Genomic DNA, 45687 nt, shown 5'->3' on the forward strand with positions numbered 1-45687 from the left:
TTATTAATTTTTGTGCCGAAGTAGCTGGCAGATAATCTGTGAGCCTCATCCACGATAATGAGATCCCACTCTGTGTTCTTGAGTTTTTCTTGGAAATCTTCGTTTCGCGATAGCTGATCTAGACGACAAATGAGCAAATCTGACTCATCAAAATAGTTGCCGGATGCACATTGTTCTTGCTTTTCTCGGCTGAAAATATCGAACGTAACACCAAACTTTTCGAGGAGTTCATCTTGCCACTGCTCTGTAAGGGAGCCAGGAGAAACGATCAATATGCGCTTAGCATCTCCGCGCATTATAAGTTCACGGATCAACAGCCCAGCCATAATTGTTTTACCGGCACCAGGATCGTCTGCCAGTACGAATCGAAGAGGCTGCTTTGGTAGCATTGATTCGTAAACAGCTGAAATTTGGTGGGGGAGCGGCTCAACGTTTGAGGTGTGCACAGCCATCATAGGATCGAACAGCGCTGCCTGGCTAATGCGGTAAGCTTCTAGGCCGAGTTTAAATTCGGCACCTGGCGCATCAAATGCCCAAGGTCGACCTACTGTAGCAAGCTCAAGACGTGGTTCATCCGAGCGAAACAGCATTTGCTCACCCAGTTTGCCTTGGCTGTCTTTATAATAAACCGTAATCGCAGCATCACCGACAGGTTCTACCTGCACAATGCGAACAATTTCCTCAGCAAGAATGCCGCGAACTTGTGCATCTTTTTTAGCGTCCTCGAGTTTAAGCATCAGCGCTCCATATCACTCTTAACTTCATGTCTCTCATAGCCTGGCGCAATACTTAAATTAGAGACACCATATAAGGCCTGTGCATTCCGCAGGTAAAGTTGATACTCACGTCCTACTTGAGAATGATCTAATGTACAATCCACATTCCAGCGTCTCAGCAAGTAGCCAGCGACAGCGGCTCTCACCTCAACCTTCATGACTCCGTTAACCATGCCATAATCTAACTCAATCGCTTCACTGTGCTGAATGCGTGGATGTGGTACTAATTCCAGCTCAACAAACCGATTCCATTGTCGATCTTGGGTTTCGAGCTCCGTTTCAGACAAAGTGGAATCGTCAAGCACAACAGCTGCTTTAATTCGGGTCAGTACAAAGTCACGGAATTCACCATGCTTGCGGTTAAAACCACGAACGTGCCAACGCAGGCCATTGTCCACCAGCGAATGCGGCACAATTTCACGCATTGTTTCACCGCTCGATAACGACACATAGGTGATACTCAAGACTTTGCCTTTGTGTATGGCCTCGGTGACTTTCGCCACTATCGATAAACTCGGCTTGTTAAGGTGATAAGGCGCCTCACAAGCCAGTGGCGGTTTTACCTTTCCAGTAAAGCCATCTCCGTACCCTTGGCTAATCGTCGCCAGCGTTCTCGCAACGTCATAGTCGAACAGGGGGGCAAAAGCTTCACCGCGCTTGTGCAATTTGAGCTTTTGGTCATATTCAATGTTGCCTGGCGCAAGCTCTCGGTACATAGTGAAGTCTTTTGTTGCCTGTGCGGCGGCTATGCTGAAGCGATCTACCAAATCAGCTCGCACCGCTTCTCCTTTGAACAACAAGGTGAAGTCAATATGAGCAATGCGATCCCTGGTTGCTTGAGGCAACTGCGCTATCTGCAAAAGCCTATCTGGCTTCTCCACTATCTTTTGCTTCAGACCATCATTAGTCATGAGTCTTCTATACCTAAGTCGCGCTTTATCCGTGTTTCAATGAATGCCCATATTAGGGTTAGCCAAGAGACCATCTTCATCCCCTAGTGCTGATTGCGCATTTACTACGCACTAACATAATCAAATTTATTAGGTTGTATCCTACCAGATAATTCGTAAGCGTTCAGCGAGAACCGTATTGACAGGATGACCCGGAGATTACCCCACGGGCATTACCCCACGGGCAGAGTGACGCGCCACGGCAGTAACTCACCCACGCGGTTTACCGGCCAGTCAGCTATCACCGACAGCACGTGACGAAGATAACGCTCAGGATCGATGCCATTCAGCCTGCAGCTCCCGATTAACCCGTACAGCTGCGCACCACGATCGCCACCGTGGCCCGAGCCGAAGAACAGGTAATTCTTCCGCCCAAGACTCACTGTCCGTAGCGCGTTTTCCGCGATGTTGTTGTCATCTTCTGCCCAGCCATCGCTCGCGTAGTATTTCAGCGCACCCCACTGATTGAGCGCATACGCGAATGCCTTCGCCAGCTCCGAGTGCCGCGAGAGGGTTTTCTGTTTCTCACGCAGCCAGCCCTCCAGCGCGGTCAGCAGCGGCACCGTTTTTTCCTGCCGGACAGCGAGCCGTTCCGCCGCGCTTTTACCCCGGATGCCCGCTTCGATTCCGTACAGCGTCACCGATGCGGCGTAGTGCTTCGGTTGTCAGCTCTGACGGCGTCCGCATGTGCACGTCGTGGATTTTGCGCCGCGCGTGCGCCCAGCACGCCGATTCCTTTATCTGGTCTTCGCGGTACAGCTCGTTGAACTCGGCGTAAGCGTCCGCCTGCAGCACACCGATGAACCCGGCCAGGAGCGTCTGAGGATGGATGCCTTTTCGGTCCGGCGAGTACGCGAACTACACCGCCGGGGCCATCACCGAGCCCGCGTTGCGGTCGTCGCGCACGTAGGTCCACAGGCTACCGGTTTTGATTTTGCCGTTGCCCGGCAGCAGAACCAGTACGGGGGTATCATCGGCATGAAGCTTGCCGTCTGTCAGCATGTTGCGCGAGAGCGCTCCATCCAGCGGCGACAGCAGCTGGCAGCACGCGTCAACCCAGCCCGACAGCAGCGAGCGGCTGAGCGTGTCCGTATATCTCCGACTGCCGGTTCAGCGGCGTGTGCTCCGCGTACCTCTACGTCAGCGCCCGCGCCAGCAGCCCCGGACCGGCGATGCCGAGCTCGATGGGCCGCGACGGTGCGGGTGCCTGCACGATGCGGTCGCACTTATTACAGGCGTGTTTTCCCCGAACGGTGCGGATAACCCGGAACGCGCTGCGCATCAGCTCCAGCTGTTCTGCCGCGTCTTCGCCCAGGTACGACAGCGCGCCGTCACCTTTTCAGAGCGGCTGCCGAAGTTCATACACCACAGCTTATCCAGTTGCGCCTGCAGGTAGTCAACTTCGCGCTCGCGTGAGGCAAGCTTTGCTTCAAGAGCGAGTATCTGCGCTTGTTGTTCGGCCAAGCGCTGTTTAAGCAGGGCGATGTCGTCGGGAAGAGATTCGTTCATAGCGGGTATGTTACCAGGTTGCCCGCGAGGTAATCAGGATTACAGCAGGGTAAGTGGCGACAGCAGGCGCTTTGGCTGCCTCAATACCGCTACGGGTGAAGTTGAGCTGACTAAAGTGATGAATGACTGAGCTCACTTACTCCGTGTCGATTAGCACCGCCTGATAATCATGCGGCGCTTTTTCGTAATACCCCATTCAGCCATGTCTCATCCCTGTCCGGGCGGTTATCTTGAGTCGCCCACAGCGAAGCTATCTCCATCCCCGGAACCACCCTCAGCAACTCCCGCAACCCCTCTTCATCCAGATCCGTAAATCGTCTTTCCCCCTGCACACGCTCACCGTTGCCATACTTAAAGGACACATACCAGACGCCGCCAGGCTTTAGCGCGTCCGCAATCTTCTGCATCACCGCAGGCAACTCAGAAGAGGGGACATGCAGCAAAGAGGCACAGCACCAGATCCCATCGTACTGCGCTTTACCGTCGATATCTGTAAACGCCATCAACTGCACGGGTAGCCCGGTATGTTGCCTTGCCAGTTCCACCATCGCGGAAGAGGCATCAAAAGCATCCACCAGATAACCCATCTCATGAAAGGCTTTTGCGTCCCGGCCTGAACCACAGCCCGCATCCAGAACCCGGGCACCGTGAGGCAGATGTTGGGTGAAGGCCTCATATAGCGGAGTCATATCGACATTGACCGTCCCATCGAAGAAATCCTGCGCGTGGTTCTGATAGTAGTGAAGTGTCATTAAAACGTTGCCTCGCCTTCCGCGTTGGGTTTCCAGGTATGGATAAGTTTGTCCAGCGCAGCCTGCCAGTTGCGCTGGAGAAAGCTTTTACGTGCTTCAGGATGTTGCCCTGTCTGTAGAACAATTGTCTCATGTAACGGCAGTTTGCTCTGAATAAAATACTCATTGCGGGTGTGCAACCGCTGCAGGAGCCTGAGATCGGGAATGCGTGCCGACTTGCCTTCGACGCCACGGTTACAACACCGACAGGCCAGCACTAAGTTCCATACACCGTTAATATTGCTCACTTCTTTGCGGGCAGCCCAGGGAATAAAGTGGTCGACGTCCGCCAGTTCTGCGTCTCCCGTTACCAGACTGATGGGTTTAAAGCAGAAAAAACATCGTCCTTTCTGGTAACCATTCAGGCTGTCGCGGCAGCTGGTGATGTCTACGCGACGCGCGTTTACCCTCGTGAACAGCAGCTGATTATCTTCGTCGAACTCCACACCCACAAGGTTACGTGAAATCCCCATCGACCATGCCTGTTCCACCAGGTTCCAGCGGGCATTGGTTTCAAAGGCGAGGTTTTTATACTGCAGGCGTTCACCCAGTAAAAAGAAGTTATCCGTCAGGCGGATCCCGTTGTGGGTTTTGCGCTCATCAAGGAAAAAACGTTTATCGATCTCGCCCTGGTTCACGTAATGAAAGGCATCAATCACGTTGTTAAAGCCAAGGCGCACCGTCGCTTCAATGAGTTGGGCATGCGTGATTTCACCTCGGTTGAACTTCAGACAGGTCTCGAGAAATTGGCTGCTGCGGGAGGTGATCTGTTTTGGCGCATGCTTCAGGTGCTCGCAAAGATAGCGGCTGAACGGTACGGCAAGCTGGTCGAGCGTTATCAAATCGCTGCCCGTCTTATCCACTTCATACAACGCCGACGCCAGCGCAAATTTGTAAGATGCGACGTTCCTTCCAAAGAGGATCACACCACGCCAGTAGTTCTCAAGCGTCGGATCGGCCTGATAAAATTCCATCGATGAAGTCCTGTTACGGTTGGCTGGGCAGGGCGTTACTAAAGCCTGTAACAGGATCACATAACAAAATCAGGGTGATGTAAATCGTTAATCTATAGGTTTGATGAATTTTGTGGGATCTGAGAACAAGGGCTGGATGCGACGGATTTGCCGTCTAAGGCAATTTAGCGAATAAATAGATTTCTGGATGAGGAAAATAAGACTGATTTTCAAGCCAGCGATTTACCAGGATCCCCCAAATCCATTCCCTGAATCCCCCTCGTATTTCCCAATTTTACCTATCGCAAAACCGCTGTATTTATATTCATCTCTGTATAATAGGCAGCAGTAATCACGCCAGTCGGAAAAACGCATCTTCATGGAGATGTCCTCATGTGGCTTATGAAGACATTACTAACATCGGGGAGCAGGTCACTCTGCCAGCGGTTCGGTCTCGCCCCTTAGGGTACATGGTCAACTTGATAAACTTCGCTTCCTGACACACCTCTGATGTTACCGCCTAACAGGCCTTACACGTTGTCTTAACACCAACGGGCTATTGTCTGAAAATCAGAGTTCTTTCAGAATAAAACCTTCTTATGTTCGATTGCGTAGGAGTACGATAATCCAAAAAATCATTATAGATAAAAGGGTTATCTATGGCTCTACATGGAAAGTTCGTAATTAATGATGCGTACTACTCCCCGTTATCGTTTCCTGGTATAGGCACGTTTTTAGCTTTCTCTGGTAATGGTGCTTACCGTAATCGTGGGGCATGTGGAATGATCCCCAAAGAGGGGCCAGTACCAGCGGGTAAATACTGGATTGTTGACCGCCCTCAAGGTGGACTCAAGTCACAGCTAAACACAGCGGGAAGAGACATTTATAATCACTTCGCCAATGGTGCAACATTCAAACATTCTGAATGGTTCGCATTATGGCGAGATGATTGGGGGATCGACGATTACACATGGATTGAGAGCGTTCAGCGTGGCAATTTCCGTTTGCATCCAGGCGTACTATCAGAAGGTTGTATCACTCTCCCACATGATTCTGATTTTGCCATGTTGCGTAATGCTCTGTTGAGAAGCCAAAGAATAGATGTTCCTTGCATGAGGAAGCTACAGGCATACGGCACGATTGAGGTGATCTCCAATGGCAAAACATGCCCTTAGTTTATTTATCAAGATAGTGCTGTTCGCTGTTGTTATGCTGATCGTTGCTGAAATAGTTCCGTATGATGGATTAGTTAATTCTATTACGGGGCTTTTTGATTTCCAGAGCGCCGACAAGTTTACCCGCTTCATTTTGGGTGAACCTGATTTAGAGGTTTGGGAATCGTTAGACGCCTATTTTAGCATCTTAATCAATACATTAATCAGTGTACCTGTCATGAGCGCCATTACCACGGCGTACAGTGGCGCGACACATAAAGTTAGTCCAGCAGGCATCCCCAGAGAGTGGTTCAGTTCCACATTGCGACGGTTAGCTAAAATCTTCGGGTTTACCTTCCTGTTTTGGGCGTTGTTTCGCTTGCTGCCTTATCAGTCTTTATTCCCGGATCAAACGTATTCAAATTTCATAATGGCGGCGATTGTGGGCTTTCAGTTGCTCTTAACGATTGTTTGCTACTGGTTCATCACGAAGAAAATCACAACTAAAAGGAGTTTGTAAAATGCCTATTCCGGCTTACATGTGGCTTAAGGACGATGGCGGCGCAGACATTAAAGGAGCTGTAGACGTTCAGGATCGTGAGGGGAGTATAGAGATTGTTGGCTTTAGTCATGGTCTGAACATTCCAGTAGACAGTGCCAACGGGAAGATTACTGGCAAGCGTTCACATTCTCCAATGATGATTGAAAAGGAGTTTGATAGCTCCAGCCCGTATCTATACAAAGCCGTTGCCACCGGTCAAACGTTGAAAAGTGCGGAGATTCGCTGGTATCGCATTAACCATGCAGGACAAGAAGAGTGCTACTTCGTCATGACCATTGAGGGCGTGAAAGTGACGGGCATTAACCCAGGGATGCCAAACGCTAAAATGGCAGGAAACTCGCAGATCAACCACATGGAATCTGTTTCCCTGATGTATGACAAAATCACCTGGCGTTATGTTGATGGTAATGTCCAGTATACGGACGATTGGAACGTAAGAGCGTAACAAATCGAAAGGAGGCATTGAGTGCCTCCTTTTTATTAACGCTTATCCTCTCAAGGGAGCCTGTCCGTAATTCTGTGTAACTGCCATCGTATTAAAGGTTATCGCTCAGTCGGTCACCGAACTTGATAATAAAACAACTCATTGCCAGCCCGCAGATCGGCGAATGGTTGCTCTGAGGTTCATGCGGGCGCTCACCTTATATTCTGATAGTCCTCGCTGCGTAATTTCCCTGACCCAACCCTATTTCCTGAATCCCCCTCGCAATTTCCAAATTTCCCCTACACCAAAACGCTGTATTTATATTCAGCCCTGTATAATGAGCACCAGAAATTACGCCGAACGGCAAAGGAAGTATCGAAGGATATTTAAAGAGATATTTCGCGATATGAAGGTGCTGCAACACCCCCATACCGCTAACCACAACCAACTATCGAGGAGTTGAAAATGGCTGCGACGAATTTTAAGCCAGAGTTTACCGTTTGCAAAACAGAATCAGACGCTTTCACCGGCATGATTGAAAACCGCGAGCTGGCACGCAAAAACAGCGCCCGCCGTCTGCACGGCAACCAGCCCAACGCGGCGCCCGTCCATCCACGCGTGGAGACGCTGCAGGACAGTGCCGCCTGCTGAGAACTCTATTCCCGAATAGATATGAAATATCTTCTTCTGGGCGGCGAGTGGTTAACCCGTGCGGGCTTTATCGACGGCATGCCCGTAAAAATCCGCGCCATGAAAGACTGCATTGTGATTACGCCTCAGCATACAAGAGAATTATGGGGATGCCTGGAGGGTATGAGCGGGGTGAATATCAATAAGCAGAAAGTCGCGCAGTGGTTGAAGACCTTCCCGGGTGCGCTGAATGATACAGGTGATGTTCCGGTGATTAAGCGTGGGAGTGGGCAGGCTGTTTAAACTTCAAGCCAGTATGCGCGGGCATGTGAACACATGCCCGCACTACGCTAGAAGTCACTCAATCATGATGTATTTGGTCTTTCACAGTTTTAACCAGTACAGCATGGAGTTCGCCAACGGTTAAATCGCGTATTACAGGTTCCGGAATGCCTCGTAGCCTGCGAACCAAGCGGCAGATACCAAAGTAATCTATGCCCTCGGTGCTAAAAAGAAACTCGTTTTCAGCGAGGGAAAAAGTTTTCTCATAGCCATCTTCTTCAGTGACGAGCGTAACGCCAAACGCTTCCTCGCAGTCTTCTATCAGGGCATCGCCATCCATGCCGCAGATATCAAGGTCGGCTTCGATTAGGGTGTTCGCATCAATGTGATTGCGATGATGTCCAGAGGAATGACGCACTACTTCAATGACCTGCGAAAGAGTGGGGTACATTATGTTGGATTCCGTGGGTAAGGAAATGACGTAGACATTCATTAATAGACCGAGTTAACGCCTGGGACTTATTATTGACGGTACAAAGAAAATCAAAATAATCCACGCAAACATCCCAATGATTTTTAACGGCCAGGGTTCGAATACATCAAAGCACTCAATTGCGCCTATAACTAATAGTGGTCCTCCCAATAATTCCAGTATTCCTTCTAAGATAGATAACTTATGAGGCAATACACGATTCAGTAAAACGGCCATGAAATGTGCGCATCCTAAAGTGATGATTATAGCTATAGTGCACTCTTTCCAGTTATCAGTGACGCCCATGCATAGGAGGCATAGCACAATCACAAAAACACAAAGTAACGTATTCAGCATGGAAATAATAAACTTGCTCATAACATTTGCTACGACGTTCGAAAAATATAAAGAGTCTATGAATATAGCGCTCTCAAAAGAATGACAAACGACATTGGCTAATAATGCATTTCAGAATTTATTGCGCCTCGCTGAGTTCCGCAATAATCAAGTTAGCGGCTTCATGCTAATCTCCCGCACTCCACCGCTATATCGACTTTAACTAAACACCGGCACCCCCAGCCCAACCTTCACCTCCCTCAACGTCCCTTGCGTCACCCCCTGCGCCCGTTCCGTCCCGCGCTTCAGCATCGCCATCAGTTCACCCTTGTCCTGCATATACATCGCCCTCCGCTCCCGCATTGGCGCAATCAGCTCCTGCAAACACGCCTCCAGCTCGTTCTTGCACGCCCGGTCACCCAGTCCCCCCGCCTGATAGTGCGCCTTCATCGCCGCCACTTTCTCCTTGTCCGGATGAAACGCGTCGAGGTAGGTAAATACCACGTTCCCCTCAATCTGCCCCGGATCGCTCACCTTCAGGTGGTTCGGGTCGGTGTACATGGCGCTGACCGCACGATGAATGGTCTCTTCGCTGGCCGAAAGGTGCAGCGTGTTGCCGAGCGATTTCGACATCTTGGCGCTGCCGTCGATGCCAGGCAGGCGGCTGGTGTCGCTCAGCATCGCCCTGCAGTGGCGCAGCACCGGGGCGGGCAGCAGACTGTTCATCTTGTGCACAATCTCGTTGGTCTGCTCAATCATCGGCAGCTGGTCGTCGCCGACGGGCACGCACTCGGCCTTAAACGCCGTGATGTCCGCCGCCTGGCTGATGGGGTAGGCCATAAACCCGACCGGCAGCGAGCGGGCAAAGCCCTTCTGCACAATCTCGTTTTTCACCGTCGGATTACGCTCCACGCGGGCGACGGTGACGATGTTCATATACAGCATCGTCAGCTCGGCGAGGGCGGGCAGGGCGGACTGCAGGCAGATCGTGGTCAGGTTCGGGTCGATGCCCGCGGCGAGGTAGTCGGCCAGCACTTCTGGAATGTTGTCGCGGATTTTTTGCGGGTTGCTGCCGTTGTCGGTCAGCCCCTGCAGGTCGGCAATCAGCACAAACTGGCTGTGCGTCTGCTGGAGCGCCACGCGCTGGCGCAGCGATCCGACGAAGTGGCCGAGGTGCAGCGGGCCGGTTGGGCGGTCGCCGGTGAGGATGGTTGGTGCGTTCATAAAGACTCCTTAATGTGCAGTTTCCGAAAGGGGTCTTAGATGTGAGAAAGCCGCCTTTCGGCGGCTATCTGAAAATGGGGAAAACAACTCCGAGCCGCCTTTAAGAAGGCAGCCACCAGCGGTTTACGGTGAGCACGGCGTGGTTTATGTTCATGCTTTTACCGTATCACGTCCGGCGCGAAAAACAAAAGGGCACATTATGCTGCGATCACTCAACCACCTGACCCTCGCGGTCAGCGACCTGCAAAAAAGCATCACCTTCTGGCACGAGCTGCTGGGGCTGACGCTCCACGCCCGCTGGAATACCGGGGCCTATCTCACCTGCGGCGATCTGTGGGTCTGCCTGTCGTACGACGAGGCGCGCCAGTATGTGCCGCCGCAGAAGAGCGACTACACCCACTACGCGTTTACCGTGGCGGAGGCGGAATTTGAACCGTTCTCGAATAAGCTGGAGCAGGCGGGCGTCACCGTCTGGAAGCAGAACAAAAGCGAGGGGGCATCGTTCTATTTTCTCGACCCGGACGGGCACAAGCTGGAGCTGCACGTGGGCAGCCTCGCCGCGCGGCTGGCGGCGTGTCGCGAGAAGCCCTATGCGGGCATGGTGTTTACCTCAGACGAGGCTTGAGGCGCGCACCTTCAGCCTGCCCGCCAGCGTCACGTGCGTGGCGGCATCTTCCTGATTGCACAGGTACTCCACCGCCAGCCGTCCCAGCTCGCTGTAGGGCAGCTGGATACTGGTCAGCGGCGGGGTGAGCTGCTCGGAGATCTTCTGGTCGTCGTAGCCCGCCAGCAGCATGTCCTGTGGGATGCGCACGCCGTTCACCGCCAGCGCCTGATAGCAGCCAATCGCCAGCCAGTCGCTGGCGCAGAAGATGGCGTCCGGGCGCTCGGCCAGTTCCAGCAGGGACGTGGTGGCGGTAAAGGACTCGCTGAACTGCCAGTTGGTCTGGCGCACCAGGCCGTCGTCACACGCGAGTCCGGCCTGCTGTAATGCCGCCTGGTAGCCCGCGAGACGCTGGCGGGAGGCCTCCATCCAGCTCTCCCCGGTAATGTGGGCGATGCGCGTCGCCCCGCAGGCAATGAGGTGTTTAGTGACCTGAAAAGCGTTGGCGTAGTCGTCCGGAATAAACGACGGCAGCAGCGGCGAGCCGGGGTCGCGCTGGTTGAGCAGCACCAGCGGGATGCGGGTGCAGTCCTCGAAGGCCGTCATGTCCACCAGCGTGGTGACCGGAGACGCGAGAATAATCCCGATGCAGTTGCGCTTCTCCAGCTGGCGGATGATGTTCAGCGCCAGCTCGATGTCGTCGCCGTAGTCGTAAACGGTGAGCAGGGTCTCGTTGCGCCACGCCGCTTCCCGCGCCTGGCTGATGGCGTCGATAAACGGGTCGAAGCTCTGCATGGAGCTCACCAGCAGGGCGATCTCTTCCTGATTGCGCGGGGCGTGAACGGCGGGGAGGCGGTCGTAGCCGAGCTCGGTGGCCACGTTAATCACCCGCTGGCGGGTGTCGTCGCTGAGCTTGATGTTGCGGGACTGGTTAAGCACCAGCGATACCGTCGCCTGCGACACCCCTGCCGCCCGCGCAATATCGTTCATCGTCACTTTCGGTTTTCGCTTCATCCGTCCTCTCCCTTTCGCGAATTCGCATCATACCCTAACCGCGCGCTTACGCGCCGTCGATCACGTTTCTCATTCATCGAAGCGCGAACTTTGTGAAGGCCGTCGCTTTTCGGCGTGCCGTGATTTGCGCAATTATCCCGCAGCTAATATTTATTAGCTAAATATTATCAGTAAGAGGACGCGTAATGAAAGAGCAGTGGAGCAGGGAGCAGGCACAGGCGTGGTACGAACAAAAGGGCTGGCTGTGCGGGTTTAACTATTTGCCGTCGACGGCGGTGAACTGGACCGATATCTGGCAGGAAGAGACCTTCGATGCCGAGACCATCGACCGCGAACTGGGCTGGGCGGCGGAGGCGGGCTACAACACCCTGCGCATCAACCTGCCGTTTATCGTCTGGGAGCATGACCGCGACGGGCTGATGGCGCGCATCGACCGGTTTTTGACCATTGCCGACGGCCGCGGGTTCAGCACCATGCTGACCCTGATGGACGACTGCGGCTTCTCCGGCGACGAGCCGTACCTCGGCCCGCAAAAGCCGCCCGTACCGGGCAAGCACAACAGCCAGGCGGCGGCGAGCCCGGGGCGGGATAAGGTGTGCGATCCCGACTGTTGGCCGCAGATTGAGCGTTATATCCGCGACGTTGTGCGCCAGTTCCGCGAGGATAAGCGCGTGCTGCTGTGGGATCTCTATAACGAGTCGGGTAACCGCGGCATTTTCGCGACGGGCACGCAGGAGGTGCAGTACGACGCGAAGCTGGAGACCTGCGCCCATGAGCTGATGAAGCTGGCGTTCCGGTGGGTGCGTGAGGAGAACCCGACCCAGCCGCTCACCGTCTGCGCCTGGCGTCTGCCGCCTGAAGAGGAGGGCGAGACGTTCTTCCGGCATCCGCTGGACCAGACCGCGCTGGCGCTCTCTGACGTGGTGAGCTTCCACGCCTACACCCACACCGGGCGCATGACGGCGATAATCCAGCAGCTGCAAACGCTCGGTCGTCCGCTGTTCTGCACCGAATGGCTGGCGCGCCACGTGGGCAGCACCATCGAAGAGCAGCTCCCGCTGATGTATGCGGCGAAGGTCGCGCCCTACCAGTGGGGGCTGGTGCGCGGCAAAACCCAGACGTGGCTGCCGTGGCCGGTGGTGATGAAGGAGTCCACGGACTACTGCCGCCTCTGGTTCCACGACGTGTTTGAGGAGAACGGGATCCCGTTCTCACGCCGTGAAATCGCTTTAATGCAGCAGCTGCGCAAGATCGCCCCGAAGGCGCAGGACTAATAATATCGACCCGGCGGTCCACCGCCGGGCAACCAGGCAGGCATATAACAATGGCAATGACAATGAAAATACCGTCTCGCGAGTTGTGGTCTTATTTTGGTTATGGTTTAGGTCAGTGTTTTAGCTTTGGTTTAGTGGGTTCGTTTATTAACTATTTTTACACCGACGTGCTGGGCATTTCGGCGCTGGCGGCGAGTACCATTTTCCTGATTGCCCGCGCGTGGGACGCGGTTCACGATCCGCTGTTTGCCAGCATTATGGACACCATTAACAGCCGGTTCGGCAAGTTTCGCCACTTTTTGCTGATCGCCCCTTTGTTGATTACCGGCGTCACGCTGCTGTCGTTCTATAAAATTGAAGCGGACATGACCACCAAAATCCTCTACGCGGGGGTGACCTACATCCTGTGGGGGACGCTGTATGCCATCTCCGATATTCCGTTCTGGTCGATGTCGTCGGTGATGACCAACGACTCCGCCCAGCGCACCCGCGCGGTGACGGCGGCGATGCTCGGGGTGAACGCCGGGATTGCCTGCGCTAATATCTTCTTCCCGAAGCTGGCGGCGTTCTTCGCCCAGTACAGTAACGACAAAGGTTACTTTATGGCGGCGCTGGTGATGATGCTAGTGGGCCTGCCGCTGATGCTTAACGGCTTTATGCAGATCAAAGAGCGCGTGCCACCGAGCCCGGAAAAGGTGACCATCCGCGATACCTTCCACAACCTGCGTCAGAACAAGCCGCTGTTTATCGTCCTGCTGTCGTTCTTCTTCTGCGTGTTCCATAACGTGGCGGGCGGGCTGTATATCTACTTCTTTATCAACAACCTGGGCGACGGCAGCCTGCAGATGGCGATTGGCGTGATGGGGATTGTCGCGGCAGTGCTGTGCCTGGTCGCCCCGATGCTGACGCGCCGGATGCAGAAGCGGAAGTTGTTTATGATCCTCTGCGGGCTGGACGTGGCGGTGCGCGTGGTGATGTGGTTTGTCGGGTATCAGCAGGTGACGATGCTGTTTATCCTGCTCGGCCTGAGCACCCTGTTTGTGATGATGACCAACATCCTCACCTCGTCGATGATTGCCGACACCATCGAGTACGCGGAGTACCACACCCACAAGCGCTGCGCGGCGATCACCTTCTCCGGGCAGACCTTTACCGGCAAGATGTCGGTGGCGGTGGGCGGCGGGTTGATCGGCGTGTTTCTGACGATGATAGGCTACGTGCCGCAGGCGCAGATCCAGAGTGAAGGCGTGCTGGAGGGGCTGTTCTTTGGGATTTGCCTGCTGCCGGCGATAGGGTCGCTGATCCGAATGGGCTTTATGTCGCGCTTTACCTTTACCGAGGAGAAGCATGCGGAGATTTGTCGGCTGCTGGCAGAGCGGAACGCGTCTGCGAAAGCGCCGGGTGGCGGCTGCGCCTTACCCGGCCTACAGAAAATTACAGCGACTTCACAAACGCCAGCAGATCTTCGTTGAGCTGGTCCTGGTGGGTCAGCGCAAAGCCGTGCGGCGCGTTGTCGTACACCTTCAGCGTGGCGTTTTTGATCATCTCCGCCGCCAGCTTGCCGGTGCTTTCAAACGGCACGATCTGGTCGTTACTGCCGTGAATCACCAGCGTCGGCACGTCGATTTTCGCCATATCCGGGCGGAAGTCGGTTTCGCCGAACGCGGTCACGCAGTCGATGGTGCCTTTCAGCGACGCCAGCAGGGCAATGTTCAGCGTCTGGGTCAGGGCACCGGCAGAAACGGTTTGTCCGGCGTTGGTACCGTAGAACGGGGTGGCGAAGTCGCTGATGAACTGGGCGCGATCTTTACGCAGTCCGTCGCGAATGCCGTCGAATACGCTTTGATCCACACCCTGCGGGAAGGAGTCGGATTTACCGAAGATCGGCGTGACCGCGCCCAGCAGCGCCAGACCGGCGACGCGTGAGCTGCCGTAGTTATTGATGTAACGGGTCACGTCGCCGCCGCCCATGGAGAAGCCCACCAGCGTTACGTCGCGCAGATCCAGGGTGGTGATCAGGTCATTGATGTCGGACGCAAAGGTGTCGTAGTCGTAACCGTTCCACGGCTGATCCGAGCGGCCAAACCCGCGACGGTCAAAGGCGATGGCACGGAAGCCGCGCTCGGCCAGGTAGTTCAGCTGGCTGTCCCACATGTCGCCGTCCAGCGGCCAGCCGTGGCTGAAGAGAACCGGTTTACCCGCGCCACAGTCTTTGTAGTAAATCTGCGTGCCGTCTTTTGCCTTAAACGTTGCCATAGTGTGTTCCTGTACAGGTGATGGTTATGGTTATACCGGCGCGACCAGGTAGCGAATAGCCGGTGAGGTTGTGCCCTGATGAAAAGCCAGAACGCGGCTCTGCAGCAGGAGGTCATTCATGGTGTGGCGCTCCTGCTGGCGCAGATGCTCAATCCACGAGCCCATCAGGAAGGTCTCGATAAACAGACCGGGGCGCTCGATATCTTCATATACCGCCCAGCTCATCGCCCCGGCGCGGCGGCGCACCCGGCGCAGCTCGTGGACCGCCTCCAGGAAGGCTTTGGCGTGTTGCGGGTCGATGAGGTACTCGTGCGAGACCAGCACCGGGCCGCGTTCGTTTGGCAGGTCAATCTCCACGCCGTCCAGCGGCTGACCGCTCAGGTCGAGGTTCAGGTCCGGATCTTTCTCCAGCTTCCAGCGGAACACCGTCGCGCTCGCCAGCACCATCCCCAGCGTGGCGACAACCAGCGAGGTTGGGGTACCGAACCGGGAGGCGATCTGCCCCCAGAGTGCGCTGCCTGCGGTCATCGAGCCGAAGAACACCGTCAGATACACCGCCAGCGCGCGGGCCTTCACCCAGCGGGCGGCGCTGCGCTGCGCGCCGAGATTGAGAGTGGAGAGCACCGCAATCCACGCGAAGCCGGTGAAAAACTCAAACAGGTTAAGCAGCCAGACGTGGCGCACAAACGCCAGCGCCAGCATGGTGAGGGCAAAGGTCAGGCTGGCGGCCACCATCAGGCGGTCGGCATTCAGCCGCTGGCGCAGGCGCGGCAGCAGAATCGCACCGGCAATCGCCCCCAGGCCAATGCACGCCAGCATTACGCCGTAGCCCGCCGGGCCTAAGCCCAGCTCGCGGCGCGCCACCAGCGGCAGTAACGCCCAGCCCGCGCTGCCGAAAACGAAGAAGGCCACGGTGCGCACCAGCACGTTGCGCAGCACCGGCGCGGCGTGCACGTAGCGAATGCCGGATCGCACCGCCGAGAAGAAATGCTCCGGCGGCAGACGCTGCACGGTCGGGGCCTGACGCCAGCGCCACAGTACCCACGCCACGCCGACCACGGACAGCGCGTTCAGGGCAAACACCATCCACGGCCCGGCGAGCGACAGCAGAAAACCACCCAGCGCGGGGCCAATCGCCCGGCTGATGTTTACCCCGAGCGAGTTCAGCGCCACGGCGGCACCCAGCTCGGGCTTGCTCACCAGGTCCGGCACCACGGCCTGAAACGGCGGCGAGCTCATCGCCGCGCCGACGCTCAGCAGAAATGTCGCCACCAGCAGAACGGCGGGAGTGACGTGTCCGGTGAAGGAGAGCACCGTCAGCCCGGCGGCGGCGATAAACACCCACAGCTGGGAGAAGAGCAGGTATTTACGTCGGTCGACGATATCCGCCATCACCCCGGACGGCAGGGCGAAGAGGAACATCGGCAGGCTGCTGGCGGCCTGCACCAGCGCGATGTCCAGCGGATCGGTGCTCAGGGTCAGCATGCTCCAGTTGATGCCGACATCGCTCATCCATGAGCCGACGTTAGAGACCACCGTGGCGATCCACAGCATCCTGAACACCGGCTGGCTTAGCGGCTGCCAGGGCGAAACCGTTGATGTGTGCGTCGTTTCGACGTGTGCGTCGCGAACGTCGTTAACCTGGGTCATGCGAACCTCTCCGCTGCCTTACGCTGCAATCGCCACTGGCCCGGGCCGGTGAGGGCAAGGGTGGTAAAGATAATCAGCAACAGCCAGCCAAACTGTCCTTCGGCAATCGACCAGTTCGGGTGCACCGCCAGCATCGCCACCAGCAGCACGGCGATAATCGGCAGGCACGCCAGGCGGGTATACACGCCCGCAATGATAAACAGCGGGCAAATTACCTCGGCGACGATGGCCGGGATCAGGCTGGCATAGGGCCCGAAGCCGAACGGATCTTCAATGCGCGTCAGCTCTTCACTGAAGTGCAGCACCTTTGGCAGGCCGTGCACGTACAGCAGCAGCAGGCTGCCGGTCAGGCGCAGGAAGAACAGCCCCAGGTCAACCCGGGGCGGAGCAAGCGTGTTTTTCATCAGAATGCAAAGCAGCTGCAGCCCAGCGCCCCCCAGAAAGCGTTATCGTCGGACACCGGCATTTCTGACGTGCGGGCAAAATCATGCTGGTGGCTGTGAACCCCGCACGGGCCGCTGCAGTGGTGAACGGCGCTCATGCCCACGCGTGCGGCCTGCGGCGGCGCGCTGCGGTAGTGGCCCGGTACTTTCACGACCGGGGACCAGTCGGGCAGAACCGGAATGGCGGGCGGCGCGAGCGGGCCAAAGGTGCCTGCCGCGTAGACGATATCGCCGTTGACCACCGTCAGGACGGACTCGATGCCCTTGATCTCCTCTTCCGGCACGCGGAAGTAGTCTTTGCTGAGTACGGCCAGGTCGGCGAGCTGGCCGACCTTGATCTGCCCCTTCTGATTCTGCTCGCTGGAGAACCACGCGCTGCCCTGGGTCCAGAGCATCAGGGCGGTATCGCGATCCAGACGGGCGCTGTGGTCGTACATCTGCATCCCGCCGACGGTACGGCCGGAGACCAGCCAGTAGAGCGCGGTCCACGGGTTGTAGCTCGCCACGCGGGTGGCGTCGGTGCCTAAGCCCACCGGTACCCCGGTCTCCAGCATTTTCGCCACCGGCGGTGTATGGCGGGTGGCTTCGATACCGTAACGTTCGGCAAAGTACTCGCCCTGGAAGGCCATACGGTGCTGGACGGCAATGCCGCCCCCGAGCGCTTTGATGCGGTCGATGTTGGCCTGGGTGACGGTTTCCGCGTGGTCAAAGAACCAGTGCAGGCCGTTGAACGGAATGTCGCGGTTCACCTTCTCGAAGACGTCCAGCATGCGGCTGATGGATTCGTTATAGGTGGCGTGCAGGCGGAACGGCCAGCGGTGCTCCACCAGATGGCGCACCACGCGCTCCAGCTCGTCCTCCATGCCCGGCGCGAGATCCGGGCGGGGTTCGAGGAAATCTTCAAAATCGGCGGCGGAGAAGACCAGCATCTCGCCCGCGCCGTTATGGCGGAAGAAGTCGCTGCCCTGGCCCGGCGTGAGCATGTCGGTCCATTTCTCAAAGTCCTCCAGCTCGTGGCCCGGACGCTGGGTAAACAGGTTGTAGGCGATGCGGATGGTCATCTGCTTTTTCTCGTGCAGCTCGGCAATCACCTCGTAATCTTCCGGGTAGTTCTGGAAACCGCCGCCGGCGTCGATGGCGCTGGTTAAGCCCAGGCGGTTCAGCTCGCGCATAAACTGGCGGGTGGAGTTAACCTGCTGCTCCAGCGGCAGCTTCGGCCCTTTGGCCAGCGTGGCGTAGAGGATCATGGCGTTCGGGCGCGCAATCAGCATCCCGGTTGGGTTGCCGTTGGCGTCACGCTGGATCTCGCCGCCCGGCGGGTTCGGCGTGTCTTTGGTATAGCCGACCACCTTCAGCGCGGCGCGGTTGAGCAGGGCGCGGTCGTAGAGGTGCAGGATGAAAACCGGGGTGTCCGGGGCGGCGGCGTTGATCTCGTCCAGCGTCGGCATGCGGCGTTCGGCAAACTGGAACTCGGTCCAGCCGCCCACCACGCGTACCCACTGCGGCGACGGCGTGCGCAGGGCCTGCTCTTTCAGCATCCGCAGGGCATCGGCCAGCGACGGCACGCCTTCCCAGCGCAGCTCGAGGTTGTAGTTCAGCCCGCCGCGAATGAGGTGCAGGTGTGAATCGTTCAGCCCGGGGATGGCGGTGTGGCCTTTCAAATCGACCACTTTCGTACCGTCGCAGTGATGTTGCATCACCTCAGCGACGGTACCCACTTCCAGAAATTTTCCATCGCGCACGGCAACGGCTTCCGCGATGGGGTTCTCGCGATCGACGGTATGAAACTGGCCATTAACCAGAATGAGATCGGCTTTACCGAGGGTAACCATAACTGCTCCTGACTGAGAGGGGAATGGTCAGGATTATGGGAACCGGTTTCGGCAAAGATCCAGTTATACAATAGGATAGGTATACCAAAGTATAACTATACCTAAGGTTAACTATACGAAGAGATAATTACGCCAAGGGGCGATAAACCGCAGGATGAGCGTGACTTTATCGCCGTGCGCTCACGGCGATTTCACCCTTAACCACTGGAAAATGCTATGACCTCTTCAAAGCTCGAAGTGTTAACCCCTGCGAACTGCCAGATTATCTTTATCGATCACCAGCCTCAGATGGCGTTTGGCGTGCAGTCTATTGACCGCCAGGTGCTGAAAAATAACACCGTGGCGCTGGCGAAAGCGGCGAAAGTCTTCAATATCCCGACCATCATCACCACCGTAGAGACCGAAAGCTTCTCCGGTAACACCTATCCGGAACTGCTGGACGTGTTCCCGGGCCAGGACATTCTGGAGCGTACCTCCATGAACTCCTGGGACGACCAGAAAGTGCGTGACGCGCTGAAGGCCAACGGCAAGAAGAAAGTCGTGGTAGCAGGTCTGTGGACCGAAGTGTGCAACAACAGCTTTGCCCTGTGCGCGATGCTGGAAGGCGATTATGAAATTTATATGGTGGCGGATGCCTCCGGCGGCACGTCAAAAGAAGCCCACGACTTCGCGATGCAGCGCATGATCCAGGCGGGCGTGATCCCGGTGACCTGGCAGCAGGTCATGCTGGAGTGGCAGCGCGACTGGGCGCGTAAAGAGACCTACACCGCGGTAATGGATATCGTGCGCGAGCACTCCGGCGCGTACGGCATGGGCGTCGATTACGCCTACACCATGGTGCACAAAGCGCCGTCTCGCCAGAAGAGCGAGCACCGCACCTTAGCGCCGGTCCCGGCTCGCTAAGCCCTGTCGGCGGGCTGGCCCCTCATCCGGCTCGCCGCTGCTTTTTTCTCTGGAGTTCACAATGAGTACTGGGCTGATATCCCTTGCGGCAGGCGTGTTGATTGGCCTGATGTATGCCGTGCTGAAGGTGCGCTCCCCCGCGCCGCCCGCTCTGGCGCTGATTGGCCTGCTGGGGATGCTGGCGGGTGAACAGGCGACGCGGCATCTGTTATCCCGCGACAGTGCGCCTGCACAGGTCACCGTTCCGGCAGCACCGCAGACAGGAGCATCGTCATGAAAGCATGGATCATTTCGCTGGCGTGCGGCGTGGTAGCTGGGGTAATTTACGCTCTGCTCGACGTCCATTCGCCGGCACCGCCGGTTGTCGCCCTGCTTGGCCTGTTTGGCATGCTGGTGGGGGAACAGCTCATCCCGGTGGGACGGCGCTTAATGAGTCGCGAACCGCTGACCCTCGCCTGGTTTCGTCACGAATGCGTACCGAAAATCAGCGGCACGGCGCCCCCGGCGCCCGCGAAGGACACGCGCGACGTTTAATGATTTGTGAGAGGAAAGACCGCATGACGCTGCCGTGGCGCATTGCCATCATTGATGACGAACGTTCCGTCCGCAGCGGGTTGAGTAATCTCCTGGAGTCGGAAGGGTATTCGACCGATACGTTTGATTCGGCTGAGGGGTTCCTGAGCCATCCTCTCGCGCTGTCCGGCGCGGCGCTGGTGATCACCGATATCAAGCTGCGAGGCATGAGCGGCCTTGATCTGTTCGACAAGCTGCGGCTGCTGGCCGTACCGCCTCCTCCTGTACTCTTTATCTCCGGTCATGCTGATGAAAATATGCAGCGGTACGCCCTCAGTCTGGGCGCCGCTGCATTTTTGCGTAAGCCGATTAACATCGATATTCTGCTGGATCATATTCAGCGGGAGCTGGCCCGCCGACAATAAGGATCGCGGATGAACGAAAACGAGCAGCCTGCATTCTGGCCCGCCCAGGGAAATCTTCATCAGGGGCGGGTTTTCGTCCTTAAAGAGGATGTGATTTTTACCGTGCTGGCGCAGGAGGGCGGCATCGCCTGGATGAACGCACGTCATCCCCATTCCGGCGGCTCCTTCATCATTGCCACCGCGGTGAGTGACGAAGAGGAAGAGCGGGCCACCCGGCTGCTGAAAAACGAGTTTGCGCTGCGCGACGTGCTCCAGGACAGCTGGGCCATTCGCGCCGTCGCCTCTACCCAGTATCGGGGGCGTTTCGCGCTGGTTTACGCCCCGTTTTCGTTTGAGCTGCTGGCGCGACGCGCGGGCAGGGCGATCTCCGGGATTGCGCGCTTTATCGAGCTGGCGATCCAGATCTGCGTCCCCCTGCGCCAGATGCATCTGCAAAACCTGATCCACGGCGATATCAAACCCGGCAGTATTTTTGTTTATCACGATGCCACCTGCCGTCTGGGCAGCTTTGGTCTCTCCTGCCGTTTTTCCGATGCCTTCTCGCAGACCCGTCTTACCGTTTCAGGCGGTACTCCCGCCTGGATGTCGCCGGAACATACCACCCGCACCCGGCGCCCCGTCGACAGCCGCAGCGATCTCTACAGCCTCGGCATGGTGCTGTATGAACTTCTGACCGGACGCCTGCCGTTTGAACTGGGCGCGGACGATCAGACCAACTGGGCGCACTACCATATTGCCTCGGAGCCGCTGGCCCCGGACGTGATACGCCCGGACGTGCCGGGAATGCTCTCGACCATCCTCCTCAAGCTGCTGGAAAAGCATCCTGATAACCGTTATCAGACGGTGGACGGACTGATTGCCGACCTGCGACGCTGCCAGGCGACGTTGACCGGTGAGGGCGAGATCGCCCCCTTTACTCCCGGTCAGCAGGATCGCACCCCGGCGATCCATCTGGCGGATTCCCTGTTCGCGACGCATCCGCAGGCGAATGACGTCATTGCCGCGTTTGAGCGAGTCGGGCAGAGCCGGGTGCCAGAGCTGGTGACGATCGGCGGACCGTCAGGGATCGGGAAATCCTCGATCATCGCGACGGCGCTTAAAACGCTGCAGCAGCGTACGGTGCTGCTGGCGGTAGGCAAGGTGGACCAGTTTTCGCCGTCACTGCCTTACGGCGTGCTAAGTTCCGCGTTTCGCACCCTGACGTTGCACCTGCTGGGGCTGCCCGCAGACGACGTGGCGAAGTGGAAAATCCGCCTCTCGCGCGCCCTGGAGGGCCACGAGGCGCTCGCTGTCAGTCTTGTGCCTGAACTGGGGCTGCTGCTTGAGAGCAAACCGCGCTTCTCGCCGGATACGTTTTCCATTGATGCCCGGGCGCGCTTCAGCCATATGGTGCTGGCGCTGGTCAAAACCTTTGCCTCTCAGGGCTGCCCGCTGGTGCTGGTGCTTGACGATCTTCAGTGGAGCGACGCCGCCAGCCTGCATACGCTCAAATACCTGCTGGTGAACAGCGGGGCAATCCCGCTGCTGGTGGTTGTTGCTCACCGGGATATCTGTTCGTTATCCGATGCCACTTTACAAGCGCTGCTGACGAGTCTTCCGGAAGCGGCGCTAAACGCGAGCGAAATTGTCCCTCAGGCGCTGTCCGTGAAAGCGGTAGCGCGCTGGCTGGCGACGCTGTTTCGAACCCGCAGCACGGCGACGTCTGACCTCGCCACGCTGATCCATGAAAAAACCGGGGGCAACCCGCTCTTTGTGCATGAGTTTTTCCGCCGCATTGTCGATGACGGGCTGGTGGTGCATAACAAATATCAGGATAAGTGGCACTACGATCTGCAGGCGATCCGCGCCCGGCATTACACCGAAAACGTCGTCACCCTGGTGCTGGAGCAGCTCGAAGAGTTGCCCGACGAGACGCGTCGCCTGCTGGGGAGTTTTGCCTGCCTCGGCGGCAAGGGCGAGATGGAGATGATATGCCGCGTTGTCGGCATGTCGATGGCGGAAATGCGCTATGCGCTCCATCCGGCGGTCATGGCGCAGCTCATCGTGCTGACGGAAAAAGAGTACGCCTTCACCCACGACAGGGTGCAGGAAGCCGCCTTCGCGCTGCTGGATCCGCATGAGAAAAGCCACCTTCATCTGACCACCGCCAGCCTGCTGGCCGATGCCGCGCGGCAGGCTGCGGGAAACGAACTGCTTTTCCGCGCCGTTCACCATGTTACGGCCGCACTGGACAGCATTCAGCCCGCTCCGCAGCGGCAGATGTTCCGCGAGCTGAGCCTGCTGGCCGCGCGCCGGGCGAAACGCACGGGCGATTATCTTTCGGCACTGAGCTACATCCAGACGGCGAGAGCGCTGGGCAATGCCGGTGTGGTGTCAGACTTTGTGCTGGATATTGAAGAGGCGGGCTGCGAGTTTGCGCTCGGCCATCTGGAGCGGACCCGCGAGCTGTGCGATGCGATCCTTGGCTGCCCCGGCGGGCTGACCGAAAAAGCGCTGGCGGCCAACCTGCTGGTGGAAGTCTATATTCGTCAGTCGGATAGCCGTCTGGCGCTGGAGGCGGCGCTCTGCTGGCTGGGTATTTTTGGTATTCAGATTGGCCGCCATCCGGAAGATGCCGACTGCGATGCTGCCTGGAAAGACTTCTGTAACCGCACGGGCGACGCGCCGCAAAGTCGCTATGCCCAGCTCTCGCGGATGGAAAATCCGGAAACGGAAGCGGTAATGAACCTGCTCTACAGCGCCAGCATTTGCGCCAGCTTCATCTGTCCGCGTCTGCACTTTTTGCTGCTCTGCCGCATGATGCACCTGACCCTCGACCACGGCATCACCGGCGCCTCCACCACCGCGATGGCCTGGTTTGGCGTGTTGATCGGCCACCGCTACGCCGAGTATCGCCTCGGGTTCCAGTACGGCACGCTGGCCCGCGAGCTGGTCAATCGCCACGGCTATGATGCGTATGAAGCGAAAACCCTGCTGCCGCTCGATCAGCTCAGCGTCTGGACCCAGCCGCTGTCGTTCACCATTGAGTGCGCAAAAGCCTGCTTCACCGCGGCGGTAACCCACGGTGATATGACGATGGCCTGCTTCGCGGCCTGCCACCAGGCCATTAACTTCCTCTCTCGGGGCGATCATCTCGACGGGGTGCTGACCAGCATCGATCGCGGCCTGGCCTTTGTGCGGAAAACCCACTTCCAGGACGTTGAGACCATTTTGATGGTTCAGCGTGGCTACGTTGAGTTTTTACGCACGCCGGTGATCGGCACCTGGACCGCCTCGCAGGTGCTGCCGGAGGCGCTGCTGCCTGCTTCGCCAGAGCAGGCTCCGGAACAGACGTCGACCATGCTGTTCTGGTACTGGCTCTATCGCGGTATGGCGCACTTTACCTGCGGCGAATTTGCCGATGCGCAGGCGGATCTTGAGATGGCGGGCTGGTACGCGTGGTCTGCGCCTGGCCATATCCATCTGCTGGATTACCATCTCTACAGCGCCCTGGCGCTTTCCCGCCAGCTAACGCCGGAGACGTTCTCGGCGAATCATCGACGCAGTATTCACGCGCACTACGACAAAATTGCCCTCTGGGCGCGCATTAATCCGGGGACGTTTGCGGATAAAGAAGCGCTGATTTACGCCGAAATCGTGCGTCTGGACGGCATGAACAGCATTGCGCTTGAGCAGTATGAGAAAGCGGTCCGGCTGTCACGCGAGGGCGGCTTTAATCCGATTAACGCCCTGGCGCACGAGCTGGCGGGTCGCTTTGCGCTGTCCTGCGGTTACCCGACCGCGTCAGATGCGCATTTTCGCGGCGCCATTGCCGCCTGGGGCCGTGCCGGGGCACAGGCTAAGGTGCGCCAGCTGGAGCAGGATTTCCCACATCTGCTGGCCTCCGGACAGGCCAGCGCCTATGACACGGTGGCGTTTGCCCAGAATGAAGTGATCCGCGATCTGCAGAGCGTGATCAAAGCCTCACGCGCCCTGTCGGAAGAGATCAACCTTGAGCGGCTTATCGAAAACCTGATGACGCTGCTGCTCGAACGTGCCGGGGCGCAGCGCGGCCTGCTGCTTCGCGTGAGCGATAACCTGATTCCGGAGATCGAAGCCAGCGCGTGGACCAGCACCGAGGGCGTGCGGGTGCGGATCCTGAAGGACGTACCGGTAGCGACCGACATGCCGCTGTCGGTGCTGGCGGCGGTGATCCGCACCGGACAGGAGATCCGCACCGGTAAACCGGAGGAGTTCCATCCCTTCAGTCAGGATCCCTACCTGGTGACCTCGGGGGCGGCCGTGATGTGCGTTCCGATGTTCAAACAGGCGCGGCTGGTGGGGGTGCTCTATCTGGAAAACCGCCTGATGCCGGAGGTCTTCACCGCCGAGCACTCTCGCGTGGTGAGCCTGCTGGGGGCGCAGGCTGCGGTCTCTCTGGAGACGGCGCGGCTGTACGCCGAACTGCTGGCGGAGAACATCCAGCGCCGACGCGTGGAAAAAGAGCTGCGCGCCAGCCAGAACTCGCTGATGCTGGGTGAGCAGATCAGCCACACCGGGAGCTGGCGCTGGGAGCTAGAGCAGGATCTGATGTTTATGTCCGAAGAGTACGCCCGTATTCTCGGCCTGCCCGAGCAGCAAAAGATGATCTCCATGGCGGAGTTTTTGACCTTCGTCCATGAGGATGATTACGCCCGCATCAGCGCCATTGTCACCCAGAGCGTGCGCGAGGGGCTCTCTATGCGCGCGGAGTTTCGTATTAAGCGTACCGACGGTTCCACGCGCTATATCCTCGGGATTGGCGATCCGGTGGGCGTGGGCAGTGAGGTGAACGAGTATTACGGCATCATTACCGATATCACCAGTCAGCGCGCCGCGGAGGATGCCATGCGGGTGGCGCAGGCGGAACTGGCGCGGGTGTCGCGTGCCACCACGGTCGGTCAGTTAACCTCTTCCATCGCCCACGAGATCAACCAGCCGCTGATGTCGATCGTCTCTAACGCCGGGGCAAGCCTGCGCTGGCTTAACCGTGAACCCGCCCGGCTGGATAAAGTGCGGGAAGGGCTGGAGGAGATCGCCGCGGAAGGTGCCCGGGCGGGGGAGATCATCCGCAGCATTCAGTCCCTGACCCGCAAGCAGGATCCGACCTTCGCGCGTATCGATCTCCACTATCTGATCCACCACATTATTACCCTTTCCCGCAGCGAGCTGGAGCAGAGACACATCAGCGTGGATTATCTGTTAAACGCCGGTGACAGCTTTATCACCGGGGATAGCGTGCAGATCCAGCAGGTGCTGCTGAATCTGGTGATGAACGCCGTTGAGGCCATGGCGGAGGTTAACGATCGCCCCTGCATCATCACCCTCAGCACCGGCAACGCCGACGGGAACGTTATCGTCGAGATCGCCGATACCGGCAGCGGCATTGAGCCCGAGCGGCTGGAGAAGATTTTTGACTCATTCTATTCCACCAAGGCGCAGGGAATGGGGATGGGGCTGACCATCAGCGCCAGCATCATTGAGCGACACAGAGGAAAACTGAGCGCGCGCCGCCGGGAGCCACACGGCACGGTGTTTGCGTTTGTGTTACCGCTTGCCGGACAGACAGGGGAGTAGTTAATCCGCAGGCTGGCTGTGGGTCAGGCGCTCAACGGCCCTGACCAGCTCCGCCACGGAGCGCACCTGCATTTTTTCCATTACGCGACGGCGATGCACTTTCACCGTGATCTCGCTGACGCCAAGCTCGGCGGCAATTTGCTTGTTCAGCATCCCGCTTATCGCCAGTGTTAACACCTCATGTTCCCGTGGCGTAAGGGACATGTGGCGCTGCTTCAGGGCGTAGTGCTCTTTGTTGCGCACGGCGTTGTTTTCCGCCAGCTGGAGCGCAGACTGAATGGCGTCGATCAGCGCGGTGGATTCAACGGGCTTGGTGAGAAATTCGTACGCGCCGCCTTTAATGGCGCGCACCGACATCGGGATAGTGCCGTGGCCGGTGAGAAAAATAATCGGGATGTCGCGCCCGCTGTCCTTGAGGGCGTCCGCTACGTCAAAACCTGAAATGGCGGGCATTTGCATATCGAGGATCACACACGACGGCAGATCCTCAAAACGGTGCTGAAGAAACGCCTCTGCGGATGAAAACCCCATGGCGTCTAAATCCGCTGATTCCAGCAGGCCGAGAACGGACTGCCTGACCGCGTCATCGTCGTCAACCACATACACAATGTGTTCCATTCACTGCCCCGGTGCTGAGTTAACTGTCGAGAAAATATACACGTCCCGTCACGTAAGAGACTGTTTCTGCTGGCTTTCATCTTAACACATTAAATATCATTATCATTTAACAATATGATAACCGTATGAAGAGGAAGTATAGCGAACGGTTGTCGACTGGCGTGTCGTTTGCCTGCGCACGTTTCATCATCGTTCTCGCGATCTGTCTCTGAGGACTTTACCCCGTAAAACAGGCTACACTCTGGTTTTGAGCGCGACAAGCTGAGGAAACAACAATGCTCTACACACTGAAAGAAAGCGACAAGGATAAGGCGGAAGGGTCAAACGGCGCGGGCGCTCTGCAGCAAAAACTGCTGGAATCCCGTTCGATTGTGATCTCCGGGGAGATCAACCAGGAGCTGGCGCAGAAGGTGATCACCCAGATGATCCTGCTGCAAAGCGTCAGCAACGATCCGATCAAGCTGTATATCAACAGCCAGGGCGGCCACGTGGAAGCGGGTGACACCATCCACGACTTTATCAAATTCATCCGTCCGGAAGTGCACGTCATCGGTACCGGTTGGGTGGCGAGCGCGGGGATCACCATCTTCCTGGCGGCGAAAAAAGAGCACCGTTATTCCCTGCCTAATACCCGCTTTATGATCCACCAGCCGCTGGGCGGCGTGCGCGGTCAGGCAACGGATATTGAGATCGAAGCGCGCGAGATCATCCGCATGCTGGATCGCGTGAACAAGCTGATTGCTGACGCCACCGGCCAGCCGCTGGAGAAAGTGAAAAAAGACACCGACCGTAACTTCTGGATGTCGCCGGCAGAAGCGCTGGACTACGGCATCGTGGGCAAGCTGATTACCCACTATGACGAACTGAAGCTGGACTAAGTTTTAGCGCCGTATTGCGTCGGGTGACGGCAATGCCTTACCCGACCTACGCGAGCTGGTTTGACCCATGACAAGTTCCCCCTCCACCGTCTCCCCTATAATCGCGCCTGTTTCCCCTCTCACTGGTGCTACCCATGGCGTATCAACTGAACCTGAACTGGCCGGAATTTCTCGAAGAATACTGGCAAAAACAACCCGTAGTGCTGAAAAATGCCTTCCCGAATTTTGTCGATCCGATTACCCCGGACGAGCTGGCAGGTCTGGCGATGGAGCCGGAAGTTGACAGTCGTCTGGTGAGCCACGCTAACGGCAAATGGCAGGCCAGTAATGGTCCGTTTGAACACTTTGACGATCTGGGCGAAACGGGCTGGTCGCTGCTGGCGCAGGCGGTGAACCACTGGCATATGCCCGCGGCGGAACTGGTGCGTCCGTTCCGCGTTCTGCCGGACTGGCGACTTGACGATCTGATGATCTCCTTCTCCGTGCCGGGCGGCGGCGTGGGTCCGCATATCGATCAGTACGATGTGTTTATCATTCAGGGGATGGGCAGCCGCCGCTGGCGCGTGGGGGACAAGCTGCCGATGCGTCAGTTCTGCCCGCATCCGGCACTGCTGCATGTCGATCCGTTTGAGCCGATCATCGACGAAGATCTTGCGCCGGGCGATATCCTCTACATTCCACCAGGATTCCCGCACGACGGCTTTACCCACGAAACGGCGCTCAACTATTCCGTCGGTTTCCGCGGGCCGAACGGTCGCGATCTGATCAGCAGCTTCGCCGATTACGCGCTGGAAAACGATCTGGGCGGCGAGCACTATAGCGATCCGGATCTGACCTGTCGTGAAAACCCGGGCCGCGTGGAGCAGTACGAGCTCGATCGCATTCGTCAGATGATGATCGAGATGATCAGCAAGCCGGATGATTTCACGAAATGGTTCGGCAGCTTTGTCTCGACGCCGCGCCACGAGCTGGATATTGCCGCCGCCGAGCCACCGTATGTGCCGGAAGAGGTGCTGGATGCGCTTCAGGGCGGCGAAACGCTGTCTCGCCTGAGCGGCCTGCGAGTGCTGAATATTAACGGCAGCTTCTTCATTAACAGCGAACAGCTTGAGACGGTCGATGCGAAGGCCGCGGATGCGCTGTGCCGCTACACCGAACTCGGCCAGGCCGAGCTGGGCGATGCGCTTAAAAACCCGGCGTTTGTTGAAGAGCTCACCGGGCTGATTAACCAGGGGTACTGGTACTTCGACGAGTAGTGCGGCACGGTTTTCTCCCTCTCCCTGTGGGAGAGGGTCGGGGTGAGGGCATCAGGCCGCACTAGCCCTCCTCCATCGCAATCACAATCGCTTCACCCATCTTCTTTAATGCCTCGCGATTTTTGTCCGTCGGCGGCAGCGCCACGTTGATGCGCAGGCAGTTGCGGTACTTCCCTGAAGCGGAAAACAGCGACCCGGCTGCGGCCTGGATCTTCAGCCGACACAGCTGCTTGCTGACGCACACCATATCCACCTTCTCCGGCAGCTCAACCCACAGCAGGAAGCTGCCCTGCGGGCGGGTCACGCAAATCCCTGCCGGAAAATACTGCCGTACCCAGCAGGTATAGGTTTCCATATTCTGCTGATAAATCTGGCGCATACGGCGGACGTGGCGATGGTAATGGCCGTCGCGAATAAACGCCGCCACCGCCATCTGCGTGCCCGGTACGTTAAACCCGCCCGCGGCGTATTTCATGTGCATCACCCGGTCGTAATAGCGTCCCGGCACAATCCAGCCCACGCGCAGACCCGGTGCCACGGTTTTGGTAAACGAGCTGCAGAGGATCACCCGGCCGTCGATATCCATCGAATGAATGGTTCGCGGACGCGGGTACTCCGCCGCCAGCTCGCCGTAGATATCATCTTCAACAATCACAATGTCGTGCCGCTGGGCGAGGGCTAAGACCTGCTTTTTCCGCGCTTCCGGCATGATAAACCCGAGCGGGTTATTGCAGTTGGGCACCAGGATCACCGCTTTGATCGGCCACTGCTCCAGCGCCAGCTCAAGCGCCTCAATGCTGATCCCGGTTTCCGGGTCGGTGGGAATTTCAATCGCCTTGATGTTAAACCCGCGCAACATCTGCATGGTGCCGTGAAATGACGGCGACTCCACCGCCACGATATCCCCCGGTTGACACACCGAGAGCAGGGCAATCGACAGCGCGCCGTGGCAGCCGTTGGTGATGACAATCTCGTTCGCTGCCACGGTGGAGCCGCCGTCCAGCATTAGGCGGGCGATCTGCTCGCGCAGCTCCAGGCGCCCGTCGAGCACGTCATAGCTCAGCATCTCACCCGGATTATGCTGCGCGATGCGGCTCATCTCGCGCCACAGGGGCTTCAGGCTCGGCTGGTTAATGTCCGGCGAACCGCCGCCAAACGAGATCATCTCTTTGTCAGCGCGGGCGTCCAGCAGCATCATCACCTCATCCCACTGGGTGACGTCCACGGGGCGCTGCACCGGGCGCGTCATCGCCGGGACGGGCGGCTGGGCTTTACGCTGCGAAACAAAATAGCCGGAGCGCGGCTGGGGCGTGATCAGCTGGAGGTTTTCAAGGATCTGATAAGCCTGCTGTATGGTGCTGATGCTCACGCCATGCTCCTGGCTCAGCGTGCGCACCGACGGCAGACGTTCGCCGCTGCGATACAGCCCTTGTTCAATGCGTTCTGCCAGGAGATTGGCCAGATGTTGATAGCGCGTCATGCTGTATCCTTTGTTTTCACCATACAGATTGTAAAACCAGTACAGATTGCCGTAAAAAATGCCATGCAGATACCGTTTTAGCGGATCTGTATGGTAAACAAAAGGTGTTTTTGCATCTGTATTGCACAGGCGGATTTCCAGGATGATAACCCCACTGGCACAGTGAGGAGAGCATCATGGAATTTTTCGAGAACCGTTCTAAAAGACCGTTTATCGTGTTTGTCTGGATCGCGAAAACGCTGCGTAACTGGTATCGCATCAACCGTACCCGCCGCATCCTGAGTCAGATGAGCGATGAGCAGCTCAAAGATGTGGGTTTATCCCGCAATGACATTTAAACCGTAGGCCGGGTCAGGCGCAGCCGCCACCCGGCGATGTTCAACTCAACAGGGCAAGCGTCTGCCGTTTCGGCCTTTCCAGCAACGCCACCGCTTCCTGGTATGTCCGCACGTTGTTGTAGCCCATCACCAGCCCGTAGCGTTTTCCCGACCCGCGATACCATTCGGAGAGCGCGTTAACCTGCAGCTGCTGTTCCTGCCAGCAGCGCGCCACTTCGCGGTCACAACTTCCTTTGGTCAGAAACGCCACGATATGCATCCCGCCGTCGTTCTGCTCGGTGAAAAACAGATCGCCATACACCTCGCGCAGGGCGGCAATCATCCAGTCGCGGCGGGTCTGATACAGCGCGCGCATCTTTTTCAGGTGACGGAAAAAATGGCCTTCGTTGAGAAATGCGGTGAGGATCTTTTGCGTCAGCACCGGCTGGCCGCTGGTGGTGATATCCGCGCAGTCGGTAAACGCCCCGACGGTGCTGGCGGGCATCACCACGTATCCCATGCGCAGCGACGGCATGATGGTTTTGCTGAAGGTGCCCATAAAAATTACCCGGTCGTGCTGGTCGAGGCTTTTCAGCGACGGCAACACCTTGCGGGTGTAGTGAAACTCGCCATCGTAATCGTCTTCGATGATCCACGCCTTGTTCTGGCTGGCCCAGTCGAGCAGCTGCTGTTTACGCGGCAGGGAGAGCGTCACCGCCAGCGGGCTCTGGTGCGACGGGGTGACGAGGGCAAAACGGGCGTCGCGATGGTGGCGGAGGAGGTATTCCGTGTCCATGCCGCAGCGATCGACCGGCACCGTGTGCAGACGCGGCACGATCCGCTTCAGGAGCTGCTGGCCCATAAAATAACCCGGATCTTCGAACACCACCTTGTCGCTGCGGCTGGCGAGCGTGTCGAGGATCAGGCGCAGGCTGCCGCTGTAGCCGCTGGTGATGAGCACCTGCCCGGCGGTGCAGGACAAGCCACGCGAGATATTGAGATAGCTGGCGATGGCCTGGCGCAGCGGGTACCAGCCCAGAACGGGCGGGTTAAGCATCTCCTCCTGACGCATGGCGCGCGTCGCCTGGCCTGCCAGCAGCAGCCATTTTTTGTACGGAAAGCTGTCGAGGGATGGGATGCCAGGGCGCAGAAACCCTGCCCGCTCGCGCTGGCTGATAAGCGATGCCGGAAGCGTACCGGTAGGCTGTTCCGTCGGGGCAGGACGCTCCGGCAACAGTAAGTCCGGGTTGACCCGCGTGCCGCGCGCGCCCTGGCTAACCAGATACCCTTCGCCCGTCAGAATGGCATACGCCGTTTCGACCGTTTTACGCGCCACCTTCAGCTCTTCGGCCAGCACGCGGATGGCGGGCACTTTGTCGCCCGGCTTGAGCACGCCGCGCGTAATGTTGTCGCGATAGCGGGAGTAGATCTCGTGATAGCCCGGCTTCATGTCCTACCTCATTTCACGCTTTTTGTGTCTTTTTACTATGTCATGAACGGCGTAGATTTGCCTCATCGCATCACCGATGCCGCACAAAAAAAGAGGAAAGACCATGAGCACTCGCGTCAACCACCATAAAGTTACACCTGCCCTCGCTAACGCACTGTCTGCCCTGAGCATGGAGGTGGCGAAAACCTCCATCGACCCGGCGCTGAAGCACCTGATCGACATTCGAGTGTCGCAGCTGAACGGCTGTACCTTCTGTCTGGATATGCATTCGAAAGAGGCCAAAATTGCCGGCGAACGCGAGCTGCGCCTGTACCATCTGGCAGCCTGGCGTGAATCCCCGCTGTTCAGCGCCCGCGAAAAAGCCGCGCTGGCCTTTACCGAAGCGCTGACGCAGATTGGCGTGCATGGCGTGAGCGATGCCCTTTACCGCAGCGTGGCGGAGCACTTCTCGGACGTTGAGATTTCAGAGCTGAACTTCGCCATCGTGGCGATTAACGCCTGGAACCGTCTGGGAATTACCTCCCGCATGGCGCCAGGCTCGCTGGATGCGGCTTACGGGTTGAATAAAGCTAACCTGGAATAATGCCGCGCTCGCGGATCATCGCCACCAGCGCCCGTAACCCTGGCGGGACGTGGCGATGACCAGGATAGTAAAGGCGCAGCCCGGCAAACGGCTGCGTCCAGTCGTTTAACACGCTCACCAGTTCCCCGCTCTCAAGCTCTTCCTGGATATAGAGTTCCGGCAAAAATCCCACGCCTAACCCCGCTTTTACGGCGCGGATCGAAGCGAAAAGATCGGACGTCGCAAAGCGCGGCGGCACGGCAAGCGCGTACGTTTCCCCCCGACGGGCCAGCTCCCAGCGGTAGATCCCGCCGTGAGCCATACGCATGCCGATCCCCTGATGTTGCAGCAGATCGTCCGGCGTTTGCGGAATGCCGTGACGTGCGAAGTAATCTGGCGTGGCGGTGACGAGCTGGCGGATCTCCCCTGTCAGCGGTACGGCGATCATGTCCTGCGGGATGGACTCTTCGAGGCGGATCCCCGCGTCGTAACCCTCGGCGACGATGTCGATCATGCGTGCTTCACTGACGATCTCCACGCGCATTTTCGGGTAGCGGATCATAAAGTCGATCAGCAGTTGGTCGAGAAAAAGCGAGCCGATATGATTCGGCACGTTCAGACGCAGCGTTCCGGCAGGTTCCCCGGTGTCGCTGTGGATCTCCTCACCCGCGAGGCGGATTTCCTGCAAGGCCGGCCCCACGCGCGCCACGTAGCGCTGCCCGGCGTCCGTAAGCGCCACGCTGCGGGTGGTGCGGTTAAAGAGGCGAGTCTCAAGGCGGCTCTCCAGGCCGGCAATGGCATTGCTCACCGCCGTCGCGGACATTCCGAGCTCCTGCGCCGCGCCGCGAAAACTGCCGCGCCGCACCACGGCCATCACCACTTCCAGCTCTGTCAGACCTGAACGATGCATTGATTATCCTGAAAATCGAAACAACCCTTGCAGCATAGCGTGGATTATCGCAACGGAGAAGCCGTGCCAGACTGTGCTCACACAGCCTGAGGAGGTTTATATGCACCAGATCGAACAGATTTTTATTAACGGCGAGTTTGTTACCCCGCACGGCACCGAATGGTTTGATTTGTATAACCCGGCGACGGCGCAGGTTATTGGTCAGGTTCGTCTGGCGGATGAGGTTGACGCCGGGCGCGCCATCGCGGCGGCGAAGGCAGCGTTTCCTGCGTGGTCGCAGACTACGAAACAGACGCGTATCGCCGCGCTGAAACGCATGTACGCGGCCATAGCGGCTCGCCATGACGCGCTGCTGGACGCTGTCATCGAGGAGTACGGCGCACCTGCTTCGCGATCGGCGTGGATGGCCCGCTATCCGGCCGAGGTGATTGCCCAGGCCATTGAGGCGCTGGAGGCGTTTGAGTTCGAGACTACCGCGGGGGCCGCGACGGTACAGATGACGCCCCTTGGCGTGGCCGGGCTGATCACGCCGTGGAACAGCGACGCGGGTTTTATCTGCGGCAAGCTGGCGGTCGCGCTGGCGGCAGGCTGTACGGCAGTGATTAAGCCGAGCGAAATGAGCGCCCTGCAAACCCGGATTGTCACCGAAGCGTTGCGCGATGCTGCTTTGCCGCCGGGCGTGTTTAACATTGTCACCGGGCGCGGTGACATCGTCGGGGACACCATCAGCCGCCATCCGGACGTGGCGAAAATCTCGTTTACCGGCTCGACGAATACCGGCAAGGCCATTCTGCGTAACGCGGCGGAAAGCTTTAAGCGCGTGACGCTGGAGCTGGGCGGTAAATCGCCGACGATCCTGCTGGATGATGTGGACTTAGCGCAGGCGATCCCGCTGGTGATTCAGGCCGGGTTTATGAACAGCGGGCAGGCGTGCGTGGCGGGAACGCGCATTCTGGTACCGCAGTCGCGTAAAGCGGAAATCGAAACCGCGCTGGCGCAGGCCGTGGCGGCGGTGAAATCCGGTGACCCGCGCGACAGTGCCACGGACGTCGGCCCGATGGTCAGCGAGAAGCAGTGGCTGCGGGTGCAGGGTTATATTCGTCAGGGGCTCGACGGGGGCGCACGGCTGCTGACAGGAGGCGAAGGGCGGCCAGCGGGCACGCAGGACGGCTGGTTTGTACGCCCGACGCTATTTGCTGACGTGAATAATGACATGGTGATTGCCCGCGACGAGATTTTTGGCCCGGTGCTGTGCATCATTCCCTATCAGGACGAAGCGGAGGCTATCGCGATTGCCAATGACACCGAGTACGGCCTGAGCGCGATGGTGCTGGGTGAGGATGTGGACCGCGCCCGCCGCGTGGCGCAGCAGATTGTCTCCGGGCGCGTGCTGGTGAATACGCTTGCCCATGAGCCGAAAGCGCCGTTTGGCGGGTTTAAGCACTCCGGCGTGGGGCGCGAGATGGGTGAGTGGGGGATTCGGGCGTTTATGGAGCCGAGGTCGATCCTGGGCAAAAACACTTCGTCAGTCGCCGAAGTATGAAGTTAATTTTCTCTGCATTCTCTCCTCACTATCACAACGGAGAGACACTTATGATCGCAGTCCTTTTCGAAGCCAAAGCGGAGCCTCATCATCAGGCCCGCTACCTGCAACTCGCCGCCGAACTCAAACCTTTGCTGGCCGACATTGATGGTTTTATTGATATCGAACGCTTTCAGAGTTTGACCACCGACGGCAAAATCCTGTCCCTTTCCTGGTGGCGGGATGAAGAGGCCATCCGTAGCTGGAAGCAAAACGTCTTTCACCAGGCGGCGCAGGCCGAAGGGCGGGGATCCATTTTTGCGTACTATCGCATTCGCGTGGCACAGGTCGTGCGGGAATACAGTTCCGAAAACGGAGGGCAGGCGAATGTATGACGTTCACGTGATTTTCAGCGACAGGCCCGGCGAGCTGGCGCGCTTTGGGCAACTGTTAGGCCGTCACGGCGTGGGGCTGGAGGGGGGCGGCGTATTTGGTACCGATGCCCATTTCCTGGTGGAGGACGGAGAAAAAGCCTGCCGCGTGCTGATGGAGGCCGGATTTACCGTTCAGGCGGTGCGCAAGCCGGTTATCAGAAAACTCAGGCAGGAGCGGCCAGGCGAGTTAGGTGACATCGCGGCGGTGCTGGCGGCACGCGGTGTGTCTATTCTTACCCAGTACAGCGACCATGCGAATCACCTTATTCTGCTGACGGATGATGATAAGCTGGCCGCAGAGATCACCGAACCCTGGGCGCCCCATGTTAAAAACGAACCAGCCTCCTGAGAACAGCGCGGCACTGGAACAGGCCATTGCGGCGGTGGCGGCGGCAATGGCCGATCCCTCGCGCGTGAAGATGCTCTGCGCGCTGATGGACGGGCGGGCGTGGACCGCTACCGAACTCAGCACTGCGGCAGATGTTGCGCCGTCGACCGCCAGCGGGCATCTCGCCCGGCTGGTGGAGGGAAAGTTGATTACATGTTTATCGCAAGGTCGGCACCGCTATTATCGCCTTGCCGGGCACGACGTCGCGGCGCTGGTTGAGCAGATGATGGGGCTCTCCTGGAGCCGCATTACGCCGCCGGAAACGTCTGCGCCAAAAGCCCTGCGTGAAGCCCGCACCTGCTATAACCATCTTGCCGGAACGGTGGCGGTTCAGATCTATGATTTTATGCAGGCGGAAGGCTGGCTGGAGGATGACGGTTCCGCGCTCACCCTGTATGGCCGTGAGCAGTTTCTGAAACTCGGCATTCCATTAAATGCTCATCCCCGTCGCAAGGCTTGCTGCGCCTGCCTCGACTGGAGCGAGCGACGGTTCCATCTTGGGGGAGAAGCGGGTACGGCGTTGCTTACTTATCTGGAGAGTAAAGGCTGGATCCAGCGGGTGATGGGGTACAGGGAGGTGGTGGTGACGGCGTCGGGGAAAAGTGCCATTACCCGACATTTTAGCTTTAGCCGTTAAATTCCGCTGCGGGCTGATGCCCTCACCGCGGCCCTCTCCCACAGGGAGAGGGAGAGCCTCGTTTTCGCAATTCCTGCGCTTTCGTCCCTCGTTTCTTGATACTTACCCTGATAACTATTATCTTGACGGCGTGTGACGAGAGGGACTCCCTATGAGTGAAGAAGAACTGTTTAGCCGCAGGCCGATGGGTATGCGGATGGCGATGATCGTGCGTCAGTGGCGTGCGGTGATCGACGATGCCATTCTCGATACCGGGTTAACCCAGTCGAGCTGGACGGTGATGATGCAGCTTTTTCAACTTGGGGATAACGTCTCAATGAGTGAGCTGGCGGAGGTGCAGGGCATTGAACTGCCGCCGCTGATGCGCACGCTCACACAGCTGGAAAAACAGGGTTACCTGCTGCGCACCACATCGCCTTATGACAAGCGCATCCGGCTTCTGACGCTGACGCCTGAGGGAAAAGCCATTTTAAAAAGGCTTACTCAGGTGATTGAGACCTATCAGGCGCGGGTATCGCAAAATATCGCGCCGGAACATATCGAGATCTTCAGCGCCACCCTGAATCAAATCGCCTGTAATTTGCGGACAATCCGCGAAGAAGACAACAAGACCGAAAAATAATGACCCCTGAACAAAAGTTTGCCCGCTGGGTAAGGGTGAGTATTGCCTCTTTCCTGCTGATGTTTATCTATTTTGTCGTCGCGGATATCTGGATCCCGCTGACGCCGGACTCCACCGTGATGCGCGTGGTGACGCCGGTTTCTCCGCGTGTCTCCGGCTATGTGGCGGCCGTGCATGTGCACAACAACAGCCAGGTGAAGCGGGGCGATCTGCTGTTTGAACTCGACGACACGCCGTTTCGCAATAAAGTGGAAGCGGCGCAAATCGCGCTGGAGCAGGCTCGTCTTTCCAACCAGCAGCTGGACGCGCAGATCGCCGCCGCGCAGGCCAGCCTGAAAACCGCCGTGCTGACCGCGCGTAACGATAAAGTGACCTTCGAACGTTATCAGAAGCTGAGCACGTTACAGAACGTCTCGCAGGCGGATCTGGATAAAGTCCGGACCACCTGGCAGAGCAGCGAGCAGTCCGTCAGCACCATTCAGGCCAATATCCAGAACCTGCGTATTCAGCGCGGCGAGCGGGAGGAACACCGCAACGTCACGCTGCAAAAATACCGCAACGCGCTGGATGAGGCGGAGCTGAATCTCGGCTGGACGAAGGTGTATGCTCAGGCAGACGGCACGGTCAGTAACCTGCAGTTAAGCCCCGGTTTTTATGCCTCCTCAGGCGCAGCGGCGCTGGCGCTGGTGAACAACCAGACCGACATCGTGGCCGATTTCCGCGAGAAAAGCCTGCGCCATACTCATCAGGGCACCGATGCCGCGGTGGTGTTTGACGCCTTTCCGGGACGCGTCTTCCGCGCCCACGTGACCAGCAGCGACGCGGGGATCCTCGCGGGTCAGGAGGCGGTGAACGGCCAGCTCTCCGAGCCGGAAACCTCGAACCGCTGGGTGCGTGACGCCCAACGCATGCGCATTCACGTCATGCTGGACGAGGCGCTGCCGAAGCCACTGCCGACCGGGGCGCGGGCGACTGTCCAGCTCTATAACAGTGAAGGGCCGTTTGCGCGCTTCTTCTCCGGGATGCAGATCCATCTGGTGAGCTTGCTGCATTATGTCTATTAATACGCTGGCGCGGGTGTTTACCCCGCACGGTAACATCGTCTACACGGCAAACGACTTTCGCCAGACGTTGCGCATCGTCTTTGCCGGGATGATTGCGCTGAGCATTTCCAGTTTCTACAACACCAGTTACGGCGTGTTTTTTGTGGTCTACCCGATCATGCTGCTCTCGCTGGTGCCGGTCTTCAACCGCCATGTGGCGAAGCAGTTTATCTTCAGTGCATCGCTGAACTGCGTTGAAATGGTGATTATCATCGGCTATCTGTCGCAATGGCCGGTCATCATGACGCTGGTGGTGTTTGCCCTGTACGTCATGCGTTTTCGCTTTATGAGCAAAGGGCCGCTGTTCCTGTTCGGGTCGATGGGCGTGGTGTGCCAGAGCGTGATGCTCAATTTTATGAGCTACCCCACCACCAACTGGCACACACTGCTGTTTTCCAACATCGAAGCGAGCGTGATGGCGGTGTGCCTGAGCGCGCTGATGAACTATCTCCTGCCGGACGTGGAACCCCGCAAGCCGCCGCCATTGATTGAGAAAGACGATGCCCGCGTGCGCCATGAGTCGCTGCTCTCCGGCACCGTCGCAACGCTGATTTTCGTCGTTTTTCAAATCAGTGACTTAAGCGATTCCCTCTCGGCGCTGATGGCCGGGATTTTGATCCTGTTCCCGATGCACTATCGTGGCGCGGTGATGAGCTCCATCTGGCGCGTGGTCGGCGTAGTATTGGGCTGTCTTTATATCCTGGTTGTCCAGCTCATACTCTACGACCACAGTAGCCATATGCTGCTCATGATGCCGCTGATTGGCCTTGGGCTGGCGTTTGGCGCACGTCTGCATGTGATGGAGAAAGTAGGCGCAGGCGTAGGATTTTCCAGTATTACCACCATCGGCATTATGTTCGGGCAGAACATGCACCCTGACAGCGACCTGGTGTTCAGCGATCTCTATCGCATCACCTCCGTCACGTTTTCGCTGGTGGCGACGCTGACGATGGTCTTTCTGGTGCATTTGATCCTGAATCGCTTCGAGGCGACGCGCTATATCATCGCGCCGCCCAAAGCGGATTAATGTCCCAGCACGGCAGGCAGCTGCGAGAGTAAAAACAGGATCAGGCCAATCGTCCCGCCCACCAGCGTACCGTTGACGCGGATAAACTGCAGATCTTTGCCGATATTCAGCTCGATCTGGCGGGACATGTCTTTAGCATCCCAGCTTTTCACCGTGTCGCTGATGTGGCGGGTCAGGAACGCAGCGAAATCCGGCGCGACGCGATACGCGGCCTGCTCCAGATGCTCGTTCAGCGACGCCCGCAGGCTGGCATCGTTTGTCAGCGTTTCGCCAAACCACAGCCCGGCGTTGGCGATGCGCTGCTTCACGCGCGAGTCTTCACTTTGCATATCCGCCTTCAGCCACTGGCGCAGATCGGCCCACATTTCCCCCAGATAGCGGTTAAACGCCTCGTCATTTTTCAGGTAGTGCTTGATGTTGTCGGCTTTCGCCGCCATTTCCGGATCGTTTTTCAGGTTGTCGATAAGCTTCAGCGTGGCCCGGTCGAACGCCTGACGGATCTGGTGCGTGCGGTCGTGGCTGATATCGTCCAGCAGCGTATTCACCGCATTCGATACCATCTCTGCACTCTGATCGCCCAGCCACTCTGTGGGCAATACCATCGCTTTGCGGGGATGCTCGGTCTTCAGCCAGTGGACGATCTGGTCAGAGATAAACTCCCGCGTGCTGTCGCGTTGAATCAGGGTAATCAGGCGGTTGATGATGGCATCGAGCAGCACCTGGTGGCGGTTGTTTTTGGTCATGCTCTCCAGCATCACGGCGCTGGTTTCGGTGAAATCGACCTTATCGATGGCCTTATGCACCGCGCGTTTGAGCATCCGCTGAATGCGCCCGTCGTCGGTCAACTCAAGGAACCCGCTCATCACCTGCATCAGATGCAGCCCAACGCGCTGGGCATTGTCAGGCTTGCTGAACCAGGCACCGATCATGTGCGCGGGTTCATAGCGGCGGATGAGCGCCACCAGGGACTGGGTATCCAGAAACTTCTCCTGCACAAACTGGCCAAGATTGTCGCCGATACGGTCCTTATTGCGCGGGATAATCGCCGTATGGCGCGCGATAAACGGAATGGGGACCCGGCGAAACAGCGCAACGACGGCGAACCAGTCCGCCAGTGCGCCGACCATCGCCGCCTCGGCAATCGCCTTTACCCCGCGCACCCAGAAAGTCTGCGGCAGGAACAGGGTGAAGATAAACGCCGCGGCGGCAATCAGCAGCAGCAACAGCGCGAGAAGCTTAGCGCGTTTGAGTTCAGCTATTTTTTCCATGGGTTAAGGATAGAGGTAAGTTCACGCAAAATGCAAAGGTGGTGTAAGAGCAGGGCAAAACAGACCTGCGCACCGCACTATTTATTATCGAAAAAATATATGGGATAAATTCATTCATTATTATCTTTTCTAAATTTTTCGTGCTTATTCAGTCTTAGCGTTCAGTTTTGTGATGGCGGTTGTGACTTTAACTTTATCGGTGCTCATAAAATAAGTGATTATTCAGGTAAAGGAGCACGTTTAATGACATGGGAATATAAAGTTACGACAGGAGTACTGAGTCATAATGGCGAGTTCGTCGCCAGTTGCTATAGCGGTGCTGGTGAGTCGAAAGATAAGCCTGAATGTGAACAGCAACGAAATAAAGGTCCCATTCCGCGAGGTGTTTACTTTATTGCCGGGTGGAACAATCACAAAAGCGCAGAGGCAATTATTCTTGAACCTATAGCGGGGACCAATACTTTTGGTCGAGATCATTTCCAAATTCATGGGGATAAAAAAGGTCAACCACCAGGTTCAGCATCGGCAGGTTGCATCATTATGAACGGGCAGGACAAACGGCATATGATTTATGATTCAGGTGACACAATACTGGTGGTACGATGATGAAATATATTATTGCGTTATTATTGTGCTTCCCGGGGGCCTTATTTGCCAAAAGTCACACTCCTGAGCAACTGTTGCAGATGATAAACGAAAAAGGGGCCAGGCATGTTGTAGCAGAATTGTATGCTAATGATAGCGGAGAGTCGGAATGGTGGAATCATGTCATTCCTGGGATTCGTAAAGGAAACCAGGAATGGTTAGCTGTCGCGAGTGCTCTTGAACCGGGCGTGGACGCCAGTTCGGCTGAAGATTTAAAAGCAGCGCTTTCCGAAGCCATCCCGCTTAATCCCGCTGGCGTTTTGGCAATCTTAAAAGACAATAAACCGTTACTCACTGTTGAACAGGTCTGTGCTTTTGCCCATTATCCAGAAACAGAAACAGAAGCAGAGAGTAATAAGCTATTTGTCGATTCAATCAGGGCGATGTTTAAGATTAAAAGTCCGCAGGGTAAAAGATGCCTCGCTGTTATGATCGCGACCGTTGAACACTCTGTTCCATTCGATAAGGATATTTAAATGGCCATTCCGGTGTATATGTCATTAACTGACGATGCGGGTAATAGCATAAAAGGCAGCGTGATAGTTAAAGACCGTGAAAACCAGATTGAGGTTTTAGGACTCTATCATAATGTGAGCTATAACTCTGACCTGCATAATGGCAGAGCGTTGAGCAAACGCCAGCATCGCCCCTTTCTTATTGAGAAGGAAATTGATGCCTCCAGCGTTTTTCTCTATAAAGCGCTTAGCACTGGCGGTACGCTCAGGAAAGCGACTATCGACCTGTACAGAATCAATGATGCTGGTCAGGAAGAAATCTATTTCACAATAACGCTGGAAGCGGTGAAGGTCGTCACGGTGTTTTCATTGATGCATGACGTGAAAGATAGTTATCATGAAAAACAGGGGCACCTTGAACTCGTTTTGCTTCGTTATGAAAAGATTACCTGGCATTACCGTGACGGTAATGTTATTCATTCGGATGACTGGGATTATCGGTTAGGGGCATAGAAAACGGCTGGTAAAATTCTTTCATAGCCCCCGCCACAGCACCCACCCACCAAACCCCATCAGCACCACGCCCGCCGTGCGTTCAATCCACCCGAGCGCACGGCTGAGCTTCTGTTGCACCGCTCGCAAGCCTATAAGCGATACCAGCGCCAGATCCCACACCAGCACCACCATCACCATCCAGACGCCGCAGGTTGCCTGCTGAAGCAGCGTGACGTCTGGCCCCAGTAACGCCGTCATCAGCGCCAGATAGAACAGCGCGTTCTTCGGATTAAGCAGTGCCGAGCCGAGCCCCAGCAGGATTTGCTTACGCAATGCGGGAAGCCGCTGATGAGTTTCATTCAGCGCCAGCGTCTGCGGTCGGCTGCGCACCAGGTGCGAGCCAATCCACAGCAGGTACAGCGCCCCGGACAGTTCGATTAGCGTAAACAGCCACGTAAACTGGCGCAGGGCGCTCCAGCCGACAATCACCAGAACAATATAGAGCGCGTTACCCGCGGCGATGCCGAGGCACAGCCCGGCGCTGCCGCGCAGTCGGTAGCGCGCCGCGTAGCCCACAAGCAAGAAGAAATCCGGGCCCGGGCTTAACAGCGCAACAAAATGCGCCAGCGCCAGGGCGAGAAAAGCGGAAGGGAAGAACAGTTCCATAGTGACCTCATAGCCGTAACTGAGATCACCTTACGGTGTTACGTATCCTGATTATTGTCTGATATTGATCGTCCTGTGGCGTACTGGCGCGGCGTAGCGGCGCTATAGCGAACGAAGGTCTTATGGAAATGGCTCTGATCGGCAAACCCACTCTGGTAGCTTACGTCGGCAATATCATCCCCGGCGCGCAGCCGTGCTTTGGCGTATTCCACGCGGGAGATATTAAGGAAGCTGGCTGGCGTCAGCCCGGTGTCCTGCCGGAAGGTACGAATCAGCGTCTCCTTGCGTAGCGAGAAGCGTTGAGCAAGTTCATCAAGCGAAGGCGGTGCAGCCAGATCGGCAAGAAGTGCCTGCTGAATATGCTGGCTGGTTGAACGCAGCGCATCAGGGTTATCCGCACGGTGGGGAAGGGCAGAAAGCAGCCTGTCCACGGATGCAGGCGACATTGTCTCAACAATATCAAGGAAGTGCTTGAAGAACGTAGCGTTACGGATCACCTGGAGCGCCAGAGGACGATCGGTGTCGATATAGAGCATATGGTAGCTGCGCGCTTGCCCGGCGATGGGGTTGCAGCTGTGCGGCGCATAAGCCGGGATCACAATCAGATCCCCGGGATGAAGGATGTACTCCCTGTCATGGCACACGCAGCAGGTCTGGCCTTCCACAATCGCGCCAATAGAGAGTTGGGGATGACAATGACGTTTGTAGGCCTGCGTGCTCTGCCATGTGCTGCGCAGCTCAAGGCCTGAGGCGCGGTGAAAAGTCTGGAGGATGTGTCGGGTATCGGTCATGGGAACTCCTTCTGGACATTTTTTATACCACGTCAGGGAACCGTCTGGCAGCGCTTCATTAGGAACCGTCCGGATATACCCAACTTTACGTCCATAGCCAGTCATGTTGACTACCCTTAATACCCTAAGCGGTAAAACATGGAGATTCGATATGGCTTATCAGACAGTAAATCCTGCCACTAACCAGCTCATCAAAGAATACCCCTCACATACCGACGCGGATATTGAAGCGGCCCTGAAGGCGGCTGATGCGCTTTACCATTCTGACTGGGCGAAAGGCGACATCAACCAGCGTCTCCCGGTGTTGCATAAGCTTGCCGACCTGATCGACGAGCGCGTGGACGATCTGGCGAAAATTGCCAGTCAGGAGATGGGTAAGCTCATCGAGCAGAGCCGCGGCGAGGTGAAGCTGTGCGCACAAATCGCCCGCTACTACGCCGACAACGCGAAGCAGTTCCTGGCGCCGGTGAAGTATCCCTCTGAACTTGGGGAAGCGTGGGTGGAGCATCACCCCATCGGCGTACTGATGGCCGTTGAGCCGTGGAACTTCCCGTACTACCAGCTGATGCGCGTTCTGGCGCCGAACCTGGCGGCGGGGAACCCGGTCATCGCCAAACACGCCAGCATTGTACCGCACTGCGCTGAGACCTTTGCCCATCTGGTACGCGAGGCGGGTGCGCCGGAAGGGGCGTGGACCAACCTGTTTATCTCGTCCGATCAGGTGGCGAACATCATCGCTGACGATCGCGTCCAGGGTGCCGCGCTGACCGGTTCCGAAAAAGCCGGTAGCGTCGTGGCCGCACAGGCGGCGAAGCACATCAAGAAATCCACGCTGGAATTGGGCGGTAACGACGTCTTCGTGGTACTAGATGACGCCGACCTCGAAAAAGCGGTGAAGACGGGGGTCAGTGCGCGCCTCAACAACGCCGGGCAGGTCTGTACCGCGGCGAAGCGCTTTATCCTGCATGAAAAGATTGCGGATGCCTTCCTGAGCAAATTCACCGAGGCGTTTAAGCAGGTGAAGATTGGCGATCCGCTGGACGAAAGCACCACGCTGGGACCGCTGTCGTCTAAAGACGCGCTGGAAACGCTGACCAAGCAGGTTAACGAGGCGGTGAAAAACGGTGCGACGCTGCACTATGGCGGTAAACCTGTTCAGCGTGACGGCAGCTTCTTCGAGCCGACGATTCTGACGAATATCTCTCGCGACAACCCGGCGTATTTCGAGGAGTTCTTCGGTCCGGTGGCCCAGATGTATGTGGTGAAAAACGACGACGAGGCCGTCGCCCTGGCGAACGATTCACACTATGGCCTGGGTGGGGCGGTATTCAGTCAGGATATCGAGCGCGCGAAGAAAATGGCGTCGCGGATTGAGACCGGGATGGTGTACATCAACTGGCTCACCGACACCGCGCCAGAGCTGCCGTTCGGCGGCGTGAAGCGCTCCGGTTATGGACGCGAGCTGTCGGATCTGGGGATCAAAGAGTTTGTGAACCAGAAGCTGGTGGTGGTGCGTAAGTAACGTCATCGCCTTTCTTGCCGGGTGGCGCTGCGCTTACCCGGCCTACAAAACCCGTAGGCCCGTGCAAGC

Annotated in this window: 45 protein-coding genes and 2 pseudogenes; 27 read left to right on the forward strand and 20 right to left on the reverse strand. The window is 57.5% G+C overall.

The window, feature by feature from the left end:
* The 6 genes and pseudogenes from L977_RS19075 to L977_RS19105 form a co-directional block, all read right to left on the reverse strand.
* On the reverse strand, positions 1-737 hold a 737-nt coding region (locus L977_RS19075), incomplete at its 3' end, for a DEAD/DEAH box helicase (protein ID WP_047626598.1).
* Positions 737-1687, reverse strand: coding sequence for a WYL domain-containing protein (locus tag L977_RS19080; protein WP_047626600.1), 951 nt, complete (start codon positions 1685-1687; stop codon positions 737-739). The genes L977_RS19075 and L977_RS19080, both read right to left, overlap by 1 nt.
* A gap of 212 nt (positions 1688-1899) precedes the next feature.
* Positions 1900-3235, reverse strand: a pseudogene (gene tnpC / locus L977_RS24060) (IS66 family transposase).
* Between the two features lie 10 nt (positions 3236-3245).
* A complete protein-coding gene (locus tag L977_RS25165) occupies positions 3246-3371 on the reverse strand; it encodes a hypothetical protein (protein ID WP_269430398.1) in 126 nt (41 codons plus the stop codon).
* 31 nt (positions 3372-3402) lie between these two features.
* Positions 3403-3987, reverse strand: a complete 585-nt coding sequence (locus L977_RS19100; protein ID WP_047626604.1) for a class I SAM-dependent methyltransferase — start codon at positions 3985-3987, stop codon at positions 3403-3405.
* Positions 3987-5000 carry an HNH endonuclease domain-containing protein gene (locus tag L977_RS19105; RefSeq protein WP_047626606.1) on the reverse strand — a complete coding sequence of 338 codons (1014 nt, stop codon included), beginning with the start codon at positions 4998-5000 and terminating at the stop codon, positions 3987-3989. The genes L977_RS19100 and L977_RS19105 overlap by 1 nt, the downstream gene beginning before the upstream one ends.
* Positions 5001-5638: 638 nt before the next feature.
* On the opposite strand from L977_RS19105, the gene L977_RS24065 reads away from it, so the two are divergent.
* The 4 genes and pseudogenes from L977_RS24065 (at position 5639) to L977_RS24365 (ending at position 8052) form a co-directional block, all read left to right on the forward strand.
* Positions 5639-6154 carry a DUF2778 domain-containing protein gene (locus L977_RS24065; protein WP_072034158.1) on the forward strand — a complete coding sequence of 172 codons (516 nt, stop codon included), beginning with the start codon at positions 5639-5641 and terminating at the stop codon, positions 6152-6154.
* Positions 6135-6653, forward strand: a complete 519-nt coding sequence (locus L977_RS19110) for a hypothetical protein (RefSeq protein WP_047626607.1) — start codon at positions 6135-6137, stop codon at positions 6651-6653. The genes L977_RS24065 and L977_RS19110 overlap by 20 nt, the downstream gene beginning before the upstream one ends.
* A gap of 1 nt (position 6654) precedes the next feature.
* Complete coding sequence (locus L977_RS19115) at positions 6655-7140, forward strand: Hcp family type VI secretion system effector (RefSeq protein WP_008501360.1); 486 nt, start codon at positions 6655-6657, stop codon at positions 7138-7140.
* A 444-nt stretch (positions 7141-7584) separates the two neighbouring features.
* Positions 7585-8052 (forward strand): annotated as a pseudogene (locus L977_RS24365) (SymE family type I addiction module toxin).
* A 58-nt stretch (positions 8053-8110) separates the two neighbouring features.
* Here L977_RS24365 and L977_RS19130 read toward each other — a convergent pair.
* Entirely contained in the window at positions 8111-8482 is a 372-nt protein-coding gene (locus L977_RS19130; protein WP_047626644.1) for a hypothetical protein, read from the reverse strand.
* 576 nt (positions 8483-9058) lie between these two features.
* Positions 9059-10063, reverse strand: a complete 1005-nt coding sequence (gene trpS, locus L977_RS19135; RefSeq protein ID WP_047626614.1) for a tryptophan--tRNA ligase — start codon at positions 10061-10063, stop codon at positions 9059-9061.
* Between the two features lie 199 nt (positions 10064-10262).
* Between trpS and fosA the strand changes: the two genes are divergently transcribed.
* On the forward strand, positions 10263-10688 hold the full coding sequence (fosA, locus tag L977_RS19140) for a FosA/FosA2 family fosfomycin resistance glutathione transferase (RefSeq protein ID WP_047626616.1): 426 nt from the start codon (positions 10263-10265) through the stop codon (positions 10686-10688).
* Here fosA and L977_RS19145 read toward each other — a convergent pair.
* Positions 10674-11681: a LacI family DNA-binding transcriptional regulator gene (locus L977_RS19145; RefSeq protein WP_023331922.1), complete on the reverse strand. Its 1008-nt coding sequence runs from the start codon at positions 11679-11681 to the stop codon at positions 10674-10676. The genes fosA and L977_RS19145 overlap by 15 nt on opposite strands.
* Before the next feature lie 185 nt (positions 11682-11866).
* Between L977_RS19145 and L977_RS19150 the strand changes: the two genes are divergently transcribed.
* Positions 11867-12955 carry a cellulase family glycosylhydrolase gene (locus L977_RS19150; RefSeq protein WP_047626617.1) on the forward strand — a complete coding sequence of 363 codons (1089 nt, stop codon included), beginning with the start codon at positions 11867-11869 and terminating at the stop codon, positions 12953-12955.
* Between the two features lie 50 nt (positions 12956-13005).
* Positions 13006-14427, forward strand: a complete 1422-nt coding sequence (locus tag L977_RS19155) for an MFS transporter (RefSeq protein WP_047626618.1) — start codon at positions 13006-13008, stop codon at positions 14425-14427.
* Here L977_RS19155 and L977_RS19160 read toward each other — a convergent pair.
* Genes L977_RS19160 through L977_RS19175 form a run of 4 tightly spaced genes read right to left on the reverse strand, consistent with a single transcriptional unit; the run spans position 14390 to position 19136 of the window.
* Complete coding sequence (locus tag L977_RS19160) at positions 14390-15211, reverse strand: alpha/beta fold hydrolase (RefSeq protein WP_014882377.1); 822 nt, start codon at positions 15209-15211, stop codon at positions 14390-14392. The two genes, L977_RS19155 and L977_RS19160, sit on opposite strands and share 38 nt — an antisense overlap.
* 30 nt (positions 15212-15241) lie before the next feature.
* The gene (locus tag L977_RS19165) at positions 15242-16861 is read right to left on the reverse strand and encodes an MFS transporter (RefSeq protein ID WP_047626621.1); all 1620 of its coding nucleotides are present in this window, start codon (positions 16859-16861) and stop codon (positions 15242-15244) included.
* Positions 16858-17265 (reverse strand): DoxX family protein, encoded by a 408-nt coding sequence (locus L977_RS19170; RefSeq protein ID WP_014882379.1) that lies wholly within the window; start codon positions 17263-17265, stop codon positions 16858-16860. Before L977_RS19170 ends, L977_RS19165 begins: the two co-directional genes overlap by 4 nt.
* A complete protein-coding gene (locus tag L977_RS19175) occupies positions 17265-19136 on the reverse strand; it encodes an amidohydrolase (RefSeq protein ID WP_023331927.1) in 1872 nt (623 codons plus the stop codon). The genes L977_RS19170 and L977_RS19175 overlap by 1 nt, the downstream gene beginning before the upstream one ends.
* A gap of 216 nt (positions 19137-19352) precedes the next feature.
* Between L977_RS19175 and L977_RS19180 the strand changes: the two genes are divergently transcribed.
* The 5 genes from L977_RS19180 to L977_RS19200 all read left to right on the forward strand — a co-directional run bounded on the left by L977_RS19180 (position 19353) and on the right by L977_RS19200 (position 26572).
* Positions 19353-20039, forward strand: coding sequence for a hydrolase (locus tag L977_RS19180; protein WP_023331928.1), 687 nt, complete (start codon positions 19353-19355; stop codon positions 20037-20039).
* A 61-nt stretch (positions 20040-20100) separates the two neighbouring features.
* Positions 20101-20316: a DUF1427 family protein gene (locus L977_RS19185; protein ID WP_014882382.1), complete on the forward strand. Its 216-nt coding sequence runs from the start codon at positions 20101-20103 to the stop codon at positions 20314-20316.
* Positions 20313-20573 carry a XapX domain-containing protein gene (locus L977_RS19190; protein ID WP_047626624.1) on the forward strand — a complete coding sequence of 87 codons (261 nt, stop codon included), beginning with the start codon at positions 20313-20315 and terminating at the stop codon, positions 20571-20573. The genes L977_RS19185 and L977_RS19190 overlap by 4 nt, the downstream gene beginning before the upstream one ends.
* 23 nt (positions 20574-20596) lie before the next feature.
* On the forward strand, positions 20597-20977 hold the full coding sequence (locus L977_RS19195) for a response regulator transcription factor (RefSeq protein ID WP_047626625.1): 381 nt from the start codon (positions 20597-20599) through the stop codon (positions 20975-20977).
* Between the two features lie 9 nt (positions 20978-20986).
* Complete coding sequence (locus L977_RS19200) at positions 20987-26572, forward strand: trifunctional serine/threonine-protein kinase/ATP-binding protein/sensor histidine kinase (protein ID WP_023331929.1); 5586 nt, start codon at positions 20987-20989, stop codon at positions 26570-26572.
* On the opposite strand, the gene L977_RS19205 is transcribed toward L977_RS19200, so the two are convergent.
* Positions 26573-27190 carry a response regulator transcription factor gene (locus L977_RS19205; RefSeq protein ID WP_014882386.1) on the reverse strand — a complete coding sequence of 206 codons (618 nt, stop codon included), beginning with the start codon at positions 27188-27190 and terminating at the stop codon, positions 26573-26575.
* 275 nt (positions 27191-27465) lie between these two features.
* Here L977_RS19205 and L977_RS19210 point away from each other — a divergent pair, with 275 nt between their 5' ends.
* Together L977_RS19210 and L977_RS19215 are read left to right on the forward strand one after the other, a co-directional pair.
* On the forward strand, positions 27466-28068 hold the full coding sequence (locus L977_RS19210; protein ID WP_014882387.1) for an ATP-dependent Clp protease proteolytic subunit: 603 nt from the start codon (positions 27466-27468) through the stop codon (positions 28066-28068).
* A gap of 134 nt (positions 28069-28202) precedes the next feature.
* On the forward strand, positions 28203-29324 hold the full coding sequence (locus tag L977_RS19215; RefSeq protein WP_047626626.1) for a ribosomal protein uL16 3-hydroxylase: 1122 nt from the start codon (positions 28203-28205) through the stop codon (positions 29322-29324).
* A gap of 61 nt (positions 29325-29385) precedes the next feature.
* On the opposite strand, the gene L977_RS19220 is transcribed toward L977_RS19215, so the two are convergent.
* On the reverse strand, positions 29386-30804 hold the full coding sequence (locus tag L977_RS19220; RefSeq protein WP_014882389.1) for an aminotransferase-like domain-containing protein: 1419 nt from the start codon (positions 30802-30804) through the stop codon (positions 29386-29388).
* 176 nt (positions 30805-30980) lie between these two features.
* On the opposite strand from L977_RS19220, the gene L977_RS23340 reads away from it, so the two are divergent.
* Positions 30981-31142 carry a DUF1127 domain-containing protein gene (locus L977_RS23340; protein WP_014882390.1) on the forward strand — a complete coding sequence of 54 codons (162 nt, stop codon included), beginning with the start codon at positions 30981-30983 and terminating at the stop codon, positions 31140-31142.
* A 40-nt stretch (positions 31143-31182) separates the two neighbouring features.
* On the opposite strand, the gene pdxR is transcribed toward L977_RS23340, so the two are convergent.
* Positions 31183-32571 (reverse strand): MocR-like pyridoxine biosynthesis transcription factor PdxR, encoded by a 1389-nt coding sequence (gene pdxR, locus L977_RS19225; RefSeq protein ID WP_047626627.1) that lies wholly within the window; start codon positions 32569-32571, stop codon positions 31183-31185.
* Positions 32572-32674: 103 nt separating this feature from the next.
* Here pdxR and L977_RS19230 point away from each other — a divergent pair, with 103 nt between their 5' ends.
* A complete protein-coding gene (locus L977_RS19230) occupies positions 32675-33154 on the forward strand; it encodes a carboxymuconolactone decarboxylase family protein (protein ID WP_014882392.1) in 480 nt (159 codons plus the stop codon).
* Here L977_RS19230 and L977_RS19235 read toward each other — a convergent pair.
* On the reverse strand, positions 33141-34043 hold the full coding sequence (locus L977_RS19235; protein WP_023338980.1) for a LysR family transcriptional regulator: 903 nt from the start codon (positions 34041-34043) through the stop codon (positions 33141-33143). The genes L977_RS19230 and L977_RS19235 overlap by 14 nt on opposite strands.
* A gap of 100 nt (positions 34044-34143) precedes the next feature.
* Here L977_RS19235 and L977_RS19240 point away from each other — a divergent pair, with 100 nt between their 5' ends.
* The 7 genes from L977_RS19240 (at position 34144) to L977_RS19270 (ending at position 39776) form a co-directional block, all read left to right on the forward strand.
* Positions 34144-35586, forward strand: a complete 1443-nt coding sequence (locus L977_RS19240; RefSeq protein WP_047626629.1) for an aldehyde dehydrogenase family protein — start codon at positions 34144-34146, stop codon at positions 35584-35586.
* Between the two features lie 50 nt (positions 35587-35636).
* Complete coding sequence (locus L977_RS19245) at positions 35637-35960, forward strand: antibiotic biosynthesis monooxygenase family protein (RefSeq protein WP_014882395.1); 324 nt, start codon at positions 35637-35639, stop codon at positions 35958-35960.
* Entirely contained in the window at positions 35953-36348 is a 396-nt protein-coding gene (locus L977_RS19250; RefSeq protein WP_045134364.1) for an amino acid-binding protein, read from the forward strand. Before L977_RS19245 ends, L977_RS19250 begins: the two co-directional genes overlap by 8 nt.
* The gene (locus tag L977_RS19255) at positions 36323-37024 is read left to right on the forward strand and encodes an ArsR/SmtB family transcription factor (protein ID WP_047626632.1); all 702 of its coding nucleotides are present in this window, start codon (positions 36323-36325) and stop codon (positions 37022-37024) included. The genes L977_RS19250 and L977_RS19255 overlap by 26 nt, the downstream gene beginning before the upstream one ends.
* Positions 37025-37175: 151 nt before the next feature.
* Entirely contained in the window at positions 37176-37646 is a 471-nt protein-coding gene (locus L977_RS19260; RefSeq protein WP_014882398.1) for a MarR family winged helix-turn-helix transcriptional regulator, read from the forward strand.
* Complete coding sequence (locus tag L977_RS19265) at positions 37643-38710, forward strand: HlyD family secretion protein (RefSeq protein ID WP_088126416.1); 1068 nt, start codon at positions 37643-37645, stop codon at positions 38708-38710. The genes L977_RS19260 and L977_RS19265 overlap by 4 nt, the downstream gene beginning before the upstream one ends.
* Positions 38700-39776: a DUF2955 domain-containing protein gene (locus L977_RS19270; protein ID WP_014882400.1), complete on the forward strand. Its 1077-nt coding sequence runs from the start codon at positions 38700-38702 to the stop codon at positions 39774-39776. The genes L977_RS19265 and L977_RS19270 overlap by 11 nt, the downstream gene beginning before the upstream one ends.
* On the opposite strand, the gene L977_RS19275 is transcribed toward L977_RS19270, so the two are convergent.
* A complete protein-coding gene (locus tag L977_RS19275) occupies positions 39773-41044 on the reverse strand; it encodes a DUF445 domain-containing protein (protein WP_047626635.1) in 1272 nt (423 codons plus the stop codon). The two genes, L977_RS19270 and L977_RS19275, sit on opposite strands and share 4 nt — an antisense overlap.
* 243 nt (positions 41045-41287) lie before the next feature.
* Here L977_RS19275 and L977_RS19280 point away from each other — a divergent pair, with 243 nt between their 5' ends.
* Genes L977_RS19280 through tssD form a run of 3 tightly spaced genes read left to right on the forward strand, consistent with a single transcriptional unit; the run spans position 41288 to position 42657 of the window.
* A complete protein-coding gene (locus tag L977_RS19280; RefSeq protein WP_047626637.1) occupies positions 41288-41650 on the forward strand; it encodes a tlde1 domain-containing protein in 363 nt (120 codons plus the stop codon).
* A complete protein-coding gene (locus L977_RS19285) occupies positions 41647-42165 on the forward strand; it encodes a hypothetical protein (RefSeq protein ID WP_231563639.1) in 519 nt (172 codons plus the stop codon). Before L977_RS19280 ends, L977_RS19285 begins: the two co-directional genes overlap by 4 nt.
* Positions 42166-42657: a type VI secretion system tube protein TssD gene (tssD, locus tag L977_RS19290; protein WP_047626640.1), complete on the forward strand. Its 492-nt coding sequence runs from the start codon at positions 42166-42168 to the stop codon at positions 42655-42657.
* A 21-nt stretch (positions 42658-42678) separates the two neighbouring features.
* On the opposite strand, the gene L977_RS19295 is transcribed toward tssD, so the two are convergent.
* Together L977_RS19295 and L977_RS19300 are read right to left on the reverse strand one after the other, a co-directional pair.
* Positions 42679-43305 carry a LysE family translocator gene (locus L977_RS19295; RefSeq protein ID WP_047626641.1) on the reverse strand — a complete coding sequence of 209 codons (627 nt, stop codon included), beginning with the start codon at positions 43303-43305 and terminating at the stop codon, positions 42679-42681.
* A gap of 38 nt (positions 43306-43343) precedes the next feature.
* Positions 43344-44096 carry an AraC family transcriptional regulator gene (locus tag L977_RS19300; protein WP_032637582.1) on the reverse strand — a complete coding sequence of 251 codons (753 nt, stop codon included), beginning with the start codon at positions 44094-44096 and terminating at the stop codon, positions 43344-43346.
* A 151-nt stretch (positions 44097-44247) separates the two neighbouring features.
* Between L977_RS19300 and L977_RS19305 the strand changes: the two genes are divergently transcribed.
* Positions 44248-45618, forward strand: coding sequence for an NAD-dependent succinate-semialdehyde dehydrogenase (locus L977_RS19305; RefSeq protein ID WP_045281855.1), 1371 nt, complete (start codon positions 44248-44250; stop codon positions 45616-45618).
* Positions 45619-45687 lie beyond the last annotated feature (69 nt).

Origin of the sequence: Enterobacter sp. ZOR0014 (assembly GCF_000798855.1) — a bacterium.
GTDB lineage: Bacteria > Pseudomonadota > Gammaproteobacteria > Enterobacterales > Enterobacteriaceae > Enterobacter > Enterobacter kobei.

What these genes read in the sequence shown, in the direction of transcription:
- L977_RS19080 (WP_047626600.1), bottom strand. Translation starts at nt 1,687, where the DNA reads ATGACTAATGATGGTCTGAAGCAAAAGATAGTGGAGAAGCCAGATAGG.
- L977_RS19100 (WP_047626604.1), bottom strand. Translation starts at nt 3,987, where the DNA reads ATGACACTTCACTACTATCAGAACCACGCGCAGGATTTCTTCGATGGG.
- L977_RS19105 (WP_047626606.1), bottom strand. Translation starts at nt 5,000, where the DNA reads ATGGAATTTTATCAGGCCGATCCGACGCTTGAGAACTACTGGCGTGGT.
- L977_RS24065 (WP_072034158.1), top strand. Translation starts at nt 5,639, where the DNA reads ATGGCTCTACATGGAAAGTTCGTAATTAATGATGCGTACTACTCCCCG.
- L977_RS19110 (WP_047626607.1), top strand. Translation starts at nt 6,135, where the DNA reads ATGGCAAAACATGCCCTTAGTTTATTTATCAAGATAGTGCTGTTCGCT.
- L977_RS19115 (WP_008501360.1), top strand. Translation starts at nt 6,655, where the DNA reads ATGCCTATTCCGGCTTACATGTGGCTTAAGGACGATGGCGGCGCAGAC.
- L977_RS19130 (WP_047626644.1), bottom strand. Translation starts at nt 8,482, where the DNA reads ATGTACCCCACTCTTTCGCAGGTCATTGAAGTAGTGCGTCATTCCTCT.
- trpS (WP_047626614.1), bottom strand. Translation starts at nt 10,063, where the DNA reads ATGAACGCACCAACCATCCTCACCGGCGACCGCCCAACCGGCCCGCTG.
- fosA (WP_047626616.1), top strand. Translation starts at nt 10,263, where the DNA reads ATGCTGCGATCACTCAACCACCTGACCCTCGCGGTCAGCGACCTGCAA.
- L977_RS19145 (WP_023331922.1), bottom strand. Translation starts at nt 11,681, where the DNA reads ATGAAGCGAAAACCGAAAGTGACGATGAACGATATTGCGCGGGCGGCA.
- L977_RS19150 (WP_047626617.1), top strand. Translation starts at nt 11,867, where the DNA reads ATGAAAGAGCAGTGGAGCAGGGAGCAGGCACAGGCGTGGTACGAACAA.
- L977_RS19155 (WP_047626618.1), top strand. Translation starts at nt 13,006, where the DNA reads ATGGCAATGACAATGAAAATACCGTCTCGCGAGTTGTGGTCTTATTTT.
- L977_RS19160 (WP_014882377.1), bottom strand. Translation starts at nt 15,211, where the DNA reads ATGGCAACGTTTAAGGCAAAAGACGGCACGCAGATTTACTACAAAGAC.
- L977_RS19165 (WP_047626621.1), bottom strand. Translation starts at nt 16,861, where the DNA reads ATGACCCAGGTTAACGACGTTCGCGACGCACACGTCGAAACGACGCAC.
- L977_RS19170 (WP_014882379.1), bottom strand. Translation starts at nt 17,265, where the DNA reads ATGAAAAACACGCTTGCTCCGCCCCGGGTTGACCTGGGGCTGTTCTTC.
- L977_RS19175 (WP_023331927.1), bottom strand. Translation starts at nt 19,136, where the DNA reads ATGGTTACCCTCGGTAAAGCCGATCTCATTCTGGTTAATGGCCAGTTT.
- L977_RS19180 (WP_023331928.1), top strand. Translation starts at nt 19,353, where the DNA reads ATGACCTCTTCAAAGCTCGAAGTGTTAACCCCTGCGAACTGCCAGATT.
- L977_RS19185 (WP_014882382.1), top strand. Translation starts at nt 20,101, where the DNA reads ATGAGTACTGGGCTGATATCCCTTGCGGCAGGCGTGTTGATTGGCCTG.
- L977_RS19190 (WP_047626624.1), top strand. Translation starts at nt 20,313, where the DNA reads ATGAAAGCATGGATCATTTCGCTGGCGTGCGGCGTGGTAGCTGGGGTA.
- L977_RS19195 (WP_047626625.1), top strand. Translation starts at nt 20,597, where the DNA reads ATGACGCTGCCGTGGCGCATTGCCATCATTGATGACGAACGTTCCGTC.
- L977_RS19200 (WP_023331929.1), top strand. Translation starts at nt 20,987, where the DNA reads ATGAACGAAAACGAGCAGCCTGCATTCTGGCCCGCCCAGGGAAATCTT.
- L977_RS19205 (WP_014882386.1), bottom strand. Translation starts at nt 27,190, where the DNA reads ATGGAACACATTGTGTATGTGGTTGACGACGATGACGCGGTCAGGCAG.
- L977_RS19210 (WP_014882387.1), top strand. Translation starts at nt 27,466, where the DNA reads ATGCTCTACACACTGAAAGAAAGCGACAAGGATAAGGCGGAAGGGTCA.
- L977_RS19215 (WP_047626626.1), top strand. Translation starts at nt 28,203, where the DNA reads ATGGCGTATCAACTGAACCTGAACTGGCCGGAATTTCTCGAAGAATAC.
- L977_RS19220 (WP_014882389.1), bottom strand. Translation starts at nt 30,804, where the DNA reads ATGACGCGCTATCAACATCTGGCCAATCTCCTGGCAGAACGCATTGAA.
- L977_RS23340 (WP_014882390.1), top strand. Translation starts at nt 30,981, where the DNA reads ATGGAATTTTTCGAGAACCGTTCTAAAAGACCGTTTATCGTGTTTGTC.
- pdxR (WP_047626627.1), bottom strand. Translation starts at nt 32,571, where the DNA reads ATGAAGCCGGGCTATCACGAGATCTACTCCCGCTATCGCGACAACATT.
- L977_RS19230 (WP_014882392.1), top strand. Translation starts at nt 32,675, where the DNA reads ATGAGCACTCGCGTCAACCACCATAAAGTTACACCTGCCCTCGCTAAC.
- L977_RS19235 (WP_023338980.1), bottom strand. Translation starts at nt 34,043, where the DNA reads ATGCATCGTTCAGGTCTGACAGAGCTGGAAGTGGTGATGGCCGTGGTG.
- L977_RS19240 (WP_047626629.1), top strand. Translation starts at nt 34,144, where the DNA reads ATGCACCAGATCGAACAGATTTTTATTAACGGCGAGTTTGTTACCCCG.
- L977_RS19245 (WP_014882395.1), top strand. Translation starts at nt 35,637, where the DNA reads ATGATCGCAGTCCTTTTCGAAGCCAAAGCGGAGCCTCATCATCAGGCC.
- L977_RS19250 (WP_045134364.1), top strand. Translation starts at nt 35,953, where the DNA reads ATGTATGACGTTCACGTGATTTTCAGCGACAGGCCCGGCGAGCTGGCG.
- L977_RS19255 (WP_047626632.1), top strand. Translation starts at nt 36,323, where the DNA reads ATGTTAAAAACGAACCAGCCTCCTGAGAACAGCGCGGCACTGGAACAG.
- L977_RS19260 (WP_014882398.1), top strand. Translation starts at nt 37,176, where the DNA reads ATGAGTGAAGAAGAACTGTTTAGCCGCAGGCCGATGGGTATGCGGATG.
- L977_RS19270 (WP_014882400.1), top strand. Translation starts at nt 38,700, where the DNA reads ATGTCTATTAATACGCTGGCGCGGGTGTTTACCCCGCACGGTAACATC.
- L977_RS19275 (WP_047626635.1), bottom strand. Translation starts at nt 41,044, where the DNA reads ATGGAAAAAATAGCTGAACTCAAACGCGCTAAGCTTCTCGCGCTGTTG.
- L977_RS19280 (WP_047626637.1), top strand. Translation starts at nt 41,288, where the DNA reads ATGACATGGGAATATAAAGTTACGACAGGAGTACTGAGTCATAATGGC.
- L977_RS19285 (WP_231563639.1), top strand. Translation starts at nt 41,647, where the DNA reads ATGATGAAATATATTATTGCGTTATTATTGTGCTTCCCGGGGGCCTTA.
- tssD (WP_047626640.1), top strand. Translation starts at nt 42,166, where the DNA reads ATGGCCATTCCGGTGTATATGTCATTAACTGACGATGCGGGTAATAGC.
- L977_RS19295 (WP_047626641.1), bottom strand. Translation starts at nt 43,305, where the DNA reads ATGGAACTGTTCTTCCCTTCCGCTTTTCTCGCCCTGGCGCTGGCGCAT.
- L977_RS19300 (WP_032637582.1), bottom strand. Translation starts at nt 44,096, where the DNA reads ATGACCGATACCCGACACATCCTCCAGACTTTTCACCGCGCCTCAGGC.
- L977_RS19305 (WP_045281855.1), top strand. Translation starts at nt 44,248, where the DNA reads ATGGCTTATCAGACAGTAAATCCTGCCACTAACCAGCTCATCAAAGAA.